The following is a 54795-nucleotide window of genomic DNA, read 5'->3' as shown; positions in this document are numbered from 1 at the left end:
CGGCCACCTGGACTACCTGGAGGCGGCCTTCCGGGACCTGTCCGACGTGGAGCGGATGAACGCGGAGGACGAGCTGCGGGAAGTGGCCAACGCGGTGCTCGTCGCGGAGCTGGGCGACCCGGGCGACCTGGACGCCGTGCGCCGCGTGGGCGAATGGGTGCGCGACTACCTGTCGCTGGGCCTGGAGCACCTGACGGGCGCCGACCCCTCGAAGGCGCCGGACGTGCTGCGGGACACGCCCCTGCGCCGCGTCTTCCAGGTGGGCTTCACGCTGACGCTCCAGCTCAAGTACCGCGCGGACCGCCTCTTCAAGGCGCCCTTCATGAAGCTGGAAGAAGTGCCGCTGGTGCTCCCGGAGGAGGCCGCCGCGCTGGAGTCCCTGCGGCGCAAGCGTCCCCGGCGGGCGCTGCGCGTCCCGGGCGCGGAGCCCGTTCCGTTCCGTTCGCTGCGGGAGGTGGCCGGTTCGGAAGGGCTGCTCGCGCGCGCGGAGGGACAGGTGGCGGCGCTGGGCGCGCTCCTGGGCGGATCCGAGGAAGCGGCGCACACGGTGCTGGCGCGCTTCGGTGTGTCGCTGGACGTGCTGGGCGTGGAGCGGCTGTGGGCGGCGGTCGTGTCCATGGCCGTGCTGGAGGAGGGCGTGGACGTGCGGCCCGTGCCGCTGGGGCGCACGGTGGAGCTGGGCCAGCGCCTGTTCGAAGGCACCCCGGATGTGCCTCGCCTGCGTGCGAGCGCGGCGGAGCGCGCGGTGGCGGCGCTTTCGCCCGTGGTGCCGGAGACAGCGCGTGAGGAATTGCGTCGGGTGGTGAACGTCACGCTGGCGCGGCTTTTGTCGGAGCTGGGGCCGGCGTGGCTGCGCGAGGGGCGTTTGGATTTGATCGCCTCCGCGGTCCTACCGATGGAGAGCGCTCCGGTCCCGTAGCTTTTTCAGCCTTGCCCGGCCCGGCGGTCGCGGGCGAGCCCGCAACCTCCCGAAGATACAGGCCTCCCGCGTTGCCATCTTCTGGCACGCGCGCTGCTTTGCCCCTCGCCCGCTAGCTGTTTGCAAACCGCTGTTTGCAGACAGCAGACGGAAATCCACGAGGGCCAGGGGCACGCGTGTGACGGGACGAGCGACCGACAGCGAAGGGGTGGCGTACATGGGACCGGGCGCGGTGGGGCAGCGTCGCGACGTACTGGCTTTCTACATGCTCGCGGGGTTCGCGGCGGTGATGTACGCGGTGCCGGGTGAGTGGATCCCCGCACTGGAGCCGCTGCGACTCGCGCTGCTGACTTCAGGGCTTGGCGCGGGCCTGATGGTGATGCGCCGCATTGGCAAGGCGGAGCCTCTCTTCTTCGACGGCGCGCGGGGCATCGCGCTGCTGGCGTTCTCGTCGCTGGCGTTCTGCTCGGTGGCGTGGAGCGTGAACCCGGAGGTGACGCGCTTCCAGGGCGTGGAGCTGCTCAAGCTCACGGCCATCTACCTGACGCTCGTCAACGTCATCACCACGCCCAAGCGGCTGGCGGTGGTGGCCGGCGCCATGGTGCTGGGCGCCATCGTGACGTCCATTGGCGTCATCAACTGGTACATCGTCGGCGAGAACATGGTGGAGGGCTTCCGTTCGCGCTGGGTTGGCGTGTACGCGGACCCCAACCACATGGCCATGAACATGGTGCTGGTGGTGCCGCTCGCGGTGGCGTTCCTCGCGCGCAAGAGCACCCCGTGGGTGTTCCGCGTGCTGTGCGCGGTGTCCGCGGTGCTGGCGGTGGTGGCCATCGTGTTGTCGCACTCGCGCGGCGGCTTCATTGGCCTGTCGGTGGCGATGGCCATGTGGGCCATCCGTGAGAAGCGCCGCATGCAGGCCATCGTGCTGGGCACCGTGTTCGTCGCGGGCCTGGCGGTGTTCGCGCCCAAGAGCTTCTGGCAGCGCAATGAGACGGTGGCGTCGTTCCACGAGGACGCGTCCGCCATGGGCCGCGTCTACGCGTGGCAGGTGGCCAGCCGCATGAGCCTGGACAAGCCGCTGCTCGGCGTGGGCGCGGGCGGCTTCCGCTACGCCTGGTTCGAGTACGCGCCGCCGGAGGCGCACCGCGCCTACGTGGCGCACAACATCTTCCTCGACGTCATCGGGGAGCTCGGGTGGATTGGCCTCCTGTGCTTCCTGGTGTTCTCGGGCGGAGCCGTGGGCGGGGCCGCGGCCGCGTCATCGGACTCGGAGATGGGATGGCTGGCACGCGCCTTACTGGCGGCGGTGGCGGGCTACCTCGTCTGTGATTTGTTCTCGGGCTACATCCTGTCCGCGCACTGCTACGTGCTCTTCGGCCTGGCCGCGAGCGCGCACCGCATCGCGCAGGCACGGGAGCGAGCCCTGGCGGTGGGGAGGCAACCGGCGATGAGTCCCGCGCCGGTGGCCACGTGGGAGGGGTCTGGGCATGCGGCGTGAGGATGCGCGGATGGGGCAGGAGCCCCTCCGCCTGGTGCAATTCACCCGGTCGTTCCACATTGGCGGCACCGAGGTCCAGGTGCTGGAGCTGCTGCGAGGCCTGCCCTCCAGCTATCAATTGCAGGTGTCTGTGTTGGAGGACGCGGGGCCCTTGATGGGCTCCGTCTGGAAGCTGGGGCACGCGCCGGAGGTGTTCTCACTCAAGGGCTCGCTCGTGCAGCCCAACACGCTGCTGCAGATTCACCGGATGGCCCGCTGGCTCAAGCAGCGCCGCGTCCAGCTGGTGCACGTGCATGACTTCTACTCCAGCATCATCGCGGTGCCGGCCGCGAAGCTCGCGGGCGCGAAGGTCATCGTCGGCCGGTTGGACCTGTCCCACTGGCAGGGCAAGGCCCGCCGCCTGCTGCACGCGCAGATGACTCGCATGGCGGATCACGTCATCGCCAACGCGGAGGCCATCCGCCAGCTGCTCATGAACGAGGAGGGGCTGCCCGCCTCGCGCATCTCCGTCATCCACAACGGCCTGGACCTCCAGCGCTTCGATGCGCGCGCGGCGGAAGGGCTCAAGGACACACTGCCCGACACCAACGGCGTGCCCACGGTCCTCCACGTGGCCAACATGAACCACCCCGTGAAGCGGCAGGAGGACGTGCTGCTCGCCCTTGCCATGCTGCGTCATGAGGGGACGAAGCTGAACGCGTGGTTCGTGGGAGACGGGCCGCGCCGGCCGGGGTTGGAGAAGATGGCGCACGAACTGGGGGTGGCGGACGGGGTGCACTTCCTCAAGCACCGCACGGACGTGCCGGCCCTCTACGGTCAGGCCACCTTCGGCGTCCTGTGCTCCACGGCGGAGGGCATGTCCAACGCGGTGATGGAGGGCATGGCGGCCGGGCTGCCCATGGTCGTGACACGGGTGGGTGGCAACCCGGACCTCATCGCGGACGGCGAGCGGGGCCTGGTGGTGGAGCCGGAGCGGCCCGCCCAGCTGGCCCAGGCCTTCCGCCGGCTGCTGGCCAACCCCAAGGAGGCCCGGAAGATGGGCAAGGCCGCTCGGGGCTTCGTCGCCCGGGAGCTGTCCCTGGAGAAGCTGGTGCGCCGACATGACGCGCTGTACCGCCAGGTGGCAGGACTGCCTCCAGGCTGAAACCGCCCCCAGGGGCCGGCAAATGTCAGACCGATCCGGATAATCCACGCCCGTCCTCAGCAATTGGGGGCGGGCGCGTTTCGTAGGAAAGGGAGGCGGTTTCTCCCCGAGGACCTGCGTGTGCGCAGGTTATAGATGGGAATAGCTCGATTTTCGTGGAGATTGGTGGGCAAGGCGTGGTAATGGCGCCTCGGGTGTTGCCGGAAGCGGCAGGCGTGCTCACCCTGGGTGTGGCGGATCAGGCGGGTGGAGGAATCACCGCCGGTACGCAGGGGTTTTTTGAAGGAAACGGACGCCGAGCGCGGGGCCCGGAACACGGAACACGGGACGCGGGGCGGACGGCAGGAAACATGAAGGTGGCGTGGGGTGGGCCGACAGGCCGCTCTCCACATCCGCCGCGACTTTACGAGGCCCTGCCAGTCGGCACGCGGCCCGGGGCGCTCGCCGGTAAAACTCCAAGGTGCCGGCGAGCGCTCTCTTTTTTGCCTCACACCGCCGCACCCGTGCGTCCTTCTGGGTCGTCCCCGCGAGGAGGACGCACCGGGTGGGATATGGACGTCAGGCTTCCTCGACCAGATCGAACCGCTGGCCCACGCCCTTCGCCAATGCGACGTCGTAGAGCGCGCGGGCCAGGGCCACGTCCTGCACGGCGAGGCCGGTGGAGTCGAAGACGGTGACCTCGGTGCCGTTGCGGCCGGGCTTCCGGCCAGCGACGACCTCTCCCAGGGTACCGGCGAGCTGCTCGGCCTGGATGAGCCCGTCGTGGAGCGGCACGTTGACCTCGCCGGAGTGGAGCGCCTGATCCGCGTCGTCGATGAAGACGCGCCCGTCGACGAGCAGCCGCGGATCCAGCTCCTGCTTGCCGGGAGCGTCCGCGCCCATGGCGTTGATGTGGGCGCTGGCCTGGACCCACTCACGGCGGACCACCGGGGCGCGCGCGGGAGTGGCGGAGCAGACGATGTCCGCGCCGGAGGCCTCCTGGAGGCTCACCACGCGGCCGCCCTTCTCCTTCTGGAGCGCCTCCGCGGCCTGGGCGGACACGTCCGCCAGCAGCAGCTCCAGGTCCCCGAAGAGTGCGCGGTGCGCGTCGATGAGGACGCGCGCCTGCACGCCGCAGCCCACGAGCCCCAACGTGCGCGGCTTCTTCTTCGCCAGGTACTTGGACGCGATGCCGCCAGCGGCGCCGGTGCGCCACGCGGTGAGCAGCGTGCCGTCCAGGATGGCCAGCGGGGACGCGGTGTCCGGGTCGCTGAGCACATACACGGCGCGCACCGTGGGCAGGCCGTGCTTGCGAGGGTTGTTCGGATGGGCGTTGACCCACTTCACGCCGGCTGCGCCGTCGAGGAACGCGGGCATGGCGCGGAAGTCGCCGTCGTACTTCGGCAGGGACAGGTACACCTTGGGAGGCATGAGCGCCTCGCCGCGGCCATGGGCCCGGAAGGCACGCTCGACGGCTTCCAGACCGAGCTCGACGGTGTAGAGGCCGCGCAAGTCCCTGGCACTGAGGAGAAGGGTGGGCATGGGCGCGCTATAGCCAACCGTCCCTGACCGTGTGCGTCGTGCCCGATGTGCAATGTCTGCCATTGGGCATTGTCACAATCACTACCCGGAGCAGGTAGGCAGGCACGGATAATGGGGAAAGGCGGGTTCAGGATAGGCTGGGAGCGATGAAGACCTCCCGGCCCACTGAAGACACCAGTTCCCAGGCGCCGAACACAGGCCACCCGACGGGTGACTCCAGCGCGCCGGAGCGTCCGCTCCATGCGACGCGCGTAGGCCGCTACGTGTTGCTGGCACGGCTGGGCAAGGGCGGCATGGGCGAGGTCTTCGAGGCCTTCGACCCGGAGCTGCGCCGCACCGTCGCCATCAAGCTCCTGCACGAGCGGCGTCTGCCGGACGAGGAGGAGGACGCCCGCGCGCTGCGGCTGGTGCGCGAGGCCCAGGCCATGGCTCGCCTGTCCCACCCGAACGTGCTCACGGTGCACGACGTGGGCACGCACGAGGGCCGGGTGTTCATCGCCATGGCGCGGGTGGAGGGCGGCACGCTGCGCCAGTGGCTGCGCGAGGGGCCGCACCCGCAGCGCCAGGTGCTGTCGGTGTGCCGGGCGATGGGGCAGGGGCTCGCGGCGGCGCACGCGGCGGGGCTGGTGCACCGCGACTTCAAGCCAGACAACGTGCTGCTGGGCCGGGACGGCGGCGTCTGGGTGACGGACTTCGGCATCGCGTCCGACGCGGGCGTGGGTACGGAGGCAGGGCCCGCGGTGCCACCGGCGGCGCTGTTGGAGGGGCCGCTCGACACAAGGCTCACGGCGACGGGCGCGCTGGTGGGGACGCCCGCGTACATGGCGCCGGAGCAGTACGCGGGGCGGGGGCCGGACGCGCGCGCGGATCAGTTCAGCTATTGCGTGTCCGTCTACGAGGCGCTCACCGGTCAGCGTCCCTTCGAGGAGGGGACGCTGCGGCGCATGGCCGTCACGCTGCTGGATTCGCAGCGGGCACCCCAGGGCGCGGTGGTGCCCCGGGTGGAGCTGGAGCCGCCCGCGCATCCGTCCGTCCCGGGCTGGGTGCACCGTGTGCTGGCGCAGGGCCTGTCGGTGGCGCCGGAGCAGCGCTTCGCGTCCATGGAGGCGCTGCTGGCGGCGCTGGAGCGCGACCCGGAGGCGGGACGGAAGAAGCTCGCGGGCCGCTCCATCGCGGTGGTGGCCGGACTCCTCCTGGGCGTGGGCGTGGCGTGGGTGCGTCCCACGCCGTGCAGTGGCGCGCCCAGGCTGTTCGCCCGCGTGTGGGGCCCTACGCAGAAGGCGGCGGTGGCGGAGGCCTTCGAGAAGAGCGGCGCGAAGGACGCGGATGGCGCCTTCGACCGGGTGGAGCGCGCGCTGGATGCATACGCGTCCGAGTGGAGCCGCATGCACCGCCAGGCTTGCGAGGCCACGCGCGTGACGGGAGAGCAGCCGGAAGCGCACCTGGCGCTGCGCATGTCGTGCCTGGACCGGCGCCTGCGCGCGGTGGACGCGCTGGGAACTGAGTTGGCGCACGCGGACGTGGCGCTGGTGCAGCGCAGCGCGGAAGCGGTGGATTCGCTGCGCGGTGTGTCCGGCTGCGCGAACGTGGAGGCACTCTCCGCCGCGGTGCCCCCGCCGGAGGACCAGGCGGCGCGCACCCGCGTGGACGCCGTGCGCAAGGACGTGGCGCATGCGCAGGCGCTGCTCGACACGGGCCGCTACGCGCAGGCGGTGCCCGTGGCCAAGGCCGCCGTGGAGGCGGCGCACGTGACGCACTACCGGCCGGTGGAGGCGGAGGCGCTCCACGTCCTGGGCTGGGCCCACCACCGCATGAGCCAGTCGCGCGACGCGCGGGCCACGTGGCACGAGGCGATGGCCGCCGCCACCGCGGGACGGCATGACGAAGTGGCGCTCCAGGTGGCCACGGAGCTGGTGCTCGGCCTGAGCGGCGATCCCGAGTGGTTCCCCGAGGCCCACCTGTGGAGCGCCCAGGCGCACGCGCTCATCGAACGGCTGGGCTCCGCGCCGGACCTGGAGGGCCGGCTCGCCAACCACGAGGGCATCCTCGCGCTGAACGAGGAAGCGCTCGACGCGGCGGCGGAGCACTACACGCGGGCCCTGGCGCTGCGCGAGCGCACCCTGGGGCCCACGCACGTGGACACCGCGAAGGTCTACAACAACCTGGGCATGGTGATGCTTCGCCAGGGCAAGAAGGCGGAGGCCACTGCGCTGTACCAGAAGGCGCTCGCCATCTACGAGGAGCGGCTGGGCCCGGTGCATCCGCTGCTCGCGGGCACGCTCACCAACCTGGGCTTCGCCGAGCAGGAGTCAGGAAACCTGCCGAAGGCGCTGGAGTGGCTGCAGCGCGCGTACACGCTGCAACAGCAGACGCTGGGGCCGCTCAACTCCCAGACGTTGCTGCTGCTCCACGACATCGCGCTGGTGCAGGAGTCGCTGGGCGCGCCGGACCGGGCGCTCGCGCTGCACCGGCAGGCGCTGGAGGGCATGCGTCAGGGCTTTGGCGCGGAGAGCCGCGAGGCCATTGATTCCCTGAAGGCATTGGCGGGCGCGGAGGAGCGGCTGGAGCGGGACACGGACGCGCTCGCGCACTTCCAGGAAGGGCTGACGCTCCAGCGCAAGGTGTTGCCGCCGGAGGAGTTCGCGGTGGAAACGCTGGAAGAGGACGTGGGGCGGCTGATGGTGGCGCAGGGCCGTCCGAAGGAGGCGGTGCCGCTGTTGCGCGCGGCGCTGGATTCCAAGTCGCGCTCGCTGGGCGCGGAGCATGCGCGGACCATCCACAGCCGCACGGCACTGGGGCTCGCGTACTTCCTGCTGGGGCAGGGCGACAGCGCGCGTGACTTGCTGGAGACCTCCGAGCGGGTGCTGGCGCCGCTGGGTTGGAACCCGGTGGACGCGGCGATGACGCACTTCGCGCTCGCGCAGGCGCTCTGGAGCCAGCCCGCGGAGCACGCGCGGGCGCTGACGCTGGCGAAGCAGGCCGAGGAAGGCTTTACCCAGGGCGGCTCCATGACGCGGCGCGAGCTGGCGCAGGTGAAGCAATGGATTGCCAGTCGTTGAGTCTCACAGTCATTGGATTTGACCGCTAATGATGGAATTGCAGTGAGGGCATGGAGTGGTTTGTCCAATCCGAATTGCCTAACATGCGGCCTTGTCGGAAGGCCGGGCGCCATGCCGGCGTCCCCCTCGGACCAAGGAGTCGTCCATGAAGCCTGGAATGTCATTGATGCTGTGCATGGGTCTGGCATTGACGGCGTGCGGAGGGACCATGACGCCCGAGGAGGCCGCCGCCGAGGAGACGGCGACGCTGGCGACGGCCGAAGCCGCGCTGGACTCGTGTGGCACCTGGTCTTCGTGGAGCAACACGGGCGCGACGGCTTGTGAACCCTCGTCCACCTGTGGGAGCTACTGGGCTTGTGAGTCGAGGCTGAACGCTGACGATGCCGAGTCCCTCGCCGGTGGGCCCGAGCACAGGATCCCGGTGTGCCCCCCGGGCCAGTCCGCCGTCCTGCGCTACAACCCGGCGAAGTACAACCAGCAGTCCAGCTACCGCGTGTGCTTCGACGCGGCCGGCAACTACACGCGCACGGAATACCAATACCAGACGGTCTTCAGCGTCTGCGGTGGCGGCTGCTGATCAACTCCACCACCACGCCGCCGCGGCGATCAGACTCCCCGCCACGGAGACGGCCACCCACTTGAGCCACGGTGCCTGTGAGGACGGTGGCGGTGGTTCGGGGGGCCGGAACCGCTTCACTGGCTCTGGGAGCGGAGCGGGATCCGGCGGCCGGGACACCGGGCGCTGGGGCCTCAACGCCTGGGTCGGCGCCTCCGAGCGCAGTGGAGGCGCGGGCTCCAAGGGCAGGGTGGGGAGAACCTCCGGCTTCATCACCTCCGTGGGCGCGGGGGCGGGCGGTTCCGGCAGGGCCGGACGGAGCCTCCGGGGCTTGGCCGGGACGCCGGTGGGCGGCTCCATCAGCCGGGACGGAAAGAGCGGGGACTCGCCCAGCCGGGCCAGCTCCGTGCGGAGCTCCTTCGCCACGGCGGCGGCCTCCGTGGGCCTGCCCTTGCGGTCCTTGGCGAGCAGGGCTTCCACCAACGACACCAGCGACGCGGGAATCCCCGGGCGCGCCGGCATGAGCGGCGGCGGAGCGTCATACAGCACCGACTCCATCAGCGCGCGGCCGCGCTGGATGGGGAACGGCCGACGTCCGGCGAGCAGCTCGTAAAGACAGATGCCCAGCGAGTACAGGTCCGCGCGCGCGTCCAGGATGTCGTCGCGGATCTGCTCCGGGGACATGTATGCCAATTTACCCATCACCACGCCGGACGTCGTCTGCGTGCCTTCGGACGTCTTCACGATGCCGAAGTCGGCAATCTTCACCGTGCCGGTGTAGGACAGCAGCAGGTTGTCCAGGGACACGTCGCGGTGGATGAGCTCCATCCACTTGCCCGACTCCGGGTTGACGAACTGGTGCACATACGCGAGCCCGTCGCACGCCTGCGCGATGGCATCCAGGATGGGGCCCAGCGGCAGCAGCTCTGGCCGGCTCGCCGCGTGGACGTGCGCGAGGCTGGAGCCCGCGACGTACTCCATGGACAGGTAGACCTGGTCGTCGATGACGCCGGTCTCCAGCACCCGCACCACGTTGAGGTGATGCAGTCCGGCGGCGACCTCCGCCTCACGCAGCAGGCGGCGGCGGAAGCGGACGTCGGTGGCGTGCTCGGAGTGGATGCGCTTGAGGACGACCGGCTCTTCCCAGCCCTCGCGTTCCGCGAGCGAGACGCGCCCCATACCGCCTTCGCCAATGTCCCGCAGGACGCGGTACGGCCCGAATCGCTGGACGTCGTTCATTCCGGGGCAAGCCTACCGTCACTCACGCCCGGAACGCAGGATCACGCCGTGGGTCAGCCGCCGACCCGGGCCGAGTCGCTGGCCTGGAGGTCCTCTTCGGCCCCAATGCGGCCCTGGCCACTGCCGGAGTGCTTGGAGCCCGCGGACCGGGAGCTATCGCCCGTCGCCACCCGGCCACGGTGAGAGCCTTCCGGCGCGGCCCCACCCAGCAGCTTCGCGAACAGGTCGCGGAGCTTCTCGACCAGCTTCTCCACGGGGGACGACGGCTTCGACCCGGCCGTGCCCGGCGCTCCGCTGTCCGCAGGCACGAAGCTGCACGAGACAGTACCGGAGTGGCCACCGCCCTGGCCCCTCACGCTGGAGCCGGAGGCGCAGGGCCGCGCCTCGCCGCCGTCGCTCACCGGGCGGTGGAAGGGGCTATCGAGCGCGCCGCCCTGCGGACCCTGGAACTGGTCCGGGGGATCCTTGTAGCCCTGAGCGCTGGAGGAGCTGCCCTTGCCGCCGCCGAGAATGCTCTGTCCGGACGCACGGTGCACCGGAAGCTGGGTGGACTGCTCGGGCTGCGGGAGGCTCGAAACAGGGCGGCCGATCTTCACGAAGCACCTCAGGACGGAGTTCCTGAAACCATCATCGGACCCACCACGTTCCAAGTTTCCGAGGAGTCCCGGAAAACCGAAGATGCGTCTGGGATGCAGCGCGTCAGCGTTCAAAGCCAGACAGCGCATCCTCGCCCACAAGAAGGTGGAGGGAAGAGGTGCGACAGGTATGGTGCGGCGCGATGACGACCGCCCCGCGCCCCAAGAGCGTTCCTCCTGAAGCCACCTTCGATGCCTCCACCAAACTCTGGCGATGCGGAGGTCCCCATGACGCGCGCGAGCGCCTGTGGATCCATCCGTCGGGCCTCCTGCTGCTCGACGCCACGCGCAAGGACGGCAAGCTGGATGGAGAGATCAAATGGTCGCTCGGCATCCACGAGATGTCGGAGCACGCACCGCGCCTGGCCATGCAGGAGGCGCTTGGGCTGCCGAACGGGCCGAACAATACGATGATCGCGACGTTCGCGGACGGCGCGCTGGTCGAGGTGCGCTTCCGCCCCGGCTTCGACTTCCCGGACGAGCTGCGGATTGAACTGCGTGATGGCGTCATCGACGGCTCCCTCGAGTGGGTCGTAGGCCCGGTCGAGGGCGCCCTGTTCGAGTACGCCGGCACGAAGCTCCTGCACAAGATCTTCAAGGTCCCGAAGCCCTGGCCCCATCGCCTGACGGCGGTGTTCGCCAAGGGCAAGCTGAAGAGCACGACGTTCTTCGCCAAGGACGGCACGCCGCTCGACGTGAGCAAGCCCACGCTCACCGAGTGGGGGGAGAGCACCGAGGCGAGCGCCGTGGCCGGCTACATCGAGCGCGGCGACTTCGCGGCCGACGCGGCGCGCTTCTTCCCGAAGGCGCCCCGCGTGTCGAAGCCAGGCAGCAAGAAGGTTCGAGCCGTTCCCGCGGGTCGCGCGCTGGACGAAGTGGTGACGGGCGGTGGCGTGCCGTCGATGACCCTCGCCTTCGACTTCGACAGCTACGGCTTCGACTGCAAGAAGGAGGACCTGGCCGGTGCGAACGACGACAAGTACGTCGGCATCGCGAGCGACGGCTCCGGCGAGATGTTCCTCCTCGACGTCACGACGGGAGCGGTCGTCCGCTACGCGCACGAGGAGGGCTCTGTCTCGCCGGCCTTCGCCTCACTTGATCAGCTCGCCTTCGCGCTCCTCCGCGTAGAGGCGGCCGCGAAGAAGCTGATCCCGAAGGCGAAGGTCTCGGCGTTGTTCAAGCGGCTGGACCTCAAGGTGGCCGCCGCACTCCTGAAGGAGTACTGAGCGCACGTGCGCGGGAGGAACGGCGTCTTCAGTCCCTCCGGTGGGGCGTGCAGGGGGGATCGCCCTGCGTCCCGCCGGAGTTGCCCCGGCCGCCCGCGCGGATGCTGCTGCCAGAGGCGGTCGTGCCCGGGCCGCCGGGGCCCTGTGAGGGCTTGAACTTGTCCCGGTCCTCGATGCCCTGTCCGCCACTCGAGGCGCTCGCGCCGACGCGGATGCTGCTGCCTGAAGCACCCTGCTTGTTGTCACCCACGTTCGAGCTGGCCACCGGCCCGTCGAAGACGTCGGAGGGGCTCTGCTCCGCGGGCGGCTTCGGCGGGACCGGCTGCGGCACGGAAGGGCGCGGCGTGGAGGTCGGCGACGCGGGCGGGGACGACGGCGGACGGGAGATCTTCACGGCGCACCTCGAAGGGCGGAAGACGTCCCACCATCATCGCCCGAGGGCTGTCCCGAGTTTCCTGTGTCACCAGGAAGACAGGTTGCCTGCCCCGGAGGGCAGGTGGGCCTATGCGGGCATGCCTTCGCGAGCGTCCACGCCAATCACGTCGCGCACGGAGGCGAAGCCGTCCCGGGCCAGCAGGGCGCCCAGCTCCGGGAGGATGCGGTCCACCATGCCCGGGCCTTCGTAGATGAAGCCCGTGTACACCTGCACCACGGTGGCACCCGCGCGCAGCTTCTCGTAGACGTCCTGCGCGGTGAACACGCCGCCCACGCCGATGAGGGGCAGGGCGCCCTTGCTGCGCTGGTACGCGCGGCGGATGACGGCGTTGGACAGCTCGCGCACGGGGGCGCCGGACAGACCGCCGGCCTCCTTCGAGTGCGGGTGCTCGAAGGGGCGGGTGAGGGTGGTGTTGGTGGCGATGAGCCCGGACAGCCCGCGCGCCATCGCCACGTCCACGACTTCATCCACGGCTTCGGGCGTGAGGTCCGGGGCAATCTTCAGGAACAGCGGCGTGCCCGGAGCCACCGCGTCCATCCGCTCGCGCACGGCGAGCAGCAGCGCGGACAGCGCCTCCGGCTCCTGCAGCTTGCGCAGGCCCGGCGTGTTGGGCGAGGACGCGTTGACGACGACGTAGTCCCCCAGCGCCGCGAGCGCGTCCACGCACGCCACGTAGTCGTCCACCGCGCGCTCCAGCGGCGTGTCCTTGTTCTTGCCGATGTTCACGCCCAGCGGGCCGGGCTTCCACGAGCGGGCCTTGAGGCGCTCCGCCGCGGTGGCCGTGCCGTGGTTGTTGAAGCCCATGCGGTTGATGACCGCGCGGTGCTCCGGCAGGCGGAACAGGCGCGGCTTCGGGTTGCCCGGCTGGGGCTTCGGCGTGACGGTGCCAATCTCCACGGCGGAGAAGCCGCAGGCGAACAGCCCGTCCACGGCCTCCGCGTCCTTGTCCAGCCCGGCGGCGAGCGCCACCGGGTGGGCGAACTTCAGCCCCGCCAGCTCCACGGACAGGTCCATGGGCGCACGGCGCAGCGTGTGCTCGCGCATGGCGCGGCAGCGGGCGTTCCACTTCCCCAGGGCCGCGAGCCCCGACATGCCCAGCCGGTGCGCGGGCTCCGGGGGCAGGCTGAAGAGCAATGCGCGAGTCAGGCCGTACATGCGTCAGGCCGGGATGAAGGACGCCTCGCGCGCCCACGCGAGTGCCTGGTCCACCTGCTCGGTGGTGAGCAGGTTGTTGGACTCGACGATTTCAATCTCCCGCCGCATGTCCGTCTCCAGCAGGTAGGGGCCGTCCGTGTTGATGGTGAACTTCACCTTGCGGTCCCAGAACGTCTGCATGATGTGCTTGAGTTCCTGCAGGTCCGCCACGGCCTTGGTGTGGATGTTGGACGTGGGGCACAGCTCCAGCGTGATGTTGTTCTCGCGCAGGACCTTCATCGCGGACTCGTCGTAGGCGGCGCGGATGCCGTGGCCGATGCGGTGGGGCTTGAGCTTCTCCACCGCCGCCATCAGGCCGTTGGCGCCCGTGCCGGCCGTCTCGCCGGTGTGCACGGTGCACTTGAGGCCGGCCTTGCGAGCGCGGGCGTAGAGATCCTCGTACTCGGAGAGCGAGGCCTTGTGCTCCATCGCGTCGCGCTCCGTGCCGGCCAGGTCGATGCCGTACACGCCGCGCGAGCGGTACTTGATGGCCTTCTCCACGATGATGCTGTTGAGCTTGTGGTCGAACTCGCGGGCCAGGCAGAAGATGAGGCCCACCTTCACGCCGTACTCCAGCGTCGCGCGGTCCATGCCCCGCAGCGCCGCGTGGATGATGTGGTCCAGGTCCAACTCGCTGGAGAGGTTGCGCTTCATCGGGTTGAAGCGCAGTTCAATCTGAGTGACGCGGCTGCCCCGGTACTCCTTGCCAATCACCTCGTAGACGGAGCGCTCGATGGCGCTGGGAGAGGATTGGATCTTCTCCGTCCAGGTGTGGAGGATCTTCAGGTAGTCGTCGAGGCTGCCCACCTTGCCCGGACGGGAGGTGATGAGCTCGACGAAGTCGAAGTAGTTCTTGACGGGGAGCTTGAAGCCCTGCTGGTGGGCAATGGACCACAGGATGTGCGGAGCCACCGCGCCACCCACGTGGATGTGAAGGTCAATGAGGTCGCGAACCATGGCGGCATGTATGCACAGCCACGGCCACGCGTAAAGCTATCGGCGCAGCAGCACGTAGACGGCGCCAGCCCCGCCGTCCTGCGGACGGGCAGTGGAGAACGCCAGCACCATCCGCTCCAGCCGCTTCTGCGACAAGAGGTCTCTCACCGCGTCCTTGAGCACCGGGATCTGATCCTTGGAATTCAAACCGCGCCCGTGGACGATGAGCACGCAGCGGCGCTTGGCGCGGCGGCTGTCGGACAGGAAGCGCTCCACGGCGGCCTGGGCCTCGCGCTGCGTCTTGCCGTGAAGGTCCAGCCGGTCCTGCACGGAGAAGTCGCCCCGGCGCAGGGAACGCAGCAGGTTGGGGTCCACGCCGGGGGAGGCGCCCTCGAAGGCCGCGTCCGAGCCGGTGAAGGACAGGGGCCCATCCATGGCGACCAGGTCGGAGAGCTGCGCGAGCGCCTCCGCGTTGTCGTCGATGATCTCCGGCAGGCGCGGGTTCGTCTTGGGGGCTTCACCGCGATGGGTGATCTGCTGCACGCCGTCCATGGCGGAGAAGAAGAGGCCCACGTCGTCGTCTTCCGGACGCGCCTTGGGGGCCTTGGTGGGCTTGTGCGCGACGGCCTTCTTCTTCGAGGCCTCCGCGGCGGCGGCCGCTGCCTTCTCCTGCTTCTCCTGGTCCTGGAGCGTCTTGATGGCGGACTTGAACGGGTTGTTCTGGAACTCCGCTTCCTTCTTCTTCGGGGGACGCTGGCTCATGGGATTCCTGTCTTCTAACCCGGGCTACAGGCCGCGCAGCCTGCGGATTTCCTCGTAGGCGTCGCGGGCGGCCTGGAACCGGCGGGCGGCCTGCTCGGCGGCCTTGGGCGCCAGGTGGGCGGCCTTGTCCGGGTGGAAGCGGGCGGCGAGCTTGCGGAAGGCGCTCTTCACCTCCGCGTCGGTGGCGTCCGGGGGGAGGCCCAGCGTCTGGTAGTGGGCGGTGGCGTCGCCCAGGTGCAGTTCGGCCAGGGCCTGGACCTTGGCGTCGGGGACGTCCAGGCCTTCGGCCATGCGCTTCAGGGCCTCGCGTTCGGAGCGCTGGAGGGGGCCGTCCGCGAGCGCCATCTCATAGAGCGCGTCCAGCAGGCGGAGCCGTTCGCCCGAAGGCAGGGAGTCCAGGCAGGAGGCGAGGGAGGCGGGGGCGTCCAGGGAGGCGGGGCGGGAGAGGAAGTCCTTGAGGTAACGGCGCACGGCCTGGACGGTGTGGGCGTCGGCGCGGAGGACCTCCTCGAAATAGCGGCGGACCTCGCGGACCTCCTCGCGGCGCATGTCGCCGTCGGCGCGGGCCACGTCCACGAAGAGGGCGGTGATGTCGCGGTCGAGCGGGTCCTCGTCCGGGGCCTGGACGATGGGGAACTCGCCCGGGCCCTGGGTGAGGGGGACTTGTTCAGGAGGCGGCTCGAAGGTGGAGGGGAAGTCGCTGAAGATTTCAGGGAAGTCCGGGGGAGCGCCGTGCTGTTCGTCGAAGTAGTGGCCCAGGGCTGTGCCCAGGATGAGGGCGAGCACGATGGCCCAGGGCCCGCCAATGAGGAGGCCGGCCATGAGACCCAACATCGCCCCGAGAACTTTTCCCGCGCCCATGCCTTCGCTTCGCTCCCTTGTGCCGGGCCAGTCTTGCATAAGGTGGGTCGCATGACGGCTCAGTTGATTGACGGCAAGGCAGTGGCGGCGCGCGTGCGGGCGGAGATCAAGGAGGAGGTGGCGCGCCTGAAGGCCGAGCGCGGCATCACCCCGGGACTCGCCGTGGTGCGCGTGGGTGAGGACCCTGCGTCCAAGATTTATGTGACGGGGAAGAAGAAGGCCGCCGAGGAGGTGGGCTTCAACTCCTGGGAGCATCACCCGGACGAGACCATCACCCAGGACGAGCTCCTGGCGCTGGTGCACCGGCTGAACGAGGACCCGGCCGTGCACGGCATCCTGGTGCAGCTGCCGTTGCCCAAGCACATCGACGCGGACGCCATCATCGCGGCGGTGAAGCCGGAGAAGGACGCGGACGGCTTCCACCCGATGAACGCGGGGAATCTGCTGTTGGGTCGTCCGGCGACGCGCGCGTGCACGCCCTATGGGGTGATGCGGCTGTTGGAAGAGGTCGGGTGCAATCCGGCCGGCAAGCGCGCGGTGGTGGTGGGGCGGAGCAACATCGTGGGCAAGCCGCAGGCGCTGATGCTGCTCCAGAAGGACGCAACGGTGACGGTGTGCCACCGCAAGAGCGACCTGCCGTCGGAGGTGGCCCAGGCGGACATCCTGGTGGTGGCGGTGGGCGTGCCGGAGCTGGTGAAGGGCGCGTGGATCAAGCCCGGCGCGGTGGTGATTGACGTGGGGATGAACCGCAAGGCGGATGGGAAGCTGGTGGGGGATGTGGAGTTCGCCGCCGCGGCGGAGCGAGCGTCGTTCATCACTCCGGTGCCGGGTGGCGTGGGTCCGATGACGATCGCGATGCTGATGAAGAACACGCTGGAGGCGGCTCAGCGCGCTGGGAAGTGAGCTGAGACTCCGGATTCCCCTGCCCATGCTCGGGCAGGGAGGCGGGGCAGCGCCAATGACGCCAATCCATCAGGGGCTTTCGGAGCGCGTGTTCGCCCTTCTTTCGGAGGGCACGCGGCACGATCCCATCCTTGACGTTGAGCAGGTGAGGGCATGGCTTGTCGAGCGTGGCGTCTCGGAGTGCTCTCAGTTCCTGGATTTCCATTCTCGTTTCGGGGGGCTTGAATACTGGATACCCGGGACGACTGTGTATCTTGGATTGTGGGAACGAGACGTCACGGGGAAGCCCGTGGCTCCTAGATGTTGGCGGGACACCCAGGGAAGGTTCCACGTTTCGTGTGGGAATCTCCTGATTTCGCAAATCAATCTGTCAATGCGTGAGGATGGCTTTATCTTCGAAGACGAAGACCTTGCGTACACCAGCGTGGCCAAATGCCTTGAAGACCATGCCGCTCTCGCATGGGACGCGCGGAAGAATCCCCGGTGGCATCGGAGAAGCATCAGGGTTCAGTCTGAGCAGTCATTGGATGAGCTTGGGCGCGCTGGCATGGAAATAATGCACGAGGCCAGCGACCAGGATGTTGTCTGGTGGCGCGGTGACGGCTTGCTTGTCCGGGATGTCGCCATGACACCTCCCGAGGAAAAGCTTCGAAGCGTCTTCGTGAGTGCTGAGGACCCACGACAGATCGAGAACGTCCGGGCGTTGCTGCGGGAGAAGATTGTTGTTGGATGAAGCCGGGGCGTGCGTCGTTCATCACGCCGGTGCCGGGTGGCGTGTGTCCGATGACGATCGCGATGCTGATGAAGAACACGCTGGATGCGGCGCAGCACGCGGGGAAATAATCGCTGTCCGCCCCCCGGATGCAGGTGCCCGGGGCGGAGCCCGCCGCGCTCTCTACGGTGCGCTGGTTCCGTCGCTGTTGATGGCCCAGGCGCCGTTCGCGAACCGGACCCAGCTCGTCTTGCGGCCGCAGCCCGTCACGCCGACACCGCGTGCGTCGGTGGGAAGCTTCGGGTCGCCCGCCACGGACAGGACCTGGAGTTCGAGCTGCTCGGAGGGGCAGTTCGTGGCGAACGAGGCCTGCGAACGGATGGCTCGCTCGTCATTCTCCCAGGAGTGTTTTCCGAGCTGGAAGCCATCGCGCTCAACAGTGGGAATCGTGGCGCACGCGGGGCCAAGCAACACGAGGGAGGAGAGGCAGAGCAGGGGGCTTCGCATGCGCGCGCCAGATAGCACCGGCTCTTCGGCGCGGCAAGAAATGGAGGCTCACGTGGATGTGTCACCAAGCTACGCCCTCGGTGCGACCGGCCGCCCTGTCCGATGTCAGGGCCGGGAGGCCAGGTGCGCGGACGCCGACAAAGGACAGACGTACTGCCCGCCGTGGTTCTTACAGGCGTCGTAACGGATGTGCCGGCCAGCTGGATTTGAATAGGCATACGTGTTGAGTCCGTTGGTGCCGTAGACGCTATCAGTGAGAATCCGGCGCCAGCCGACATCCACATCTGGAACAAAATTGGTCGATGGTGCCATGGCGAGCACCCGGTTCTCGTTCGATTCAGTGTGTCCGTGATGGGACTGCCCATGTTCCACGGCCGACAGGTGCTTTCCTTATGCTGAATGTCACCATGGACGTTTGTCGTTTCGTCGCGCTCATGAGCAAGAGGGACTTCTCGGCTCGCCGTGACTCTTCTGTGTGTCCGTGGGGAGGAGCCAGTTGCTTGGAGTCTACGGGCAATGCCCTTGCCTTGGTCACCATCACCGCTATTGTGTGTGCATGGCGGAAAACACGATTGATCCTGATTGGAAAATACGTACAGCGGCATTTTTGGCGCTGGAGACGATGGAGTCGTTGGCATAGCGCATGGGCACCCTGCCCTTGCCGGCGGCGAGGGCGGCGAGGATCGCGCCTGCGGTGTAGCTGGGTTGGGCGAGGAGGTCGATTCGGATGGTGCTGGTCACGTTGACCGGCAGGGTCATGATCGGTGCTCTGATGGCATCGAAGCCTGGGACATCCAATACAACCATGTCGGTGGTGACGAGTTGGTTTTTGGGCGTGAGGGTGAGGGTGAGGACAGCGGATGTGAGTCCTTGGGCTTGAGTGAAGAACTGATAGGCGGGGTCGGCGTTGAAGTCGAATGTCCAGCGGACCTCTTCGTCGACGCCTTCGCCAACGACGATTGCATTGGGGCCTGTACCGGTGATGATGAAATCGCCGTTTTTAACAGGGTTGGGGTACGTGCCCGTAGGCGGGGTGAGGCAACCATTTGCTGTGGCTGTGATGGTGATAGTCATTGGATTTCCTGGATGTTGCAGGTCTTTCGGTCTGGAACAGATCTAAGGAGAGAAAGGGGACGGCGTAGGGCTTTGAGGCCAGGCTTTCTCCACATGCCCTCAATTTTTCATGGAATGTCCCTGGTGACGGGCTGTTTGCCCCCCCTCCGGCGATGCTGCTGGTGCAGTGCCCTGCGCCGCGATCGTGTCCAGGAACACATCCGTGTGGACAGGAACAGCTGACGGGATGGTTGTAGAACCTCGTGACAACACCTGATGAACTGGTTGGACGTATGCCTTCCGGGATGGCAATGTTTCACCGGCCCCAGGCGTCAGGTAGTGCTCCGCGAGGAGGCGGGACGTCAGGGCTTCAACAGCACGTATGGGCGGGATTGGCGGCCACTTTCACCTAGGCGTCCGGTAGCCCTCTGCGCCCCCTCGGACGAGGCCCTTCTGCACCCGCCAGTGCCCTCCGCCGCCTTCCACACCAAGCACAGGCGAAGACGTCTGGCGCTGGTCTTGAGACTGAGCGAGCAGGAGTGGGGGCGAAAGCCGGACCGCTGATCGACATGGAGGGAATGGCCATGTTCGAAGCTGCCCGGTGGACCTGACAGCTGAACAGTGGCTCCTGATTGAACCGCTGCTTCTCTCGCGGAAGTTGAAGCGTGAGACCTGACCTGGGCGAGCGCCATACCCGCCCTACAAGGCGGTCCACCGCTGGTTCCAGGGCTGGGAGAGGGACATGGATGATGCGGCCCTGGCGGCCCTCTCCTCGACTTTCGACCGGATGTACAGCCGGATGGCCGCGTTCGGCCACAGCACCTTTTCGCCGCAGTCGTGAGTCAGGCTCAGCACACTGGCCTTGACACCAGCGGGCACCGTCTGGGCGTGCGGGAGCTATGCCTCCGGCCAGCTCGGGGATGGCACCACGACAGGCTGCCTGACTCCGCCCCCTTGCGTCTGGAGGCAATCACATGTTCGCGATGAGGCAGGACGGTGCCGTCTGGGTCTGGGGCACGAATGGGTAGGGCCATTTGGGAGATGTTTCGAAGACGACCCGCTTGCTCCCCGCCCTGCTACCGGCGCTGGGAAACTGAGCTGAACGCCCGGCCCTCCCTGCCCGTGAAGAGGGCAGGGAAGCGGACTTCATTGCAGACCGCAGACGTACGGGCCGCCCTGGCTCGCGCAGGCGTCGTAGCGGATGCACCAGCCGTCCGGCGTCGAATAGGCATACATGTAGAAGCCGTTGGCGCAGCGGACGCGGTCGGTGGAGAGCCGGCACCAACCGAAATCAACATTCGGGTCGCAGCTGTCCGGTGGTGCCATGGCGTGCACCTGACCTTCGGTCGTTTCGGTTTCACGGGCTGCCTCCGGTCCACAACCTGCGAACATCATCCCCACGCTGAAGGCCAGTGCGATTGTCTGTCGGTTCATGGCGCTCACCATTCCGGGCAGCCCCAGGGGCCGCCGTAGTTCTTGCAGACGTCCGCGTTGATGCACCAGCCGTCCGGCGTCCAGTAAGCATCCATCTGAACGCCGTTGAAGCAGGTGATCTTGTTGCTGGACACGGGACACCAGCCGTCGTCCTCGAACGGGTCACAGCTGTTCGGAGGCGCCATCGCGCGCACCGGGCGGTCCGACTGCGAGGCCTGCGCCTCCGCTGGGACTTCCTGCGCCGCTTCAGGTCCACAAGAGACGAGGAGCATCGCAGCGCCAATCGCCATTCCAACGGACTTCATCAACGGCTGCCATTGCATGGTTGCGTCTCCGTGAGAGGAGGGGACCGCAAGTGCAGTCTAGCCTGGAGTTACAGGCTGGCGTCGGGTTGGGAATTTTCCGTTGACGATGCAGGGCGAGCCGGACAGGGCTGTTCAGGCGTTACTGCGGGCAGGTGAGTTCGGGGCCCTGGCTGTACTTGCAGACGTCGCGCGGGATGCACCAGCCATCCGGTGTCCAGATGGCATACATCTCGATGCCGTTGTTGCAGGGCACGCGGTCGCTGTAGACGCGACACCAGCCGACATCCACGCTTTCGTCACAGCTGTTGGGCGGAGTCATGGCGCGCACCGGGCGGTCTGATGCCGACGCCGGGTCCGCGGGGGAGGCCTCCTGGGTAGCTTCGGGGCCGCAGCCGGCGAACAGCAACGCGCCAACCAACAGGCTCCAAGACTTCTTTGACGGCTGCATTTGCATGAGCGTGTCTCCAAGTGGAGAGGGGAGTCTAACCGCCATTCCCCTTCGTCCCGGACGGGACATGACGGAAGATGCGGGGATGGGTCCGGCCTTGCACCGATGCGCCGTGGGCGGGGCCGTGCTGGGGCTGCTTTTGCTCGCCACCCCCGCGCGTGCCCAGGACGCCACGGCCCTGCCCACATTCTCCCTGGAGCGCCTGGACCCCAACCCGGGGCTGGGACCCATTGCACTCGGTAATGGCGAACTGCTGGCGCCGGGGGTGCTGCGCATCTCCGTGATGGCGCACTACCAGCACTCCTCCCTGCGGATCCCGAACGGCTTGCTGGAGCCTTCGCTCGTCCTGTCCCGGACTACCGCACTGGTGTCGATGGCCGTCGGGGTGCTGCCCTGGCTGGAGCTTCAGGCCCAGCTTCCGGGCGTCATCCACCAGAGCGGCGCGGACCTGAGCACCTCGCTGTCCATCGCCTCGCCTTCGCGCAGCGGGCTGGGGGCACCACGGATCGCGGCCCGGTTGGGCTTGCTGGGGACCTCCGCTCCCGACGCCTTCCACCTGGCGGTGGACCTGGACATGCGGTTGCCCGTGGGCGGCTCGGGAGCGTTTGCCCGTGACCGGGGAGTCCGCGGCCAGGGCCGCGTCATGATGGGGAAGCGGTGGGGGGCCGTGGCTCCGGCGCTGGAACTGGGCGTGCTCCTGCGTCGAGGTGTGTCCGGCTCCAGCGTGGACCGCATCAACGGCGTGGGCAACGAGCTTCGCGCCGGTGCGGGAGTGACGGTGGGCTACGCCCTCCGCGCGGAGGTGTCCGCGTTGGGTGCCTATTCCTGGCGGCAGCAGCGCTTCAGTGGCGAGCTGTTGGGCGGCCTGCGCTACGCACCCGTCCGGCCGTTCGAGTTCTTCGCCATGGGCAGCGCGGGCCTGGGCTCGGAGCCTGGGACGCCCCGCTTCCGGGTGCTCGCGGGACTGGCCCTGATCCTCTTCGACAAGCCGCCGCCTCCGCCCCCGGAGGACATCGTCTACGAGCTCGTCCAGGGCCTGCCTCGCGCTCCTGCCGAGCCCCAGATCGAGCCCGAACCCACGCCTCCCGAGCCCCCCACGCCCGAGCCCTCCGTCGAGCCGGCGTGGTCCGACACCGACACGGACGGGGACGGAGTCGTGGACGCGCTGGATGCCTGCATCCACGAGAAGGGGACCCGGGAGTACGGCGGTTGCCCCGAGACCGGCGACCCGCTCGTCACGCTGACCCGCGAGCGCCTCGTCCTTCATGGCCAGGTCTTCTTCGAGGTCGGCGTGACGACGCTGCCGGGCCGCTCGCGCGTGCTGGATCAGGTGGCGCGGGTGCTCCTGGAGCATCCGGAGGTGGAGCGCGTCGTCATCGAAGGCCACACGGACGCGGAAGGTTCCTCCGCCTCCAACCAGCGCCTGTCCCTGGCTCGCGCGGAGGCGGTGCGTGACTACCTCATGCGGAAGGGCGTCCCGGCCCACCGCTTGGAGGCCCGGGGACTCGGTGCGCGCCGGCCCGCGGGCTCCAATGGGACACAATCAGGCCGGGGCGAGAACCGCCGCGCGGAACTGCTGTTGATCCTGGGCGAGCCCACTTCGGCCCGTTCCATTCCCGCGCCTCCCGCCCCCTGAGTCCAAGGGGTCTCCCCGGCGGTGGCCCACCGCACCCATGAGCCGCTTTCAAAGCGATAGTGTCCTTGGTTCACCATGGCGGACTTACCTCGCTGACGTATCAGAAGCGGCTCGACTGCGAGGACCTGGGTCGGCGGCTGGTGAACAGGCAGGACTGGTGAATCCGCTCCTGGATCGGCTCCTCGCCGTGGCTCGCGCATGAGACGCGAAGCCCCCGGACCTGTTCCGTCCGGGGGCGCGCGGACAGGAACTACAGCGACTGGCTCTGCTCCGGAGCCGTCTGGGGCTGGCTCTGGGGCGCACACGCCAGGAGCTCCTCCGCGGGGGCTTCGTCCACGCTGGCCGTGCTGGCGAACGGGCAGCCGCACCATGCGGTCCAGAGCACCACGCAGCAGGGGGCAGGACCGCAGACGGAGCACTTATCTCCCTCTTCGACGGGCGCCTGCACCGAGGAAACCTGGGTGTCTTCCACCGCGAAGGCGGGCGCCGCGAACAGCATCAAGAGGGAAGCCATCTTCGGGAGGTCGGAGCGTCGGAGCAGCTTCATGGTGTACCTCGGGGAGAACGGCGCGTCGGAGCCACGCCGGTGGGATCCAGGAGCTTCGCACATCTTCCCCGTGGCCCGTGGCCCGTGGCGCACCGCGCCCGTGAGCCGCTTCCAAAACGATAGTGTTCCTGGTACACTATGGCGGACTCACGGACCTGGGAGGGTGGGGAATGATGAACCGCGAGGAGCGTATTGCGGGAGGGTTGTATGGGCTGCTCATCGGCGATGCGCTGGGTGTGCCCTACGAGTTCCACCGGCCGGAGAGGATTCCCTCCCCAGAGGCCATTGAATACGACCCACCTCCGGGGTTCGACCGCGCGCATGACCGCGTCCCTCCGGGCACCTGGTCGGATGACGGTGCCCATGCGCTGTGCTTGCTGGATTCGCTGACGCACCAGAAGCGGCTCGACTGCGAGGACCTGGGCCGGCGGCTGGTGAACTGGCAGGACTGGGGCTACCTCTCCGTGGATGGCGACGTGTTCGACGTGGGCATCCAGACCAGCACCGCCCTGCGCCGGTTGCGCGACGGCACCCCGGCAATGCTCGCGGGCCCCAACGGCACGATGGACAATGGCAATGGCTCACTGATGCGTGTGTTGCCTTTGGCCCTGTGGCACCAGGGCAAGGACGCGGCGCTCGTCTCGGATGCCATGGCCCAGTCGCGGGTCACGCATGGCCACGTGCGCGCCCAGGTGTGCTGCGCGCTGTACTGCCTTTGGGCTCGTCGCATCCTCGAAGGCGCGGCGGACCCGTGGGCAGAAGCCGTGGCCACCTTCCGGGACCTGTACGTCGAAGGCTTCCCACAACGGGAGGAACTGGAAGCCCACATCCGCCCGGACGACCCCGCACCAGGAACGGGCGGCGGCTACGTCGTGGACTGCCTGCGCTCCGCACGCGCTTGCGTGGCGAACGGGAAGACCTACGAAGAGGTCGTCAAATCCGCCATCCGGTTGGGCCACGACACGGACACCACGGCCTGCGTGGCGGGCGGCATCGCGGGCCTCATCCACGGCCTGAATGGCATTCCGCACCGCTGGCGTTCACAACTGCGCGGGCAGGAACTCGTGGAGCCGCTCCTGGCGCGGCTCATGAAGTCCCTGGGCTGATGCGCTTCCAAAGCCCCATGAACTGGAAACGATTGAAGACCCGCAGCGGGCCCCGCTCACACACCGCCGGGTGGATGAAGGTCTGCAGGGCGAAGCCCTCGCGGGCGAGGATGGGCATCCAGGACCACTCGCGCTGGTACCGGTAACGGGAGGGGATGCCGAAGCGGCGGTTTCCCAGTTCATCCAGGACGCACAACGTCGCGTAGCCCAGTCGGCTGCGGAAGGTGTGGTCCTTGAGCAGGAAATACTCCCGGGTGCAGCGCAGCACGTCCACCCGCGTCCGCTCCGGATCCGGCGAGTGATGCAGGACATCGATGCTGTAGCTCAGCGTGAACGCACGGTCCTCGAAGGGGAGCCGCTGGCCATCGTAGAGGACCGGCTCGACGATTTGCTTGTCGCGCTGTTGCACATCCACGGCCACCACCTCCCGCGCCCATCCCCGTTCCTGGACGGCACGTGCGAACCAGCCCTCGCCGAACCGAAATCGAGCGCCCGGTCAACAGGGGGAAGTCCCCCCAACACCGGTTCCATCAGCTCGAGGATGTTCTGTCGGTAACTGCTCATGGGGCCGTTGCTCCCTTCAGTCCGGGAAGATCTCCAACACGTCCTTCAGCATCGCCGCGCCCGTGCCCCGCGCGCCCTGCTCACCGTTGATGACGGTGTTCACGCCGTGCAGGTCGCTGCGGAACACCGCGCCCATCTCCATCGCGCCCAGCCGGGCCAGGGGATGGGCCGCGTCCACGGCGGTGGGCCGCACGCTCCACTCCCACTGCTCTCCGCCCACGGGCTCGCCGCGCGCCAGCAGCAGCACCTGACCGCCCTTCGCCTTCGCCACGTCCAGCTCCGCGCGCGTCACGCCGCGCATGCCCGTCACGGACACGTCCTTCAGCATCGTCGGCACGCGCATCACCGCGTTGGCCAGGATGACCAGCTTGCCCGCCGTGTCCCAGCCATCCACGTCCAGCGTCGGATCCGTCTCCGCGATGCCCAGCGCCTGCGCCTCCGCCAGCGCGGCCTCGTACGTCTTGCCCTCCGCCATGCGGCACAGCAGCAGGTGGCTGGTGCTGTTGAGCACGCCCTCGAACCGGCCCAGCTTCCCCAGCGCCAGGTCCCGGCGGCCCACGTTCACCAGCGGCATCGACGCGCCCACCGCCGCGCTGAACCGCAGGGGAGGGCGGCCCGGTGACTCCAGGTCGCTCAAGCGCGCCAGCTCCTGGAACCCCAGCACCAGCGGGCCCTTGCTCGCGAGCACCGCCGCCATGCCTCGTGACAGCGCGTCCCGCGTGGTGTCCAACCCTGGCTGTCCGTCCTGGAAACTCGTGGGCGTGGCCTCCAGCAGGAGGTCCGCCTTCACCTCGCGCACCAGGTCTCGACCGCTCAACCCTGGACGCCCCACCACCGGCAGCGACGCCACGGAGTGCCGCGCCCGCTTCACCGCCAGCACCGCGCCGATGTCCAACCCGTTCGGCGACACCGCCGCGCCGCCCGAGTCCGCCAGCCCCACCGGCAACAGCTCCAGCCGGTAGCGCTCCATCAACAGCGACGCGCGCGACTGGAGGATCTCCAGCAGCGGCACGCCCACGTTGCCCAGGCCCGTGAGCAGGAAGCGCACCGTGCGGACGGCGCGCGGGTTCATGGTGCGAAGGCCTCGCGCACGCCGTCACGGCGCAGCGTGAAGAGCATCCACACCGCCACCGGCACTCCCACGAAACAGCCGGGCGTCAGCGTGTACATCGCGCAGATGGCGCCCACCGTCGCCAGGCCGTACCCCTTGAGGTTCATCGCGTTCCACGCGCCCCAGACGGCGAGCACCCCGCAGAGGATCCCGCCCAGGATGGCCAGCGTGAAGCCCGTCGTGAACTCCAGCACCACCGGCGCCTGCCCCGGCGTGGAGAAGGGCGACGCCACCTTCAGCGCCGCCAGCAGCCCGCCGAGCAGGCTGAAGGTGACGTGCAGCACGCCCACGATGAGCAGGAAGAACGCCGGGAAGCGCACGATCTGGAAGATCTTGATGCGCGGGTCGCCCGACTCCAGCTGAGGACCAGGACCGCTCATGACCGCCCCTTCAGCGCGCCCACGATCATCCGCGTCGCGGGAGACTTGTTCAGCGTGTAGAAGTGGATGCCCGGCACGCCGCGCGCGAGCAGCTCCATGCACTGCACCGTGGCGTGCGCGACACCCAGCTGCACGACGGCGTCCGGCTGATCCTTCACGCGCTCCATCTGCAACGCCAGACGCATGGGCACTGTCGCGCCACACATGCGCGTGAAGCGCTGGACCTGCTCGTAGTTGGTGATGGGCATGATGCCGGGAACGATGGGGACGTTGATGCCCGCCCGCCGCGCCCGCTCCACGAAGTCGAAATAGAAGGCGTTGTCGAAGAAGAGCTGCGTCACCACGAAGTCCATCCCCGCATCCACCTTGGCCTTCAGGTGCTTGAGGTCGTCCTCGCGCGACGCCGTCTCCACGTGGCCCTCCGGATAGCACGCACCCCCCAGGCAGAAGTTGAAATCCTCTTCTCGAACGAATCGGACCAACTCCTCCGCGTAGCGGAAGCCTCCGGGCACCGGCTCGAAGGTCGTCTGTCCCAGCGGCGGGTCCCCTCGCAGCAGGAGAACGTTCTCGATGCCTGCCGCGTCAAGCCGGCGCAGCACGTCACGAAGCTCGTCGCGGGTGTGTCCCACGCACGTCAGGTGCGCCATCGCCTCGATGCCGGTCTGCTTCTTGATGTGCGTGACCAGGTCCACCGTCCGGTCGCGCGTGCTCCCGCCCGCCCCGTACGTCACGGACACGAACCCCGGCTCCAGCGGCGCAAGCTCCTCCACCGTGCGCAGGAGCGAGGCCACGCCCGCGTCCGTCTTGGGAGGAAAAAACTCGAAGGAGAAGCTCGGCTTGGAGGGATTGAGGCAGTTGCGAATCTTCATGTCGGGAGGAGTTTAGTCCCTTCCGCGTCGGCCTTGATCGGAGAAGGTGCGCCGCTATAGTCCGCGCCGTTTCGCCACCCCCTGCCCATCATGGAGAAGTCAATGACCCGGCGTACGCCCCTCAACGAGGCCCACCGCAAGCTGGGGGCCCGCATGGTCGACTTCGCCGGCTGGGACATGCCGGTGCAGTACTCGTCCCTCACCGCCGAGCACGAGGCCGTGCGCACCGCTGTCGGCCTCTTCGACGTCTCCCACATGGGCGAGATCGAGTTCACCGGCCCGGGCGCCCTGGAGACCGTGAACCGGCTCATCTCCAACGACCTCGCCCGCTGCCAGGACGGCCAGGCCGTCTACGCGGGCCTGCTCAACGACCAGGGCGGCTTCGTGGACGACGTCGTCGCCTACCGCTTCAGCCCCGAGCGCATCCTCATCTGCGTCAACTCCAGCAACCGCGAGAAGGACTTCGCCTGGATGAGCGCGCGCGCGGAAGGCGTCAAGCCCGTGGACAAGAGCGACGACTACGCGCAGATCGCCATCCAGGGCCCCAAGGCCGTGGGGCTGGTGCAGCGCCTGACGAAGTCGGACCTGTCCCAGGTGGGCACCTACCGCTTCACGGAAGGGGAGGTGGCCGGTGTGAAGGCCATCATCTCCCGCACGGGCTACACCGGTGAGGACGGCTTCGAGCTGTACTGCGCCGCCGGTGACGCCGTGAAGCTCTGGGACGCGCTCCTGGAGGCCGGGCAGCCGGACGGCGTGAAGCCCTGCGGCCTGGGCTCGCGCGACTCGCTGCGCACGGAGATGAAGTACGCGCTGTACGGCAACGACATCGACGACGCGCACACGGCCCTGGAGGCGGGCCTGGGGTGGATCGTCAAGCTGGACAAGGCGGGCGGCTTCATCGGCAAGGACGCGCTCGCCGCGCAGAAGGCCGCGGGCGTGCCGCGCAAGCTGGTGGGCTTCGAGCTCACCGACAAGGGCATCCCCCGCCACGGCTACCCCGTCCTCAAGAACGGTGAGCGCGTGGGCGAGGTGACGAGCGGCACCATGGGCCCCACGGTGAAGAAGTCCATCGGCATGGCCTACGTGCCGGCGAACCTCGCCGCGGAAGGCTCCACCTTCGACGTGGACATCCGCGGCCGCGCCGTGCCCGCCGTCGTCGTGAAGACCCCCTTCCTCAAGAAGTCCTGATTTCCTTCCTTCCCCACCTGTTGTGAGGAGCTGAAACCCCATGGCCAACATCCCGCAGGACCTGAAGTACACCCAGGAGCACGAGTGGGCCCGCGTCGCGGGCAAGAGCGTCGTGGTGGGCATCACCGACCACGCCCAGACCACACTGGGCGACATCGTCTACGTGGAGCTGCCCAAGCTGGGCGCCCAGGTGTCGGCCGGCGACTCGTTCGGCACCGTCGAGTCCGTCAAGGCCGTGTCGGAGCTGTTCGCACCTGTCTCCGGCACGATCGTGAAGGTGAACACCGACCTCACGGAAGAGCCCGAGAACCTCAACACGGATCCGTACGGGGACGGGTGGCTCGTGGAGATCGAGCTCTCGGACGCCGGGCAGCTGAGCAACCTGCTGGACGCCGCCGCCTACGAGAAGCTCATCAAGGAGTAGTTCCGCGCGCGCAAGAAGTCGGGCGTCCCGGTTGTTAGAGACGCTCCATGGAGTGCCGAGCCCGCTCGGACGCCGAACTTCCTACCGCACCTCACGCGAGCCCTTCGACCATGTCCCTCAACTGGAAGTACCAGGAGTCCTTCGCCGGCCGGCACATCGGCCCGGAGACCCCTGAAGTGAAGCAGATGCTGTCCACGCTGGGCGTGGACTCGCTGGACGCCTTCGTGGAGTCCACCGTGCCGCCCGTCATCCGCTCCCCGGAGCCCCTGCGGCTGCCCGCGGGCAAGGGTGAGAACGAGGTGCTGGCGCAGCTGGAGGCCATCGCGGCGAAGAACCAGGTGTTCCGGTCCTTCATCGGCATGGGCTACAGCGACACCCACGTCCCCAACGTCATCCTGCGCAACATCTTCCAGAACCCGGGCTGGTACACCCAGTACACGCCCTACCAGGCGGAGATCGCCCAGGGCCGGTTGGAAGCGCTGCTCAACTTCCAGACCATGGTGACGGACCTCACCGGCATGGAAGTGGCCAACGCCTCCATGCTGGATGAAGGCACCGCCGCGGCGGAGGCCATGGCGCTGGCGCTGCACGCCAAGGGCACCGACGCCGGGGGCGCGTTCTTCGTCTCCGACGGCTGCCACCCGCAGACGGTGGACGTGGTGCGCACGCGCGCCCTCCCGCTGGGCGTGGAGGTCGTCGTGGGCGACCACCGCACGGTGGACCTGTCCCAGAAGAAGTTCTTCGGCGCGCTGGTGCAGTACCCGGCGACGGACGGCGTGGCGCACGACTACCGCGCCTTCGGTGAGAAGGTGCACGCAGCGGACGGACTGCTCGTCGTCGCGGCGGACCTGCTGGCCCTGACGCTGCTCACCGCGCCCGGCGAGTTCGGCGCGGACGTGGTGGTGGGCAGCGCGCAGCGCTTCGGCGTGCCGCTGGGCTACGGCGGCCCGCACGCCGCCTACTTCGCCACGAAGAACGCCTACACCCGCGTGATGCCGGGCCGCCTCATCGGCGTGTCCGAGGACTCCGGGGGTCGGCCCGCGCTGCGCATGGCGCTTCAGACGCGCGAGCAGCACATCCGCCGTGAGAAGGCCACGAGCAACATCTGCACCGCGCAGGTGCTGCTGGCCGTGATGGCCGGCATGTACGCCGTCTACCACGGGCCGGACGGGCTCAAGGCCATCGCGGAGCGCGTGCACGGGCTCACCGTGGTGCTGTCGCGCGGTCTGGCGAAGCTGGGCTTCAAGCCGAAGCACGAGCAGTTCTTCGACACGCTGCGCGTGGAGCTGACGGCCCCGCAGGTGCGGGGCGTGCTGGCCGCCGCGGAAGGCGCGAAGATGAACTTCCGCCGCATCGACGAGAAGACGCTCGGCCTGGCGCTGGACGAGACGACGCGCGCCAAGGACGTGGAGGACATCCTCACGGCCTTCATCCAGGGCGCGAACAAGTCCGCGTCCCCGGTGAACCTGGACGAGGTCGCCGAAGGCCTGGAGAGCCCGCTCGCCCCCGAGCTGCGCCGCCAGAGCGCGTACCTCACGCACCCGGTCTTCAACCGCTACCACTCCGAGACGGAGATGCTGCGGTACGTGCGCCGGCTGGAGGCGAAGGACCTGTCCCTCACGCACTCCATGATTCCGCTGGGCAGCTGCACCATGAAGCTCAACGCCACCGCGGAGATGATCCCGGTGACGTGGCCCCAGTTCAGCAAGCTGCACCCGTTCGCGCCCACCTCGCAGGCGGCCGGCTACAAGGTCATCTTCGAGCAACTGGAGCACGCGCTGTCGCAGGTGACGGGCTTCGCCGGGTGCTCGCTGCAGCCCAACGCGGGCAGCCAGGGTGAGTACGCGGGCCTGCTCGTGATTCGCGCCTACCACCAGGCGCGAGGGCAGGGGCACCGCGACGTGTGCCTCATCCCGTCCTCCGCGCACGGCACCAACCCGGCTTCCGCGGTGATGGCCGGCTATCGGGTCGTCGTCACGAAGTGCGACGAGAACGGCAACATCGACCTGAACGACCTGCGCGCCAAGGCGGACCTGCACAAGGACAAGCTGGCCGCGCTGATGGTGACGTACCCCTCCACGCACGGCGTGTTCGAGGAGGAGATCCGCGAGATCTGCTCCGCCATCCACGAGCGCGGCGGCCAGGTGTACATGGACGGCGCCAACCTCAACGCGCAGGTGGGCCTCACCGCGCCGGGCCTGGTGGGCGCGGACGTCTGCCACATCAACCTGCACAAGACGTTCTGCATCCCGCACGGCGGTGGCGGCCCGGGCATGGGCCCCATCTGCGTGGCGTCCCACCTGGTGAAGTTCCTCCCCGGACACCCCGTCATCCAGACGGGCGGAGGGGACGCCATCGGCGCCATCTCCGCGGCGCCGTGGGGCAGCGCCAGCATCCTGCTCATCTCCTGGATGTACATCCAGATGATGGGCGGCGAGGGCCTGACGCAGGCCACGAAGATGGCCATCCTCAACGCCAACTACGTCGCGGAGCGGCTCCAGCCGCACTACCCGGTGCTCTACCGGGGCAAGCGTGGCCGCGTGGCCCATGAGTGCATCGTGGACCTGCGCCCGCTCAAGAAGACCGCGGGCGTGGAGGTGGAGGACGTGGCCAAGCGCCTCATGGACTACGGCTTCCACGCGCCCACCGTGTCGTTCCCGGTGGCGGGCACGCTGATGATTGAACCCACGGAGTCCGAGTCCAAGGCGGAGTTGGACCGCTTCTGCGATGCGATGATCGCCATCCGCCAGGAGATCCGCGACGTGGAGGAGGGCCGCGTGCCCAAGGACAACAACGTCCTGAAGAACGCGCCGCACACCGCGCGCACGCTCACCGCGCCGGAGTGGAACCGCCCGTACACCCGCGAGCAGGCCGTGTTCCCCACGCCGTGGGTCCGCGACAACAAGTTCTGGCCGTCCGTGGGACGCCTGAACAACGTGCTGGGTGACCGCAAGCTCGTGTGCTCGTGCCCTCCCATCGAGGACTACGACACGCCCGCGCAGAAGGTCGCTTAAGCCGTCTTCGACAGCCGCAGTCACCGGGGCCGTCTTCCAGCGCATCGGAAGGCGGCCCTCGTGTTTCTAGCGGGCCCGAGCGGGCTCCACGTGGACCACCACGTCCACCACCTGCGGATAGGCGCCGTGCAGCGTCTCCTCCACCTTGTCGGCCACTTCGTGGGCCTGCGCGGTGGTGAGCTGCGGGTCGACTTCAATCTTCAGGTCCACGTAGACGCTCTCCTCCATGCCCCGGCTGCGCACGTCGCGGCAGGAGCGCACGCCGGACACCGCCAGCGTGTGCTGGGACACCTGCGCCGGGTCCAGGCGCGCGGTGTCGGAGAGGATGCCCACCGCCTGCCGCACGATGCCGTAGGCCACCCGCGCGACGAAGACCATCACGGCCAGGGCCACCAGTCCGTCCGCGCGCGGAAAGCCCATCGCTACCAGGCCAATGGAGACGAGCACCGCGATGGTCACGAACACGTCCGACAGCGTGTGCTGCGCGTCCGCGAGCAGGAGGGAACTCTTGTACTTCTGCCCGTAGTGTCGCTCCACGCGGGTGACGATGAGGTTGATGACGAGCGTGAAGACCATCACCGCGGCCATCGTCACCGACACCGTGGGGTGCTTGTCGTGCAGGAGCGAGTCGAACGCCATGCGCCCCAGCTCCAGCATGCCCACGCCAATCATCGCGCCGATGCCCAGCGACGCGAGCGCCTCGAACTTGCCGTGACCGTAGGGGTGATCCGCGTCCGCCGGCTGCGACGCGACGCCCATGGCGACCAGGCCCAGCACGTTGGAGCTGCCGTCAATGAACGAGTGCAACCCGTCCGCCGTCACCGACGCGGACTGGGCCATGAGGCCGAAGACGAGCTTGGCCGCGGCCACGACCCAGTTGGCCACGAGGATGGCCAACAGGACGAAGCGGACCTTCCGATTGCGCTCCTGGAGCGCGGCGCCACGGTCGACGAGAGGGGCTTCCACGGCGGGGCAGGGTAGTGCCCTGCGCCGTCCACCGCGAGGCCTCCGTGGGTCCTACTGTCGGAACAGCCGCATCCGGGGGCCGCCGCCCATCTCCAGGAAGAAGCCGAATTGGAAGCGCACCGTCGCGTCCTGACTCAGCAGGCCGGACGGCGGGTTGGGGAAGGGCTGCGCGCGCTTGAAGGACGCCACGGCCTCCATGTCCAGGAAGTCCAGGCCGCTGCTCTTCTCCACCTGGATGTCCTTCACCGCGCCGCGCTCGTCCAGGGTGATGGTCAGCAGCGTCTGGCGGTCGCGCCCGGAGTAGATGTTCCCCGTCGGGTCGCGCATGCGCAGCTGCTCGTTGGGGTTCCAGTGCATGCCCACGCTCTGCTTCACGCGGTTGAAGAAGCTGGCGTACTTCCACTCGCGCGTGTTGAGGAAGGTGCCGTCGCCTTCCTCCTGGTCTCGGAGCATGTCGTTGGGCGCCGCGCCCACCACCTTGTCCATGGCCGCCTGCGACGGCATCAGCGTGGCCAGGCCCGGGGAACCCACCCGGCCCGTGGAGCCCTCCTGCTCGCTGTCCTCGCCCTGGCCGGGCTGGATGCGCAGGCGCTTGGCGTTGCCTTGCGTGGCGTCGCTCTCCGACTGGTTCTTCACCGCCATGCCCGGGCCGCGCTCGCGCGGATCCGTCTTCATGGCGATCTCCTGCTTGCGGCGCGTCTCCGGCATCTCGAAGACGGGCTTCTTGCCACCCTGGGACTGGGCCCGGTCGTCCGCGCCCGTGCCGTTGTTGCCGGACACGCGCGGGGGCTGCACCTGGTCCTGCGCCGCGCCCTCCTGCTTCTGGGGTGCGGTCTTCTGGGGCATGGCGTTGCGGTAGAAGGCCGTCTGGTCGCGCGCGCGCGTCTCCTTCTCCGTCGTGTTGTTGTGCTCGGCCAGGTACTTCGCGTCCGGGGACTGCTGATCATTCCCCGGCGCTACGTCCACCACCTGGCCCTGGGGCTTCGTCTCGTCCGGCTTCTTCTCTTCCTTCGGCTCGCGCTTCTCCGTGGGGCGGGGCTTGGTCTGCTGCGGCGTCACCGCCCCCCGGTTCTTCGCCCACTGGTCCGACGTGAGCGGCCTCACCGCCACGGACGTGGGCCGGGCGGGGCGCTTCTCGTGCGGGAAGTTCGCCTGCACGGCCGACACCAGGAGCACGAAGCCCACGAAGGCGACCTGGGCCAGGAGCGCCAGGATGCCCGCCACCAGGTAGCGCAAGGGCCCACGCTGCTTCCGCGCGCGCCGCTGACGCCAGTCTGTCGAGGAACCCGTGCCCACGGCCTGATGATAAACCTCCGGACCGCTTCTACAGTCCCGAACGTGCGGCCCGTAACACCCGGGACATGGAAGAGATTCGCGAGCGCGTGCGTTGGTGCGTTCGAAATGTCCGCTTCATCTCAGTAGATGGGGGCGACCTCCGCCCCGTTGAAGTAGAAGCGCAGGATCTCCGGATAGCTCTGCCCGGCTTCCGCCCGGCCGATGGCGCCTGTCTGACACATGCCCACGCCGTGGCCCCAGCCGCCGCCCCGGAACAGCCATCCGGTGGGCCGGCCCTCGGCGTCCCGCTCGGCCTCCACGGTGGCCATGCTGCTGTTGAGCATCCCGAAGAGCCGCCGGATGTTCAGCTCCCCGCGCACCTGGGTGGCGCCCTTCGTCCCCGACACGGTGAGCAGCCGGGCACGCCCGGACACTCCGCGCTCGGACAGGGCGAGCCCCTGGATGGACCCCACCCCCAGCTTCTCCGTGAGCGCGTCCACCTGGTTTTGCGTGAAGCGCTTCTCCCACCGGAACTTCGTGGGCTGCGCGAAGCTGGACAGCTTGCACGCGGCGGGCACGTCCGACGTCGCCAGCCACGCCTTGAGGTTCGACGGGCCGGGGACGTCCGGCGCGGGCTCCAGCAGGTCCGGCCGCCCGCGCAGGCTGGGGTCCGGCGGGCCGCCCCACACCACGTCATTGTCCTCGGTGTGGCCGCCGCACACGGCGCTGTAGACGGAGTCCACCAGTCGGCCCTCCTGGCTGAAGAGGGCCTGGCCCCGGGTGGCCTCCACCGCGGCGGTGGTGCTGGCCGCCTCGCCGGTGCGGCCCCGGTACACCGCGCAGTGCTGCTCCGAGCAGAGGAGGTACGGATCCGCCAGGTGCTTGATGCCCACCTTCGCCAGCACCTCACCGCGCGCGGTGACGGCCTGGGCCTTGAGCGCCTCCGGGTGTGCGCGCGCGAAGATTTCGGATGGCACCAGGCCCTTGAGCAGGTCCTCCAGGCCCACCACGTTCACCACCGCGAGCTTGCCGCCGCGGTCCACCGCGAACTGGAGTGCGCCGCGGAAGCTGCGGTCCTCGAAGGCGTGGAAGTCGTAGCCCACGCCGTACTCCACCTGTCGCACGTCGAAGCCGGTGCCGTCCGGTGTCTCCGCGTCCAGCCTGTCTTGCGCCAGACCCACCACGGCGTCGTTCTCGTCCTTCAGCTCCAGGATGGCGCGCGAAGGCTTGCGGACCTCCTCGAAGAGCGTGGTGCGCAGGCCGTAGCGGCGCAGCAGCTCCGCCTGCTGTTTCGCCGCGGCCTCGGGCGTCAGTGCTTCGTCGCCCAGGAGGAGATAGCGCCGGTTGTCGATGACCTTCCCCGCGATGCCGTACACGGAGCCCAGCGTGTGCGTGCGCACCGCGAGCCCTCGCGCGCGCCACGTCTCCTGCGCCTCCGCGAGCCCCGCCTTGTCCGCGAAGCGGAACTCACCCAACTGCACCCGCGCGCTCCACTGGGCCGGTTCGCCCTGCGTCACCCGCACCGTCCAGCGCGAGCCCGCGGGCGCGTCCAGCACCTTGTCTCCGGGTCCGCCGAAGCGCAGCCGCATCCGTGCTCGCGGCGAGAACGTCACGACCTCGCGCCCTTCCATCAGCTTGATGGGGAGGCGCGGCTCACCGTTGCGGAAGTCCAGGCGCTTCAGGTCCTGCGGCCCGGGCAGACCCGACGTGAGCGGATCCTCCAGGCCACTCGGAGCGGGGGGCTTCACGCCCGCGTCAGCGGGCTTCGTGGGGACGGAGACCTCCGGCTCGCCCAGGCCCCGGGTGCTGGGGGCAGGTGAGGGCGCCGGCGTGGCGCAGGAGGCGAGCAGCAGGGCGGTCAGGAGCAGGACGGCTTTGGACACGGCGGCGGCACCGTAGCCGCCATGGGGCCGAGCGTCACGGTTCTCCCTCCCGCTGCGGCGCGTCTCGGCCTGGATGACCGGCAGTGAATAGAACGCCCGAGGCCATGCGTTGCCCCTGCTCATGCAAATTCTTGGAGGCAACGGCTTGAAGACGCGACACACCCTGGTGGCCTCCCTGGCTGCCTGCACCCTGGCTCTTGGACTGACCGCTTGTGGCGGCGGCGGTGGCTCTGGCGGAGGCACTGGCGGTTCGTCGGGCGCCGGTACCCAGGCCCCCGCGACGAACACGGGGACCCCCAAGGTCGAGAAGACCCCCACCGCTCCGGGCAAGGCGCCCCCCATCGGCGTGCAGCCGGTGGAGAACACGCCCGCCGCGCAGATGCCGGATCATGCGGACCACACGCCCATCGCGGAGCCCGGTCCCCAGCCCGCCGTCAGTGCCCAGGCGATGCAGGAGACCCCCGCCACCACGCCCGCCCATGATTGGGTCGTGTCGCCCAACGGCGACGACGGCGCCCAGGGCACGGAGGCCGCGCCGCTGCGCACCATCGCCATGGCGGTGAGCAAAGCGGGCCCTGGCGACCGCATCCGCGTGCTCGCGGGCACCTACGCCGAGCGCGTGGTGCTGGGTGACAACACCAAGGCCGGCACGCCCGAGGCGAAGATCACCCTCCAGGGCGAGGGCCGTCCCAAGCTCACCCCGGGCAGCGGCTCCGGCGCGGCGGTGCAGGTGCGCCGCGCGAACTGGGTCATCGACGGGTTCGACATCGACGTGGAGGGACAGCCCATCTTCGGCGTCACCTTCGAGGGCGACGTGCAGGGCACGGTGCTGGCCAACTCGGAGCTGCACAACGGCACCGGCGGCGCGGGCGTCACCCTGTTCAACAACGCCAAGGGCCCCACCATCGAGAACAACAACATCCACGACTTCGTGCGGACCACCGGCAACAAGGACTCGCACGGCATCGTGATGCAGCCCGCGTCCTACGACGCGACGGTGCGCAACAACGACATCCACGACAACTCGGGTGACTCCGTGCAGTGCCTGGGCCCCGAGGGCTTCAGCGACCTGCCGCCCGCCACGGGCCTGCTGGTGGAGAACAACCACTTCTTCAACAACCGGGAGAACGCCGTGGACATCAAGACGTGCCACGACGTCATCATCCGCAACAACCGGATGCACAAGTTCCAGCCGTCGGAGACGGCGAAGGGCGATGCGCTCGTCATCCACTACTCCGCCAAGAACGTGCTGGTGGAGGACAACGAGCTGTATGACGCCGCGAAGGGCATCTCCGTGGGCGGCAACCACGAGGGCCCCGTGCCCGAGGCCGTCGTCGTGCGCCGCAACCGCGTGCACGACATCACCGACGCGGGCGGCGGCGAAGGCACCGCCATCCGCCTGGAGAACTCCAAGGGCACCGTGGTGGTGAACAACACCATCACCCGCGCCAAGGCCGGCATCATCCTGGGCCACGGCACGGGCGGGCCCACGGAGTCGCTGCGCGTGGAGAACAACATCGTGGACGCGCCCGTCAGCGTGGACGTGGGCGGCCAGGCTCCCGGCCTCCAGATGAGCAACAACCTCTATCCGTCCGGTGCGCAGTTCAAGACCAACGGCCAGCTCCAGGCCCTGGACGCCTTCAAGGCCGCCGCGAAGGACACCACCTCCAACGGGGGTGACGTGACGGTGTCGGACACCTTCGCCCCGTCCGCCGCCGCCCAGGACAAGGGTCAGGACCAGGGCCAGCCCTTCTGCGGCGCGGCCCCGGACATCGGCGCGGTGGAAATGGGCTGCTAGGTCCCACCCGGGAAAGCACCCCCGGAAAAGCAGAAGGCCCGATGCGGAGACTTCCGCATCGGGCCTTTTGTCTTATGAGGCGCCACCCGGATTCGAACCGGGGAATGAAGGTTTTGCAGACCTTTGCCTTACCACTTGGCTATGGCGCCGCAGCGATTGGGGCCGGGGTTATACGCAGCCCGGTAGGAGCCGGTCAAGGAAGCAACACCATCCAGCCCCGCTTCTCGTCCCGGTACCATACGGCGCGGGGTGTCAGGCCCTGACAAGCGAGGGAGCACACGATGCTGCACGGCCATGGCGTCTTCCAAGAGGAGCACGAAGCCTTCCGCCGCACCGTCCGCGCGGTGGTGGACAAGGAGCTGCGCCCGTTCGCGGCGGAGTGGGAGGCCCGGGAGGAGTTCCCCCGGGAGCTCTTCACCCGCTTTGGCGAGCTGGGCTTCCTGGGCCTGAAGTACCCGGAGGCCTATGGGGGCACGGCGGCCGGGGAGCTGTACGAGGCGGTGCTCCTGGAGGAGCTGGGCCGCTGCGGCTCCGGCGGTGTGGCCGCTGGGCTCGGCGGGCAGTTCACCATCGCGACCGGCCCCCTGAACCTGTTCGGCACGGAGGCCCAGAAGCAGCGCTGGCTGGCCCCCGCAATCCGGGGGGAGAAGATTGGCGCCCTGGGCATCACCGAACCGGACGCCGGCTCGGACGTGGCGGGGCTGCGCACCACCGCCCGCCGCGACGGCGACCACTTCGTCGTCAACGGCTCCAAGACGTACATCACCAACGGCGTGCGGGCGGACTTCGTGGTGCTGGCGGTGAAGACCGACCCGTCGCGCGGCCACAAGGGCCTGTCCATGCTGGTGGTGGAGCGGGGCACGCCGGGCTTCAGCGTGGGGCGCAAGCTCCAGAAGGTGGGCTGGCGCGCGTCCGACACGGCGGAGCTCTTCTTCGAGGACTGCCGCGTGCCCGCGGAGAACCTGCTGGGCGTGGAGGGGCAGGGCTTCTCGCAGATCATGGGCAACTTCCAGTGGGAGCGCCTGTCGCTCGCGCTGGGTGCGGTGGGCGCCATGGACGACATGCTGGAGACCGTGCTCGAGCACGTGAAGCAGCGCCGCGCCTTCAATCAGACGCTGGCCGGCTTCCAGGTGGTGCGCCACAAGCTGGCGGACCTGCACACCGCCCGTGAATGCGCGAGGCAGCTCACCTACCACGCGCTCCGCCTGCACGTGGCCGGCGAGTACGCCGTCGCGCAGACCTCCATGGCCAAGAAGGTCGCCACGGAGACGTGCTGCCGCGTGGCCGACGAGTGCCTCCAGCTCCACGGTGGCGCGGGCTACATGATGGAGTACGACATCCAGCGCCATTGGCGCGACGCGCGGCTGGGGCCCATTGGCGGCGGCACCAGTGAGGTGATGAACGAAATCATCGCCAAGCAACTGGGCCTCTGAGCCCCGGCGGCCTCCGGGAAGCAGGCGAGCGGACAGGCGGGAAGAGGGGAAAGAGCCCTCCGGTTCATGTTCGATGGAGTCTGTCGCCTCGGGGAGGTCCCGGTGGAGCCCAGCATCATCTGTGATGAGCTGTTCATGCGTCTGGGGGACGAGGATGTGCTCGTCCTGGATTGCCGCGACGCGATGGACTGGGAGCGGTTCGAGATCCACATCCCCGGCGCGCTGCGAATGACGGCCTCGGAGATTGCCCGGGACCTGGCGATGCTGCCGGACGACGAGCTCATCGTCCTGTGCGGCACCACCCAGGACTGCGTGGACATCCGCCGCATCTGCCGCGTGTTGCGCCTGAGGGGGCGCAACGCCGTGTGCCTCGCTGGTGGCCTCCACGCCTGGGTGACGGGGGGCTACCCCACGGAGCGCCACGCACGCGCCCCCTCCCACGCCCACCGGTGAGCGGCGGATGCAGCGCGTCGTGAAACGGTGTAAGGAGCGCCCTGCCTCCCCCACCGGAGATCCCCCACGATGGCCAAGCTTCGCGCCGTACTCATTGGCGCCACCGGACTCGCGGGTCAGCAGTTCATCGCTGCCCTCAAGGACCACCCGTTCATCGAGCTGACCGGGCTCGCCGCTTCGCCCCGCTCCGCTGGAAAAACGTACGCGGACGCCCTGCGCGCCTCCAACGGCATGCTGGCCTGGTTCGTCCCGGAGCCGCTCCCGGAGTCCATCGCCCGCATGACCGTGGTCAGCGGCGACGCCGTCCAGGCGAAGGACTACGACATCGCCTTCTCCGCCGTGGAGGCGGACGTCGCCCGTGAAATCGAGCCGCGCCTGGCCCGGAACATCCCCGTGTTCTCCGCCGCGAGCGCTTTCCGCTACGACGAGGACGTGCCCCTGCTCCTCCCCCCCGTGAACGCCGCCCACGCTCCGCTCATCAACGAGCAGCGCCGGCAGCGCGGGTGGAAGGGCTTCATCGTCCCCATCCCCAACTGCACCACCACGGGCCTCGCCGTGACGCTGGCCCCCCTGGCCGAGCGCTTCGGCGTGAAGGCCGTGCTGATGACCAGCCTCCAGGCCATGTCCGGCGCCGGACGTTCGCCCGGCGTCATCGGCCTGGACATCCTCGACAACGTCGTGCCCTACATCCCCAAGGAGGAGCACAAGGTCGAGGTGGAGACGAAGAGGATCCTCGGGGCGCTCAACCCCGCGGGCGCGGCGCTCACCCCGCACGACGTGCGCGTCTCCTGCACCTGCACCCGCGTCGCCGTCCTGGAAGGCCACACCGAGTCCGTCTTCGTGTCGCTCGGGAAGAAGGCCACCGTGGCGGAGGTCGCCCAGGCGATGCGCGAGTGGCAGGGCGCTCAGGTGGCGAAGGACCTGCCGTCCGCTCCGCCCCGCTGGATTGAAGTGCTGGACGACCCGTTCCGCCCCCAGCCCCGCATGGACCGGGACACCCACGGCGGCATGGCCACCACGGTGGGCCGCATCCGCGAGGACGGTGTGCTGGAGAACGGCTTCAAGTACGTGCTCGTCTCCCACAACACGAAGATGGGAGCCGCAAAGGGCGCCATCCTTGTCGCGGAGTTGCTGCGGGCGCAGGGCTTGCTGGGCTGACCGGGGAAGCGGGCCGGGCTGGTACCTAAATTCAGGGTGCCAACCCTGGCCCCAACCATCTACTGTGCGCGGCCACGGACGCGCGGAATTCCGCACAGAGGAGACATCAACATGGCCTACGTCGTCGCCGAGCCTTGCATCAAGTGCAAGTACACCGACTGTGTCGAGGTGTGCCCGGTCAACTGCTTCTACGAGGGCGCCAACTTCCTCGTGATCCACCCGGACGAGTGCATCGACTGTGGCGCTTGCGAGCCCGTCTGCCCGACCAAGGCGATCTTCCCCGAGACCGAGCTGCCCGCGAAGTGGGCGGACTTCAAGAAGCTCAACACCGACTTCGCCTCCAAGTGGCCCAACATCGCGGAGAAGAAGGCCGCCCTGCCCGAGGCCGAGGAATACAAGGAGAAGGAAGACAAGCGCGGGGAGCTGAGCACCGCGCCCGGGAAGTAGCCGCGGACCGTATCCCCCGAGCGCGCCCGTCGTGATGCAGGCCCTCGCGCCCCCTGGCGTGAGGGCCTTCGTCGTTCCTGACGTCTTGCGCGGAAAAGGCATCGTCGGACGTTCACCCCGCCTGGAGGACGCTGAGTCGCAGCCCCCGGGCCTCCAGCGCGTCGCGCAGCCGCGCCACGTCCTCGGTGGGAACGGGCCCATGGCGGCCCTGGATGCGCAGCGCCACCTCCCGGGGCCCTGTGCGCTCCACCTCCACGGTGGCCTCCAGCGAACCGCGCAGGCTGAGGCCCAGCGCCGGCCGCTGTGACTTCACGAAGACCTCGATCTTCTCGATGAGCGCCAGCGTGGACTCGACCTGCGCGACGGGAGGGCTGGCCGGTGCGGTACTCTCCGTGGCTCCACCCGCCGCGCGAGCACCTTCGGGCGAGGAGACGCGCGACAGGCCTTCCGAGGAACGGTCGTCACGCGTGGGCGAGGGGAGGGGACACGGCGCCGGACGGGGCTCCGCGCGGAAGGAGCGCTCCACCTCGCGGGCCAGCAACTCCGTCACACGATGGGAGGCCTGCGTGCCGCCGTCCGTGAGCGCCTCCTGGCGCACCGACCCCAGCCGCTGCGCCTCCACGTGCATTCCCTGCCGGGCCTGGCGGAGCGTCTCCGGGCTTCCCAGGGCGCTGCGCGTCGTCGAGAGGAGGGCTCCCGCCGCACGGACGCCAGGAAGCGCCGGAGTGGCCCGCGTCGCTGGCCCTGGCCCCTGCCCACCGGTACGGAGCAGGCCGGGCTTCGGAAGGGGCCCTGGTGCCACCGGCTCGCGGCGGGCCCCGGGACGAGGTGGGGTGTCATTCCATCCGGAGGCCCGCTGGAGGACCTGTTTGAACGCGTCCTTCTCCGGGGGGACCTTCTCGTTTCCGGAAGGAGCGTCCTGACCTTCGACCTTCATGGCATGCCTCGCGCGCAAGGGATGCGCGGGCATGAGCAGCGGCCGTGCCAGTCAGGCGGGGAGCGCTCCCGGGAGGAGGGCGCGGAAGGAGGCGGCACGGCAGGGGTGCCGCCCCCGGGATGGGCGTGCGGAACGCGAGACGGCGCGTTTCAGCGCTTGCCGCCGAAGCCGCCCGGCTGCACGGGCGCGGTGCCCGTCAGGTCGTTGAACGCGAGCGGACAGGACGCCACGGCGTTGGGATCCGCGAGCGCGGGGTTCTGGGCCCAGTCGCGGTCCTGGAAGAGGTACGCGTCGCGCACCTCCAGCTCCTTGAGTTGCTTGCGGTACTCCCAGAAGCGGCCGCGCAGGAGCACGCGAGCGCCCTTCGGCAGCTGCGTCAGCGGCGTGTACTGGTCGTCCTTCAGCCGCGCCGTGATGTTGATGGAGGGCCGCACCTTGGGCTTCCCGTAGGTGAGCCCGGACAGCAGGCCGTCATTGCCCGGATCCGGCAGGTAGAAGACGAGCCGGGCCACCAGCGCGGGAGGCTCCGGCGGAGGGCCCTTCTTGCTCTTCTTCTTGGGCTTCTCCAGCTTCGCGTCGATGAACTCCAGCCCTCCGAAGGCCACCTCCTTGTCGAGGTAGTCGTCGCGGAACTTCGCGTCCGCCACGCTGGCCGCGGTGGTGTTGGCCTTGAGGACCTCCGTGTCGTAGCGCTCCAGCATCGCGGGCAGCGTGAAGAAGAAGCTGTCCACGGGCTTCACGCCATCCGCGATGAAGCGCAGCTTGCTCAGGTCCAGCGGCGGGTAGTACGGCGCGAGCGCCACCGCCGTCTGCATCCACTCCGGCGGCAGCCGCTTGTCGATGAGCACCCGGCGCATCATCGACACCAGGAACATGTTGGCGGGGAAGCGCGGCGTGGACAGCTGCGTGCCCAGCACCTGGATCAACACGGGGTCCAGGTAGAAGTTCTCGTCGCGCTTGTGCAGGTACGGCGCGGACTCGCCCACGATGGTGAGCAGCGCGCCCACGAGCTGCGCGCAGTTCGCGTCGCTCGTTCCCTGCACCAGGGCCTGGTTGACGCGGGAGCGGAGGAACCGCTTGTCCATGTCCGCTTCGCGGAACACGGGCGGCTCTCCCGTTCCGAAAAAGAACTCCTTCTGGGCGAGCGCGGGCGTCGACAGCAGGCCCAGGGACAGGGCGATGAGGGCACGAGTACGCATCGGCCTGAACCCTACCACGCCCTCCCCCGGATGATCCTCCTCCGCTCCGCCCGCCCATGCACGGAGTGGGACCCGCCCGAGAGCCCGACGTGAGAGGGCAATTGCAACCGGATGACCCGATGCGGCGGGGCTTTCGCGACAAGCCCTTTCACGGGCAGGCGGCAGGGGACGGGCCGACCGCGCGGGGGGCATGCCGGGTCGGCAGGCGGTGGTCTTTTCCGCCTGTTGGCGGCGCGGGCTTTTGTGTACCTTGCCCCAAGCCATGCCGACGCCTCCCGAGACCTCCCCGGCACCCGTCACCGTCGCCCACATCAAGGACGAGGCGGAGCTCATGCAGGCCCTCGCCATCCGTGAGGTGGTGTTCATCGAGGAGCAGCACGTACCCGAGGGCATCGAGCGCGACGCCGAGGACGCCCACGCCTACCACGTCATCGCCTACCAGGGCGGTCACGCCATCGGTACCGGCCGGCTGGTGAAGCTGCCGGAGGCGCCCGCCGGGCAGGCTGGAACGTGGGGCCAGATTGGCCGCATGGCGGTGCTCCAGGCGCACCGCAAGTCCCGAGTGGGTTCGCTGCTCCTCACGTCGCTGGAGGAGGAGGCGCGCCGCCGCAACGTGAGCGGCATCATGTTGCACGCCCAGCTCTACGCGCTCGAATTCTACAAGAAGCACGGCTACCAGCCCGTCGGCGCCGTCTTCGACGAGGCCGGCATCGACCACCTGGAGATGCACAAGCGGCTGTAGTCCCGCGCCGCTCGCTTCAGCGCCTCGGAGGACGGGGCGCGGGCGGCTCGGCGTGGCGCGGATCCTCCGGCCACGAGTGCCGGGGGTACTTGCGGCACAGCTCCTTGCGGATCGCCGGGTAGTGACGTTCCCAGAAGCCCGCCAGGTCGGTCGTCACCTGCACGGCGCGCATGTTGGGAGCCAGCAGGTGCAGCACCAGCGGCACGCGGCCCGCGCCCACGCTGGGCCCCTGCGCCATCCCGAAGAAGTCCTGCAGCCGTGACTCCACCCAGGGTGGCTTGTTGGGCTCGTAGTGCACCTTCACGCCGCGACCGCCGGGCAGGGTGACGCGCTCGGGGGCGTGGTTCGCCAGCAGGCGCTGCTGCTCGGAGGTGAGGCGCGCGTAGAGCGCGTCCAGTAGCGACACGCCCTCCAGGTCGGAGAAGCTGCGCGCGCCCACGCACAGGGACGCCAGCGCGTCGCGCATGAAGCCCGCGTCCACGGTGGGAAAGCCCGTTTCGGGGAACGCCTTGCTCAGGAGCGCCACGCGGGTGCGCCACTGCTCCAGCGCCTCGGGTTCCGCGAAGCGCTCCGGGCCCGCGGCCAGGGCCGCCTCGGCCAGTACGCGCGCGGCCTCCTCGGACGGGGGCGCGGGAGTGCGCGTCTCCTCCAGCATGAGGTTGCCGTAGGCCAGCCGGGTGAGGCGCTCCACGCGCCGCGAGTCCGCGTTCCACTGGAGGGTGTCCACCTCCTCCAGCGCGTCCGGGTAGAGGTCCAGCAGCCACTCGGCCTCCACGGTGCTGGCGAGCCGAACGACGGCGCCGCGGCCGGGGCGCTCCTCCGCGTCCACGGCGACCATCAGCTCCGCGTCCTGGACGACGCTGAACTCGGACAGGCTGGTGGTGCCGCCGCCGAACATGAGCAGCTCCGGGGAGCGGGGCCGCCGCCTGCGGGCAACGCGGTCCGGGTAGCCCGCGAGCACGCTGAGCATCAGGGCCTGCTCCACGTCCTCGGGGCGGCCGGGGCGGGAGCCCTGTTCCCGCACCGTGCGGCGCAGCTGCTTCTGCACGCGCTCCACGGACTGCACCGCGCCCGCATCCAGTGACAGCGACTGCATGCGGCCAGATGCGAAGCCCGAACGGCCGGCCTCGCGGAAGCGCTCCAGGAGCTCCAGCAGGTCGGAAGGCCCGCTGACGAGCGCGGACGCACGGCCTCCGCCGCCCAGGTTGGCGCGGGCCTCGCGGCGGATGTCGCGTTCGCCCATGAGGGCCGCGAGCACGGCGGCATCACCGCCCACGCCCCGGCGCTCGCCTTCAACGATGATGCGCGCCTGGCGAGGGTGGACGGGGAAGCGAAGGAGCCGCTGGCCCACGTCCGTGACCTGGCCCTTCGCGTCCACGGCTCCCAGGCGGCGCAGCAGCGTCTCCGCAGCCTCCAGGGCGGGGGCGGGGGGCGGCTCGAAGAACGGGAACGCCGTCAGGTCCTTCACGCCCGACGCGCGCAGCGAGAGTACCGTCTCGGCCAGGTCGGTGCGGCGGATCTCCGGGGCCTCCTGATCAGGCCGGCCATCGAAGTCGTGCTGGGTGTAGAGGCGCACGCAGTGCCCGGCGCGCGTGCGGCCCGCGCGACCGGCGCGCTGGACGGCGGAGGCCCGGCTCACCTTGCCCAGCTTGAGCTGCGGCAGACCGGACCAGGGCGAGTGGGACGCCACGCGAGCAAGCCCGCTGTCGATGACGACCGCGACGCCGTCGATGGTGACGGACGTCTCCGCGACGTTGGTGGACAGGATGATCTTCCGGCGCGAGCTGCGGCGCACGGCGCGGTCCTGTTCCGCGGGAGAGAGGTCGCCGTGCAGCGGGAGCACGTCGGCGTCGTGGCGCTCGGCGAACTCCGCGCAGGTGTCGCGCGCGCGGCGGATCTCCCCGGCCCCGGGAAGGAATACGAGCACGTCGCCGTCGACGCCCTGGGTGAACAGGCGCTTGAGCGCGGAGAGCACCTGTTGATCCAGGTGCCGCTCATCCGGGGCGGAAAGGTATTCGACGCTGACGTCGAAGCGGCGGCCCTCGGAGCGCAAGGACGGAGCGCCACCCAGATACGCGCGGACGGGCTCGGCCTCCAGGGTCGCGGACATCACCACGAGCTTGAGGTCGGGGCGGGCCGTCTCCTGCAGCCGCCGCAGGAGCGCGAGCGAAATGTCCGCGGACAGATGCCGCTCGTGGAACTCATCGAGCACGACGATGCCCACGTCGCGCAGGGTGGAGTCGGTGAGCAGGCGGCGTCCGAGCACGCCTTCGGTGACGAAGGACATGCGCGTCTTGGGCCCGCGGACGTCCTCGAAGCGGACCTGGTAGCCGACGGTCTCGCCCACGCGCTCGCCAATCTCCTCGGACACGCGCTGCGCGGCGAGCCGGGTGGGCAGCCGCCGGGGCTGGAGGACGACAATCTCCTTGCCCGCGCCGAGCCCGGCCTCCAGCAGCGCGCGGGGAACGCGGGTCGTCTTGCCCGCGCCAGGGGGCGCCTCCAGCACGAGCGACCGCGAGCTCCGGAGCGTGGAGACGATGTCGGGCAGGAGGGGATCGATGGGAAGGGCTACGTCCGCCATGTCCGGGTTCCTCTTCACGGCGGGGGACTCACCGCGCGTCGGGTCTCAAGGCGTGCCAGCCTCGGACGGGTCGGTCTTCTTGCGTCGCTTGGGGCGCACGGCCTCCGGAGCACCGGAATCGGGGGCATCCGAAGAAGCGTCGGTCTGGGTGGTCTCGGCAGCCGGAGCGGCGTTCTTCGGAGGACGCCCCCGCCGAACGGGACGCGCCGCGACGGGAGCCTCCGGAGCCACGGGTTCGGAAGCAGCGGTGACCTCTTCGGATCCACTGTTCGAAGCCTCTGCCTCGGAGCCGCCAGCCTCCGCCACGGTCTCCTCGAGGGGCGCCGGAGCCTCCGACTCGTCGGGATCCGCCTCCATCGATTCGTCCCCGGAATCCTCCTCGAACGCCTCCTCCTGGCTGGCGTCGCCCTCCTCACCGAAGAGGTCCGAAGCACCGTCCTCGGCGGAGAGCGCGAGCGACTTGCCCGCGCGCTTCCGGGGCTTGAGGGTGAGGCCCGCGGCCTCGAAGACCCCAGGCACGGGAACGAGCGCGGCCTCGGCGAGCAGCCGTCCCTGCCGCAGCGCCACGTCCAGGCGCCGTCCCAGCGACACCAGCGCCTCGCGCAGAGCGGCTTCCTGATCCGGGGGCAGGGGAGTGGGGGACAGGCTCGCGGTCCACGCGGCGAACGTCGCGGCGACCTGATCCACGACGGGGCGGACCATGGCGAAGTCGTCACGGGAGAAGATGCGGGTGACGTAGGCGCTCTTGAACCGCCGCTCGTACGACGTGGCGTACTCGTTGACCAGCTCCACGGGCGCCCGGCGCAGCTGCGGGAACTTGAGGTGGGGGAACAGGGCCTCGATGACGGGGGCGCGGCTGCTGGCGGTGAAGGTGATGCCGGCGTGCAGCTTCTCCAGCGCATCCACCCAGCGGCCCTGCTGATCGAACGAGAACTCCTCGCGGGCCTCGTCGAGCTCCGGCAGGTCCTTCACCTGTTCCAGCAGACCGCCCGCGGGCTCACGGGCCTCTCGCAGGCGCTCCAGCGCGGAGGCGAGCCACTGCTTCTCGGCCTCCAACCCCGGCCTGCCGATGACCATCTCCTCCGCCGTGGCGAGTCGGGCCTCGAAGGCCTCGGCGAAGCGGATCAGCTCATAGGATTCGAGCGTGGACGACATGCGTGGACGACTCCTCGGAGGGGCGGCGGAGATACCACACCTTCACCGTCCGACGAGCAGGGCCTCCATGGCTCCGGGGGTGGAGAAATCCGCGAAGGCCCACTCGGCGCCGGCATCGCGCAGCGCCTGGGGCGTGAAGTTGCCCGTGCCCACGCCAATCGTCTCCGCGCCAATGCCCTTGGCGGCCGCGACGTCCTTCGGCGTGTCTCCGATGATCACCACCCGGCACTCCTCCAGAGGCTGACCCAGCTGCGCCGCTCCGGCCTGGGCGCCGTGACGGATGAGCGCCACGCGGTCCTCGAAGTCGCAGCCAAAACCGCCGAAGGCGAACTGGTCGTGGATGCTCACGCGGTCCAGCTTCACCTTGGCGCCCGCGCGCACGTTGCCGGTGCCCAGGCCCACCGCGAAGCCCGACCGGGAGCGAGCCTCCACGACGGCCTCGCGCATGCCCGGATGCAGCCGGTACTCGCGCGCATCGACCTTGGGAACCTCCAGTCCCAGCTGGGCGACGTACGCGTTGATGACCGCGCTGATGGTGTCCTCGGTGTCGGACTGGCCGATGACGCCCAGGCCCTTGCGGACGATGGCCCGGTCCGTCATGCCGGACATGCTGAAGCCGTCGCACGCGTCGCGCCGCCGATGGAGCTGCTCGAAGGCCAGGCCCATGGCGCGGCGGCCTGCACCGCCGGTGGTGACGAGGGTGCCATCGATATCGAAAAGAAGGACGGTGGGGCGCATGGCCTCCCATCTAACGGAAGGACCCGTCCGACGCGAGCCCCGAGCAGCCCATCAGGGCAGCCGCCACCGCCATGCCCGGCGCCCGGCTCAGGGCTCCGCGAGCGTGAGGCCCTGCTGGAGCGCTTCACGCACCTGGGGAACGTCCTCAAGAGGGAGCCGCTCCTCCAGCACCTCGCGCACCCGCTGACCGCCCAGCCGGCCAAGCGCCTGCGCGACGGCCTCACGCAGCCGCAGGTCGCGGTCCTCCAGCCGGGCCTGCAGTGTCTTCACCGCCTCGAACCCCAGCCGCTGGCCCAGCGCGGCCGCGGCTTGTGAGCGGACATCCGAAGGCCGGTGCGGATCCTCCAGCATCGCCTGGAGCGTCTGTCCCGCCTCGGGCGACTCCACGCGAGCCAGCGCCGTCACGGCCCGCATCCGCTGCGCATCCGGGACGCTCGTGTCCTCCGCCAGCGCCGCGAGCACGGGCACGACCTCCGGCCCGAACCTGCGCCACGCCGCTTCGGGCGCCACGGAAGGTTGTGAGAGCAATCCCAGGGCCTCCGTGCGCAGCGGTCCGGGAACAGGGGCGGGAGGTACGGGCACGGAAGCCGCGGTCGGGGCCTTCGCGGTGGCGGGAGCCGCTTCGGACACGGGCCCCACGCCCGCGAGCACGGCGAGACCGGCCAGCGCCAGCCATCGCGAGGAGGCGGAACGGGACGGGACCGGCGAGGGACGAACACCGCGGGGGCGGGACGGCTGGCTCGGCATGCGGAGCTCCCGGTGGGGAAGGGGAGCCCCGTTATACGACGGCTGCCGGTCCGGACTCGATAACGCTAAGGTCGGTCCACCATGGCCGGACGCGTCTTCTTCTTCCTCCAGCACGCCACGTACGAGCCCGCCTATCAGGCGGCCTCCATGGGCATCACCGCCGCCGCGATGGGCGACGACGTCTACTTCGTCTTCGCCTTCGAGGCCCTGCGCCAACTGGTCCGCGGCGGCTTCGGCCTGGCGCACAGCGAGCGGGAGCGCACCGAGGCGGCCCGGGCCGAAGGGCTCAATGTCCCCACCCCGGCCCGCATGCTGGAGGAAGCCCGAGCCCTGGGCGCGAAGCTCGTGGCCTGCGACACCACGGTGCGCATCTGTGGTCTGTCGCCCCAGGAACTGCACGGCACACTGGACGAGGTCATGGGCTTGGCTTCCATCTGGAGGCTGACCGACGGCGCGCGCGTCCTCACGCTCTGAGCGGACACCCGAGCCGATCCCCTCCCTCCGGAAGGAGGCGGATGTCCGACAGGGGAACCGGACCTGCCCTCGCGGATCGCCTGTCGTTGCAACTTGGCAGCATTACCTGAATGGAACCTGCCTGCCGCGCGTCGCTGTAGCCTCGGTGGGCGTCCACGCGTTACGCTGGGGCATTCGCTGTTCGTTGTTCCCCCCTGGAAGGAATCCTCAAAGCCTATGCGCGCCAAGTCGACCCCCCTGAGCGCACTGCTGGCCGGCACGCTCGGTGTTGCCGTGATGGCCGGCTGTCAGACGTATGACTTCGAGCCGGTGGATCCGCTCGCGATCGCCCAGACGACCGTGGAGTCGGTGATCACCGCCCGCAGGAGCAAGCCGGACGTGATGCTCCTCGTGGACATCTCTGGCTCCATGACAAAGCCGGTCAACAAGGACCTGGTCGTCAACGGCACGCGCGTGTGTGACTTCCAAGCCGAAGACGGCAAGTTCTACATGTGTGAGGAGAACAATCCCTGCGACACCTCGAAGTGCCCCACGCGCTGGTCTGAGCTCCAGGGCGCCATGGGCCCGTTCCTCGCGGAGAGCGGCAAGCTGGTCCGTTTCGGCCTGACGACCTACCCGGAGCCTCCTCCCGTCAAGCCACCGCCGCAGACGACGACCGTGCCCGAACTGTGCGCACCCGCCACCGCCGCCGCTGGCAGTCTGAGCATCCGCGCCAGTGTTCCGTTCGAGCTGGATTCAGACACGGAGCTCCAGGACTATGCGAGCCTGGTGAATGACAAGCTTCAGGGTATCCCCAATGGTGGCGCTGGCCGGCCCCGGGGCGGTACGCCGACGAGCGCGAGCCTGGAGTTCGTCGGCACGCAGCTGCGGGCCAACTCCGAAGATCGCGATCAGATCATCATCCTGCTGACCGACGGTCTTCCCAACTGCAACGACAAGAACGAATACGATGGCACCAGCGCGGAGTGCCGCTGCACGCTCGAAACGCCGTCGCAGTGCACGGACAAGCTGAGCCCGTACTTCCAGCGCGGCTGCCTCGACAAGAACGCCTCCGTGAGGGCGGTGTCGGCGCTCAAGGCGAACATGATCTCCACCATCGTTATCGGCTTCGGCGCGGAGACGTCGGCGGGTGACGGCCCCAGCGTCCTCAACGAGATGGCGCGCGCGGGTGGCTACGCACGTGACTGCAAGGCCAGCATCGACTGCGGCGCGGGGGACACCTGCGACGTCAACACCGGCCTTTGCGGCCGCTCCTTCTACCAGGCGGGCAATCGCGAGGAACTGGCGGCCGCGCTGAAGTCGATCAGCGAGGCGATCCAGCCGGGCGAGCCGTGCTTCACCGAGCTCCAACCGAGCCAGCTGCCCTCCGATGAGAAGCTCATCGTCGTCTACATCAACGGCGAGCGCACGCTCGCGGGCCCCGACACCTGGTCGCTGGACCTGTCGGTTCCCGAGAAGCCGGGCGTGCGGTTCACGGGCAGCGCCTGCGCGAAGCTGGAGTCGTCGCGTCCGGAGGACCCCGTCAGCGTCGAAGTGCGCGCCATCCGCCAGCTCTAGGCGGCAGGCAGGCGGAGGCGGCTTTACGCGGGCGGAGGCGAGGATTATAGGGTCCTCGCCGGGCCGGTCGCCTCCGCCATGAAAATCACTGTCCTCTCGCGCTCCGCTTCCATCTCGTCCACGCGGCGAATTGTCGAAGCAGGCCGCGCGAGAGGACACCGGGTCCGCGTGCTCAACCCGCTCCGGGTGCAGATGCATCTGGACGGGGGCAGCCAGGCGACCCTGTTCTACGACCGCAAGAAGCTCACTCCCACCGACGTCGTCATCCCGCGCATCGCCCTGTCCATCAGCACCTACGGGCTCGCGGTGGTGAATCAGTTCGGTCTGGCGCGCGTGCCCCTGGTGAACCACGCCCAGGCCATCGCGCAGTCGCGCAACAAGATGCGCGCGCTCCAGCTCCTGTCCGCCCACGGCATCGACATCCCCGCCACGGTGATGGCCCGGGACGCGGCCCACCTCAAGGAGATGGTCGGCCTGGTGGGCGGGGTGCCCGTGCTCGTGAAGCTCCTCCAGGGCCAGGAGAAGCACGGCGTGATGGTCTGCGAAAGCCTCCAGTCGCTGGAGGCCGCGCTCGAGGCGGTGCTCGGTCTGGGGCACAACCTCGTCATGCAGGAGTACGTGCGGAGCACCGGCCAGGACGTGCGCGTGCTCGTGGTGGGCGGTGAGGCCATCGCCGGAGTGCTGCGCAAGCCGCGCCCCGGGCGCCTCTCGCACACGCTGAACCGGGGCGCCCGCCTGGAAGCCCTTCCGCTGTCTCCCAGCCATCGCGCCATGGCGGAGAAGGTCGCCCGGCTCGTGGGCCTGGAGGTGGCCGCGGTGGACATCCTGGACGTCCAGGGGCATCCCAAGGTCTTCGAAGTGAACAGCTCGCCCGCGCTCCTGGAGATGGAGGCCGCCACGGGCCTGGACCTCGCCACGCCCATCATCCAGCGGGCGGAGGACCTCGTCGCTGGCGCCGCCCCCGTCTGGACCGCCGCCCTGGAGACGCCCCAGGCCCTGCCCCCGCCGCCGCCGGGGCGCAAGGGCGCCGTGAAGGTGAACGCGCCGCGGAGTTAGAAGAGAAAGCGCTCCCCGCGCGTCCGAAGCCCCGGTATACGAACGCCGCCTTCCTGGAGACACCCATGCCCCGCACCCGCCGCCTCCCGACCCTGGCCCCCCTGCTGCTGACGCTCGTCGGCGCGCCGGTGCTGGCCCAGGACGTGGACCCCGCCACCCTCTACGAAGTCACCACCGAGGGGACGTCGACGCAGGTGAAGTCGGGAGGGCAGGGCACGTTCGTGCTCGCCATCAAGTCGAAGCCCGGCGCCCACGTCTCCGACGAGGCCCCTCTGAAGCTGGAGCTGACGGGCAAGCAGCTGACGCCCGCCCAGAAGACGCTGACCCGTGAACAGTCGGTGGCGAAGAAGGCGGACGGCCAGCAGTTCGTGGATCCGCGCTTCGAGGTCCCCTTCACCGCGGTGTCCGCCGGCAAGGGCACGCTGGACGCGACGCTGACCTTCTTCATCTGCACGGAGAAGATCTGCGCCCGTCAGAAGAAGACCTTCTCGCTGCCCGTGGAGGTCCAGTAGCCCCCATGCGAGAGCGCTCCCCCAAGCCTTCCAGTGGTGAACGCGGCGGCCACGAAGCCCCGCGCTACGTCCATGGCGTCAACCCCGTGCTGGAGGCCCTGCGCGCCCATCCTGACGCGGTGGAGCGCCTCTTCATCGTCGACGGGCAGGTCGGCGCCAAGGCCGCGGGCGAACTGCTCAGCCGCGCGCGTGACGCGGGCGTCCGGGTGGAGAAGGTCGGCCGGGAACGGCTGACCTCCATGGCCGAGGGCGGCGTGCACCAGGGCGTCGTCGCCGAACTGCGCGGCTTCCAGTACGTCGAACTGGAGGACGTGCTGGAAGTGGCGAAGGCCAAGAAGCAGCCCGCGCTCGTCGTCGTGCTCGACGGCATCCAGGATCCGCACAACCTGGGCGCCATCATCCGCTCGGCCCATGCGCTCGGGGCCCACGGCGTCGTCCTGGCCAAGGACCGCGCCGTACAGGTGACCGGCACGGTGGCCAAGTCCTCCGCGGGCGCCGTCGAGTACTGCCCCATCGCGCGCGTCACCAACATCTCCCGCGCCCTGGAGCAGCTGAAGGAAGCGGGCCTCTGGGTCGCGGCCGCGGACGTGGAGGGCGCCGAGCCTCTGTGGAGCGCCCGTCTGGACGGGCCCCTGGCGCTGGTGGTGGGGGCCGAGGGAGCGGGCGTGAGGGAAGGCGTCCTCAAGCACTGCGACTTCCGCCTCCGGATTCCCATGGGCGGTCAGGTCGGTTCATTGAATGCGTCGGTTTCCGCCGCGATTCTGCTATACGAGGTCGCCCGCCAGCGGGGGAGGCCTTCCCGCTGACGACCCCGGATCAATCTCCTTGACTTGGAGAGTGGGGGCTTTTAAAAGGTCGCGCCTCTCAAGGCGCTGCCGAGGGGTTGACGGTCCGCTCGGGATGAGGTAGGGCGGGGCAGTTGCTGGATGGATGCCGGTGTAGCTCAGTCGGTAGAGCAACTGATTTGTAATCAGTAGGTCGCGGGTTCAAATCCCGCCGCCGGCCAGGTAGGACGGGCCGCGGATAAGGGCCCGGGACGCAGCAGGATGGTGTAGAGAGCAGCACGCAGCACGACAAGCGAATATCTGGAGAGATGCCCGAGCGGCCAAAGGGAGCAGACTGTAAATCTGCCGGCTCAACGCCTACGGTGGTTCGAATCCACCTCTCTCCACTCGGCAATGCGGGAATAGCTCAGTTGGTAGAGCGTCAGCCTTCCAAGCTGAATGTCGTGGGTTCGAATCCCATTTCCCGCTCCAACCGTTGTAGTGAATCGCCAAGCCCTGATAGCTCAGTTGGCAGAGCGCATCCTTGGTAAGGATGAGGTCACCAGTTCAATCCTGGTTCAGGGCTCCATTTTTCGAGGAGTGTCATGTCCAAGGAAAAGTTCGATCGCAGCCTGCCCCACGTGAACATCGGAACGATTGGGCACGTGGACCACGGCAAGACGTCGCTGACGGCGGCCATCACGAAGGTGCTGGCGAAGTCCGGTGGCGC

The 54795-nt window shown here is 69.1% G+C and carries 51 protein-coding genes, 5 tRNA genes and 3 pseudogenes (1 of these 59 only partly in view); 31 read left to right on the top strand and 28 right to left on the bottom strand.

All coding sequences use genetic code 11. The annotated features are described in order from the left end of the window. The 3 genes from D7Y04_RS38895 to D7Y04_RS38885 all read left to right on the top strand — a co-directional run. Window positions 1-919, top strand: partial view of a DUF6178 family protein gene (locus D7Y04_RS38895; protein WP_233601788.1) — the 3' portion only. It extends 743 nt beyond the left edge of the window; 919 of the gene's 1662 nt are visible here — the last part of the coding sequence; its start codon lies off the left edge, out of view; it ends in the stop codon at window positions 917-919. Between the two features lie 217 nt (window positions 920-1136). After that, the gene (locus D7Y04_RS38890) at window positions 1137-2420 is read left to right on the top strand and encodes an O-antigen ligase (protein ID WP_121762664.1); all 1284 of its coding nucleotides are present in this window, start codon (window positions 1137-1139) and stop codon (window positions 2418-2420) included. After that, the gene (locus D7Y04_RS38885) at window positions 2410-3564 is read left to right on the top strand and encodes a glycosyltransferase (RefSeq protein WP_121762610.1); all 1155 of its coding nucleotides are present in this window, start codon (window positions 2410-2412) and stop codon (window positions 3562-3564) included. The genes D7Y04_RS38890 and D7Y04_RS38885 overlap by 11 nt, the downstream gene beginning before the upstream one ends. A 558-nt stretch (window positions 3565-4122) precedes the next feature. Here the strand turns inward: D7Y04_RS38885 and D7Y04_RS38880 are convergent. Further along, window positions 4123-5085, bottom strand: coding sequence for an ornithine cyclodeaminase family protein (locus tag D7Y04_RS38880; protein WP_121762609.1), 963 nt, complete (start codon window positions 5083-5085; stop codon window positions 4123-4125). 146 nt (window positions 5086-5231) lie between these two features. On the opposite strand from D7Y04_RS38880, the gene D7Y04_RS38875 reads away from it, so the two are divergent. Both D7Y04_RS38875 and D7Y04_RS38870 read left to right on the top strand, forming a co-directional pair. Beyond that, entirely contained in the window at window positions 5232-8144 is a 2913-nt protein-coding gene (locus tag D7Y04_RS38875) for a serine/threonine-protein kinase (protein ID WP_121762608.1), read from the top strand. A 145-nt stretch (window positions 8145-8289) separates the two neighbouring features. Further along, window positions 8290-8721 (top strand): hypothetical protein, encoded by a 432-nt coding sequence (locus D7Y04_RS38870; RefSeq protein WP_233601787.1) that lies wholly within the window; start codon window positions 8290-8292, stop codon window positions 8719-8721. On the opposite strand, the gene D7Y04_RS38865 is transcribed toward D7Y04_RS38870, so the two are convergent. Next, window positions 8722-9939: a serine/threonine-protein kinase gene (locus tag D7Y04_RS38865; RefSeq protein WP_121762607.1), complete on the bottom strand. Its 1218-nt coding sequence runs from the start codon at window positions 9937-9939 to the stop codon at window positions 8722-8724. 53 nt (window positions 9940-9992) lie between these two features. Further along, entirely contained in the window at window positions 9993-10535 is a 543-nt protein-coding gene (locus tag D7Y04_RS38860) for a hypothetical protein (RefSeq protein WP_120596275.1), read from the bottom strand. A 182-nt stretch (window positions 10536-10717) separates the two neighbouring features. Here D7Y04_RS38860 and D7Y04_RS38855 point away from each other — a divergent pair, with 182 nt between their 5' ends. Continuing rightward, window positions 10718-11800, top strand: a complete 1083-nt coding sequence (locus tag D7Y04_RS38855; protein WP_121762606.1) for an SMI1/KNR4 family protein — start codon at window positions 10718-10720, stop codon at window positions 11798-11800. A 28-nt stretch (window positions 11801-11828) separates the two neighbouring features. Here the strand turns inward: D7Y04_RS38855 and D7Y04_RS38850 are convergent, their stop codons facing one another. The 5 genes from D7Y04_RS38850 to D7Y04_RS38830 form a co-directional block, all read right to left on the bottom strand. Beyond that, the gene (locus D7Y04_RS38850; RefSeq protein WP_121762605.1) at window positions 11829-12194 is read right to left on the bottom strand and encodes a hypothetical protein; all 366 of its coding nucleotides are present in this window, start codon (window positions 12192-12194) and stop codon (window positions 11829-11831) included. Between the two features lie 108 nt (window positions 12195-12302). Further along, the gene (locus D7Y04_RS38845; RefSeq protein WP_121762604.1) at window positions 12303-13391 is read right to left on the bottom strand and encodes a quinone-dependent dihydroorotate dehydrogenase; all 1089 of its coding nucleotides are present in this window, start codon (window positions 13389-13391) and stop codon (window positions 12303-12305) included. A 3-nt stretch (window positions 13392-13394) separates the two neighbouring features. Beyond that, entirely contained in the window at window positions 13395-14387 is a 993-nt protein-coding gene (gene add, locus D7Y04_RS38840; RefSeq protein ID WP_120596281.1) for an adenosine deaminase, read from the bottom strand. A gap of 36 nt (window positions 14388-14423) precedes the next feature. Then, on the bottom strand, window positions 14424-15128 hold the full coding sequence (locus D7Y04_RS38835) for a Smr/MutS family protein (protein WP_121762603.1): 705 nt from the start codon (window positions 15126-15128) through the stop codon (window positions 14424-14426). Window positions 15129-15152: 24 nt separating this feature from the next. Continuing rightward, on the bottom strand, window positions 15153-15950 hold the full coding sequence (locus D7Y04_RS38830) for a TerB family tellurite resistance protein (RefSeq protein WP_368666435.1): 798 nt from the start codon (window positions 15948-15950) through the stop codon (window positions 15153-15155). 90 nt (window positions 15951-16040) lie between these two features. On the opposite strand from D7Y04_RS38830, the gene folD reads away from it, so the two are divergent. From folD to D7Y04_RS38815, 3 genes and pseudogenes are all read left to right on the top strand, one after another. Beyond that, window positions 16041-16892 carry a bifunctional methylenetetrahydrofolate dehydrogenase/methenyltetrahydrofolate cyclohydrolase FolD gene (gene folD, locus D7Y04_RS38825; RefSeq protein WP_121762601.1) on the top strand — a complete coding sequence of 284 codons (852 nt, stop codon included), beginning with the start codon at window positions 16041-16043 and terminating at the stop codon, window positions 16890-16892. Window positions 16893-16917: 25 nt separating this feature from the next. Then, a complete protein-coding gene (locus tag D7Y04_RS38820) occupies window positions 16918-17625 on the top strand; it encodes a hypothetical protein (protein ID WP_147454863.1) in 708 nt (235 codons plus the stop codon). Between the two features lie 8 nt (window positions 17626-17633). Continuing rightward, window positions 17634-17735, top strand: a pseudogene (locus tag D7Y04_RS38815) (bifunctional methylenetetrahydrofolate dehydrogenase/methenyltetrahydrofolate cyclohydrolase); the annotation flags it as partial. Window positions 17736-17787: 52 nt separating this feature from the next. Here the strand turns inward: D7Y04_RS38815 and D7Y04_RS38810 are convergent. Together D7Y04_RS38810 and D7Y04_RS38805 are read right to left on the bottom strand one after the other, a co-directional pair. Beyond that, window positions 17788-18111 (bottom strand): hypothetical protein, encoded by a 324-nt coding sequence (locus D7Y04_RS38810; protein WP_120599939.1) that lies wholly within the window; start codon window positions 18109-18111, stop codon window positions 17788-17790. A gap of 543 nt (window positions 18112-18654) precedes the next feature. After that, on the bottom strand, window positions 18655-19185 hold the full coding sequence (locus tag D7Y04_RS38805; protein WP_120599938.1) for a hypothetical protein: 531 nt from the start codon (window positions 19183-19185) through the stop codon (window positions 18655-18657). A gap of 941 nt (window positions 19186-20126) precedes the next feature. Here D7Y04_RS38805 and D7Y04_RS46060 point away from each other — a divergent pair. Beyond that, window positions 20127-20192: pseudogene (locus D7Y04_RS46060) on the top strand (hypothetical protein); the annotation flags it as partial. Window positions 20193-20310: 118 nt separating this feature from the next. On the opposite strand, the gene D7Y04_RS38795 reads toward D7Y04_RS46060, so the two are convergent. The 3 genes from D7Y04_RS38795 to D7Y04_RS38785 form a co-directional block, all read right to left on the bottom strand. Further along, entirely contained in the window at window positions 20311-20598 is a 288-nt protein-coding gene (locus tag D7Y04_RS38795; protein WP_121762600.1) for a hypothetical protein, read from the bottom strand. A 5-nt stretch (window positions 20599-20603) separates the two neighbouring features. Next, a complete protein-coding gene (locus tag D7Y04_RS38790) occupies window positions 20604-20888 on the bottom strand; it encodes a hypothetical protein (RefSeq protein WP_120599936.1) in 285 nt (94 codons plus the stop codon). Between the two features lie 154 nt (window positions 20889-21042). After that, a complete protein-coding gene (locus tag D7Y04_RS38785) occupies window positions 21043-21222 on the bottom strand; it encodes a hypothetical protein (protein ID WP_121762598.1) in 180 nt (59 codons plus the stop codon). 214 nt (window positions 21223-21436) lie between these two features. On the opposite strand from D7Y04_RS38785, the gene D7Y04_RS38780 reads away from it, so the two are divergent. Continuing rightward, the gene (locus D7Y04_RS38780) at window positions 21437-22987 is read left to right on the top strand and encodes an OmpA family protein (protein WP_158627667.1); all 1551 of its coding nucleotides are present in this window, start codon (window positions 21437-21439) and stop codon (window positions 22985-22987) included. 250 nt (window positions 22988-23237) lie between these two features. Here D7Y04_RS38780 and D7Y04_RS38775 read toward each other — a convergent pair whose 3' ends face one another. Continuing rightward, window positions 23238-23534, bottom strand: a complete 297-nt coding sequence (locus tag D7Y04_RS38775) for a hypothetical protein (protein ID WP_120596821.1) — start codon at window positions 23532-23534, stop codon at window positions 23238-23240. Between the two features lie 170 nt (window positions 23535-23704). On the opposite strand from D7Y04_RS38775, the gene D7Y04_RS38770 reads away from it, so the two are divergent. Next, on the top strand, window positions 23705-24640 hold the full coding sequence (locus tag D7Y04_RS38770) for an ADP-ribosylglycohydrolase family protein (protein WP_120596822.1): 936 nt from the start codon (window positions 23705-23707) through the stop codon (window positions 24638-24640). Here the strand turns inward: D7Y04_RS38770 and D7Y04_RS38765 are convergent. The 4 genes and pseudogenes from D7Y04_RS38765 to metF form a co-directional block, all read right to left on the bottom strand. Then, a pseudogene (locus D7Y04_RS38765) lies at window positions 24621-25103 on the bottom strand (methyltransferase domain-containing protein); the annotation flags it as partial. The gene D7Y04_RS38770 and the pseudogene D7Y04_RS38765 sit on opposite strands and share 20 nt — an antisense overlap. 117 nt (window positions 25104-25220) lie before the next feature. Then, entirely contained in the window at window positions 25221-26276 is a 1056-nt protein-coding gene (locus D7Y04_RS38760; RefSeq protein WP_121762596.1) for a homoserine dehydrogenase, read from the bottom strand. Continuing rightward, a complete protein-coding gene (locus D7Y04_RS38755) occupies window positions 26273-26695 on the bottom strand; it encodes a hypothetical protein (protein ID WP_120596825.1) in 423 nt (140 codons plus the stop codon). Before D7Y04_RS38755 ends, D7Y04_RS38760 begins: the two co-directional genes overlap by 4 nt. Then, on the bottom strand, window positions 26692-27564 hold the full coding sequence (gene metF, locus D7Y04_RS38750) for a methylenetetrahydrofolate reductase [NAD(P)H] (protein WP_121762595.1): 873 nt from the start codon (window positions 27562-27564) through the stop codon (window positions 26692-26694). The genes D7Y04_RS38755 and metF overlap by 4 nt, the downstream gene beginning before the upstream one ends. Before the next feature lie 102 nt (window positions 27565-27666). On the opposite strand from metF, the gene gcvT reads away from it, so the two are divergent. From gcvT to gcvP, 3 genes are all read left to right on the top strand, one after another. Beyond that, complete coding sequence (gene gcvT, locus D7Y04_RS38745; protein ID WP_121762594.1) at window positions 27667-28752, top strand: glycine cleavage system aminomethyltransferase GcvT; 1086 nt, start codon at window positions 27667-27669, stop codon at window positions 28750-28752. Between the two features lie 40 nt (window positions 28753-28792). Next, window positions 28793-29176: a glycine cleavage system protein GcvH gene (gene gcvH, locus D7Y04_RS38740; protein WP_120596828.1), complete on the top strand. Its 384-nt coding sequence runs from the start codon at window positions 28793-28795 to the stop codon at window positions 29174-29176. A gap of 110 nt (window positions 29177-29286) precedes the next feature. Next, window positions 29287-32190 (top strand): aminomethyl-transferring glycine dehydrogenase, encoded by a 2904-nt coding sequence (gcvP, locus tag D7Y04_RS38735; protein WP_121762593.1) that lies wholly within the window; start codon window positions 29287-29289, stop codon window positions 32188-32190. A gap of 66 nt (window positions 32191-32256) precedes the next feature. On the opposite strand, the gene D7Y04_RS38730 is transcribed toward gcvP, so the two are convergent. The 3 genes from D7Y04_RS38730 to D7Y04_RS38720 form a co-directional block, all read right to left on the bottom strand. After that, window positions 32257-33156 carry a cation diffusion facilitator family transporter gene (locus tag D7Y04_RS38730; protein ID WP_121762592.1) on the bottom strand — a complete coding sequence of 300 codons (900 nt, stop codon included), beginning with the start codon at window positions 33154-33156 and terminating at the stop codon, window positions 32257-32259. Between the two features lie 51 nt (window positions 33157-33207). Beyond that, window positions 33208-34452: an energy transducer TonB gene (locus tag D7Y04_RS38725; protein ID WP_121762591.1), complete on the bottom strand. Its 1245-nt coding sequence runs from the start codon at window positions 34450-34452 to the stop codon at window positions 33208-33210. Between the two features lie 119 nt (window positions 34453-34571). Further along, entirely contained in the window at window positions 34572-36437 is a 1866-nt protein-coding gene (locus D7Y04_RS38720) for a SpoIID/LytB domain-containing protein (protein WP_233601786.1), read from the bottom strand. Here D7Y04_RS38720 and D7Y04_RS38715 point away from each other — a divergent pair. Next, window positions 36436-38112, top strand: coding sequence for a nitrous oxide reductase family maturation protein NosD (locus D7Y04_RS38715; RefSeq protein ID WP_121762590.1), 1677 nt, complete (start codon window positions 36436-36438; stop codon window positions 38110-38112). The genes D7Y04_RS38720 and D7Y04_RS38715 overlap by 2 nt on opposite strands. Before the next feature lie 77 nt (window positions 38113-38189). Here D7Y04_RS38715 and D7Y04_RS38710 read toward each other — a convergent pair. Further along, window positions 38190-38261: transfer RNA gene (locus tag D7Y04_RS38710), tRNA-Cys, on the bottom strand. A 132-nt stretch (window positions 38262-38393) separates the two neighbouring features. Between D7Y04_RS38710 and D7Y04_RS38705 the strand changes: the two genes are divergently transcribed. The 4 genes from D7Y04_RS38705 (at window position 38394) to fdxA (ending at window position 41603) form a co-directional block, all read left to right on the top strand. Further along, window positions 38394-39545: an acyl-CoA dehydrogenase family protein gene (locus D7Y04_RS38705; RefSeq protein WP_120596832.1), complete on the top strand. Its 1152-nt coding sequence runs from the start codon at window positions 38394-38396 to the stop codon at window positions 39543-39545. Between the two features lie 102 nt (window positions 39546-39647). Then, window positions 39648-39998: a rhodanese-like domain-containing protein gene (locus D7Y04_RS38700; protein WP_171808456.1), complete on the top strand. Its 351-nt coding sequence runs from the start codon at window positions 39648-39650 to the stop codon at window positions 39996-39998. A 69-nt stretch (window positions 39999-40067) separates the two neighbouring features. Then, window positions 40068-41156 carry an aspartate-semialdehyde dehydrogenase gene (asd, locus tag D7Y04_RS38695; RefSeq protein ID WP_121762589.1) on the top strand — a complete coding sequence of 363 codons (1089 nt, stop codon included), beginning with the start codon at window positions 40068-40070 and terminating at the stop codon, window positions 41154-41156. A gap of 111 nt (window positions 41157-41267) precedes the next feature. After that, window positions 41268-41603 carry a ferredoxin FdxA gene (gene fdxA / locus D7Y04_RS38690; RefSeq protein ID WP_120596835.1) on the top strand — a complete coding sequence of 112 codons (336 nt, stop codon included), beginning with the start codon at window positions 41268-41270 and terminating at the stop codon, window positions 41601-41603. Between the two features lie 112 nt (window positions 41604-41715). Here the strand turns inward: fdxA and D7Y04_RS38685 are convergent, their stop codons facing one another. Together D7Y04_RS38685 and D7Y04_RS38680 are read right to left on the bottom strand one after the other, a co-directional pair. Further along, window positions 41716-42540: a hypothetical protein gene (locus tag D7Y04_RS38685; protein ID WP_121762588.1), complete on the bottom strand. Its 825-nt coding sequence runs from the start codon at window positions 42538-42540 to the stop codon at window positions 41716-41718. 149 nt (window positions 42541-42689) lie between these two features. After that, complete coding sequence (locus tag D7Y04_RS38680) at window positions 42690-43739, bottom strand: hypothetical protein (RefSeq protein WP_120596837.1); 1050 nt, start codon at window positions 43737-43739, stop codon at window positions 42690-42692. Window positions 43740-44001: 262 nt separating this feature from the next. On the opposite strand from D7Y04_RS38680, the gene D7Y04_RS38675 reads away from it, so the two are divergent. Continuing rightward, window positions 44002-44481: a GNAT family N-acetyltransferase gene (locus D7Y04_RS38675; protein WP_120596838.1), complete on the top strand. Its 480-nt coding sequence runs from the start codon at window positions 44002-44004 to the stop codon at window positions 44479-44481. Window positions 44482-44497: 16 nt separating this feature from the next. On the opposite strand, the gene hrpB is transcribed toward D7Y04_RS38675, so the two are convergent. The 4 genes from hrpB to D7Y04_RS38655 all read right to left on the bottom strand — a co-directional run bounded on the left by hrpB (window position 44498) and on the right by D7Y04_RS38655 (window position 49702). Then, the gene (hrpB, locus tag D7Y04_RS38670) at window positions 44498-47062 is read right to left on the bottom strand and encodes an ATP-dependent helicase HrpB (RefSeq protein ID WP_120596839.1); all 2565 of its coding nucleotides are present in this window, start codon (window positions 47060-47062) and stop codon (window positions 44498-44500) included. A 45-nt stretch (window positions 47063-47107) separates the two neighbouring features. Then, the gene (locus D7Y04_RS38665) at window positions 47108-48217 is read right to left on the bottom strand and encodes a hypothetical protein (protein WP_120596840.1); all 1110 of its coding nucleotides are present in this window, start codon (window positions 48215-48217) and stop codon (window positions 47108-47110) included. Between the two features lie 42 nt (window positions 48218-48259). Beyond that, complete coding sequence (locus tag D7Y04_RS38660) at window positions 48260-48955, bottom strand: HAD family hydrolase (RefSeq protein WP_121762587.1); 696 nt, start codon at window positions 48953-48955, stop codon at window positions 48260-48262. An 87-nt stretch (window positions 48956-49042) separates the two neighbouring features. After that, window positions 49043-49702 (bottom strand): HEAT repeat domain-containing protein, encoded by a 660-nt coding sequence (locus tag D7Y04_RS38655; protein ID WP_121762586.1) that lies wholly within the window; start codon window positions 49700-49702, stop codon window positions 49043-49045. An 81-nt stretch (window positions 49703-49783) separates the two neighbouring features. Here D7Y04_RS38655 and D7Y04_RS38650 point away from each other — a divergent pair, with 81 nt between their 5' ends. The 10 genes from D7Y04_RS38650 to D7Y04_RS38605 form a co-directional block, all read left to right on the top strand. Next, entirely contained in the window at window positions 49784-50176 is a 393-nt protein-coding gene (locus tag D7Y04_RS38650; protein WP_120587537.1) for a DsrE family protein, read from the top strand. Window positions 50177-50392: 216 nt separating this feature from the next. Beyond that, window positions 50393-51733 (top strand): adventurous gliding motility lipoprotein CglB, encoded by a 1341-nt coding sequence (cglB, locus tag D7Y04_RS38645; protein ID WP_120600266.1) that lies wholly within the window; start codon window positions 50393-50395, stop codon window positions 51731-51733. Window positions 51734-51811: 78 nt separating this feature from the next. Continuing rightward, window positions 51812-52789: a RimK family alpha-L-glutamate ligase gene (locus tag D7Y04_RS38640; RefSeq protein WP_120600267.1), complete on the top strand. Its 978-nt coding sequence runs from the start codon at window positions 51812-51814 to the stop codon at window positions 52787-52789. A gap of 65 nt (window positions 52790-52854) precedes the next feature. Then, window positions 52855-53301, top strand: a complete 447-nt coding sequence (locus tag D7Y04_RS38635) for a hypothetical protein (protein WP_199749806.1) — start codon at window positions 52855-52857, stop codon at window positions 53299-53301. Window positions 53302-53306: 5 nt separating this feature from the next. Further along, window positions 53307-54107: a 23S rRNA (guanosine(2251)-2'-O)-methyltransferase RlmB gene (gene rlmB, locus D7Y04_RS38630; protein WP_120600354.1), complete on the top strand. Its 801-nt coding sequence runs from the start codon at window positions 53307-53309 to the stop codon at window positions 54105-54107. A gap of 126 nt (window positions 54108-54233) precedes the next feature. Then, window positions 54234-54306 (top strand) — tRNA-Thr (locus D7Y04_RS38625). 82 nt (window positions 54307-54388) lie between these two features. Further along, window positions 54389-54472: transfer RNA gene (locus tag D7Y04_RS38620), tRNA-Tyr, on the top strand. Between the two features lie 9 nt (window positions 54473-54481). Beyond that, window positions 54482-54557, top strand: a tRNA-Gly gene (locus D7Y04_RS38615). A 21-nt stretch (window positions 54558-54578) separates the two neighbouring features. Next, a tRNA-Thr gene (locus D7Y04_RS38610) sits at window positions 54579-54654 on the top strand. 16 nt (window positions 54655-54670) lie between these two features. Next, the coding region (locus D7Y04_RS38605; protein ID WP_233601620.1) for a GTP-binding protein at window positions 54671-54795 on the top strand (125 nt) is incomplete at its 3' end.

This window comes from Corallococcus sp. AB038B (genome assembly GCF_003668955.1).
Taxonomy (GTDB): Bacteria; Myxococcota; Myxococcia; order Myxococcales; family Myxococcaceae; genus Corallococcus; species Corallococcus exiguus.
Note: the sequence above shows the minus strand (reverse complement) of the source record. Positions and strands in the feature narration are given on the sequence as shown.

Excerpts from the sequence above, each read along its gene's own strand:
- D7Y04_RS38890 (WP_121762664.1), top strand. The coding sequence starts at position 1,137 with ATGGGACCGGGCGCGGTGGGGCAGCGTCGCGACGTACTGGCTTTCTAC.
- D7Y04_RS38885 (WP_121762610.1), top strand. The coding sequence starts at position 2,410 with ATGCGGCGTGAGGATGCGCGGATGGGGCAGGAGCCCCTCCGCCTGGTG.
- D7Y04_RS38880 (WP_121762609.1), bottom strand. The coding sequence starts at position 5,085 with ATGCCCACCCTTCTCCTCAGTGCCAGGGACTTGCGCGGCCTCTACACC.
- D7Y04_RS38875 (WP_121762608.1), top strand. The coding sequence starts at position 5,232 with ATGAAGACCTCCCGGCCCACTGAAGACACCAGTTCCCAGGCGCCGAAC.
- D7Y04_RS38870 (WP_233601787.1), top strand. The coding sequence starts at position 8,290 with ATGAAGCCTGGAATGTCATTGATGCTGTGCATGGGTCTGGCATTGACG.
- D7Y04_RS38865 (WP_121762607.1), bottom strand. The coding sequence starts at position 9,939 with ATGAACGACGTCCAGCGATTCGGGCCGTACCGCGTCCTGCGGGACATT.
- D7Y04_RS38855 (WP_121762606.1), top strand. The coding sequence starts at position 10,718 with ATGACGACCGCCCCGCGCCCCAAGAGCGTTCCTCCTGAAGCCACCTTC.
- D7Y04_RS38845 (WP_121762604.1), bottom strand. The coding sequence starts at position 13,391 with ATGTACGGCCTGACTCGCGCATTGCTCTTCAGCCTGCCCCCGGAGCCC.
- add (WP_120596281.1), bottom strand. The coding sequence starts at position 14,387 with ATGGTTCGCGACCTCATTGACCTTCACATCCACGTGGGTGGCGCGGTG.
- D7Y04_RS38835 (WP_121762603.1), bottom strand. The coding sequence starts at position 15,128 with ATGAGCCAGCGTCCCCCGAAGAAGAAGGAAGCGGAGTTCCAGAACAAC.
- D7Y04_RS38830 (WP_368666435.1), bottom strand. The coding sequence starts at position 15,950 with ATGGCCGGCCTCCTCATTGGCGGGCCCTGGGCCATCGTGCTCGCCCTC.
- folD (WP_121762601.1), top strand. The coding sequence starts at position 16,041 with ATGACGGCTCAGTTGATTGACGGCAAGGCAGTGGCGGCGCGCGTGCGG.
- D7Y04_RS38820 (WP_147454863.1), top strand. The coding sequence starts at position 16,918 with ATGCTCGGGCAGGGAGGCGGGGCAGCGCCAATGACGCCAATCCATCAG.
- D7Y04_RS38810 (WP_120599939.1), bottom strand. The coding sequence starts at position 18,111 with ATGCGAAGCCCCCTGCTCTGCCTCTCCTCCCTCGTGTTGCTTGGCCCC.
- D7Y04_RS38805 (WP_120599938.1), bottom strand. The coding sequence starts at position 19,185 with ATGACTATCACCATCACAGCCACAGCAAATGGTTGCCTCACCCCGCCT.
- D7Y04_RS38795 (WP_121762600.1), bottom strand. The coding sequence starts at position 20,598 with ATGAACCGACAGACAATCGCACTGGCCTTCAGCGTGGGGATGATGTTC.
- D7Y04_RS38790 (WP_120599936.1), bottom strand. The coding sequence starts at position 20,888 with ATGGCGATTGGCGCTGCGATGCTCCTCGTCTCTTGTGGACCTGAAGCG.
- D7Y04_RS38785 (WP_121762598.1), bottom strand. The coding sequence starts at position 21,222 with ATGACTCCGCCCAACAGCTGTGACGAAAGCGTGGATGTCGGCTGGTGT.
- D7Y04_RS38780 (WP_158627667.1), top strand. The coding sequence starts at position 21,437 with ATGGGTCCGGCCTTGCACCGATGCGCCGTGGGCGGGGCCGTGCTGGGG.
- D7Y04_RS38775 (WP_120596821.1), bottom strand. The coding sequence starts at position 23,534 with ATGAAGCTGCTCCGACGCTCCGACCTCCCGAAGATGGCTTCCCTCTTG.
- D7Y04_RS38770 (WP_120596822.1), top strand. The coding sequence starts at position 23,705 with ATGATGAACCGCGAGGAGCGTATTGCGGGAGGGTTGTATGGGCTGCTC.
- D7Y04_RS38760 (WP_121762596.1), bottom strand. The coding sequence starts at position 26,276 with ATGAACCCGCGCGCCGTCCGCACGGTGCGCTTCCTGCTCACGGGCCTG.
- D7Y04_RS38755 (WP_120596825.1), bottom strand. The coding sequence starts at position 26,695 with ATGAGCGGTCCTGGTCCTCAGCTGGAGTCGGGCGACCCGCGCATCAAG.
- metF (WP_121762595.1), bottom strand. The coding sequence starts at position 27,564 with ATGAAGATTCGCAACTGCCTCAATCCCTCCAAGCCGAGCTTCTCCTTC.
- gcvT (WP_121762594.1), top strand. The coding sequence starts at position 27,667 with ATGACCCGGCGTACGCCCCTCAACGAGGCCCACCGCAAGCTGGGGGCC.
- gcvH (WP_120596828.1), top strand. The coding sequence starts at position 28,793 with ATGGCCAACATCCCGCAGGACCTGAAGTACACCCAGGAGCACGAGTGG.
- gcvP (WP_121762593.1), top strand. The coding sequence starts at position 29,287 with ATGTCCCTCAACTGGAAGTACCAGGAGTCCTTCGCCGGCCGGCACATC.
- D7Y04_RS38715 (WP_121762590.1), top strand. The coding sequence starts at position 36,436 with ATGCAAATTCTTGGAGGCAACGGCTTGAAGACGCGACACACCCTGGTG.
- D7Y04_RS38720 (WP_233601786.1), bottom strand. The coding sequence starts at position 36,437 with ATGAGCAGGGGCAACGCATGGCCTCGGGCGTTCTATTCACTGCCGGTC.
- D7Y04_RS38705 (WP_120596832.1), top strand. The coding sequence starts at position 38,394 with ATGCTGCACGGCCATGGCGTCTTCCAAGAGGAGCACGAAGCCTTCCGC.
- asd (WP_121762589.1), top strand. The coding sequence starts at position 40,068 with ATGGCCAAGCTTCGCGCCGTACTCATTGGCGCCACCGGACTCGCGGGT.
- fdxA (WP_120596835.1), top strand. The coding sequence starts at position 41,268 with ATGGCCTACGTCGTCGCCGAGCCTTGCATCAAGTGCAAGTACACCGAC.
- D7Y04_RS38685 (WP_121762588.1), bottom strand. The coding sequence starts at position 42,540 with ATGAAGGTCGAAGGTCAGGACGCTCCTTCCGGAAACGAGAAGGTCCCC.
- D7Y04_RS38680 (WP_120596837.1), bottom strand. The coding sequence starts at position 43,739 with ATGCGTACTCGTGCCCTCATCGCCCTGTCCCTGGGCCTGCTGTCGACG.
- D7Y04_RS38675 (WP_120596838.1), top strand. The coding sequence starts at position 44,002 with ATGCCGACGCCTCCCGAGACCTCCCCGGCACCCGTCACCGTCGCCCAC.
- hrpB (WP_120596839.1), bottom strand. The coding sequence starts at position 47,062 with ATGGCGGACGTAGCCCTTCCCATCGATCCCCTCCTGCCCGACATCGTC.
- D7Y04_RS38665 (WP_120596840.1), bottom strand. The coding sequence starts at position 48,217 with ATGTCGTCCACGCTCGAATCCTATGAGCTGATCCGCTTCGCCGAGGCC.
- D7Y04_RS38660 (WP_121762587.1), bottom strand. The coding sequence starts at position 48,955 with ATGCGCCCCACCGTCCTTCTTTTCGATATCGATGGCACCCTCGTCACC.
- D7Y04_RS38655 (WP_121762586.1), bottom strand. The coding sequence starts at position 49,702 with ATGCCGAGCCAGCCGTCCCGCCCCCGCGGTGTTCGTCCCTCGCCGGTC.
- D7Y04_RS38650 (WP_120587537.1), top strand. The coding sequence starts at position 49,784 with ATGGCCGGACGCGTCTTCTTCTTCCTCCAGCACGCCACGTACGAGCCC.
- cglB (WP_120600266.1), top strand. The coding sequence starts at position 50,393 with ATGCGCGCCAAGTCGACCCCCCTGAGCGCACTGCTGGCCGGCACGCTC.
- D7Y04_RS38640 (WP_120600267.1), top strand. The coding sequence starts at position 51,812 with ATGAAAATCACTGTCCTCTCGCGCTCCGCTTCCATCTCGTCCACGCGG.
- D7Y04_RS38635 (WP_199749806.1), top strand. The coding sequence starts at position 52,855 with ATGCCCCGCACCCGCCGCCTCCCGACCCTGGCCCCCCTGCTGCTGACG.
- rlmB (WP_120600354.1), top strand. The coding sequence starts at position 53,307 with ATGCGAGAGCGCTCCCCCAAGCCTTCCAGTGGTGAACGCGGCGGCCAC.